48 protein-coding genes, 1 tRNA gene and 2 pseudogenes are annotated in these 57671 nt (G+C 63.3%); 20 read left to right on the forward strand and 31 right to left on the reverse strand.

Features of this window, described 5'->3' with window-relative positions:
* The first annotated feature begins 257 nt into the window (after positions 1–257).
* The 6 genes from NCR38_RS19265 to NCR38_RS19290 all read left to right on the forward strand — a co-directional run bounded on the left by NCR38_RS19265 (position 258) and on the right by NCR38_RS19290 (position 6652).
* Positions 258–548 (forward strand): 2Fe-2S iron-sulfur cluster-binding protein, encoded by a 291-nt coding sequence (locus tag NCR38_RS19265; protein WP_086960972.1) that lies wholly within the window; start codon positions 258–260, stop codon positions 546–548.
* A 37-nt stretch (positions 549–585) separates the two neighbouring features.
* On the forward strand, positions 586–1341 hold the full coding sequence (locus NCR38_RS19270; RefSeq protein WP_061117942.1) for an iron-containing redox enzyme family protein: 756 nt from the start codon (positions 586–588) through the stop codon (positions 1339–1341).
* A 78-nt stretch (positions 1342–1419) separates the two neighbouring features.
* Positions 1420–2697, forward strand: coding sequence for an acetyl-CoA carboxylase biotin carboxylase subunit family protein (locus NCR38_RS19275; RefSeq protein WP_250477481.1), 1278 nt, complete (start codon positions 1420–1422; stop codon positions 2695–2697).
* The gene (locus NCR38_RS19280; RefSeq protein ID WP_061117940.1) at positions 2694–4049 is read left to right on the forward strand and encodes an acetyl-CoA carboxylase biotin carboxylase subunit family protein; all 1356 of its coding nucleotides are present in this window, start codon (positions 2694–2696) and stop codon (positions 4047–4049) included. The genes NCR38_RS19275 and NCR38_RS19280 overlap by 4 nt, the downstream gene beginning before the upstream one ends.
* A 112-nt stretch (positions 4050–4161) precedes the next feature.
* On the forward strand, positions 4162–5406 hold the full coding sequence (locus NCR38_RS19285) for an acetyl-CoA carboxylase biotin carboxylase subunit family protein (protein WP_061117939.1): 1245 nt from the start codon (positions 4162–4164) through the stop codon (positions 5404–5406).
* A 10-nt stretch (positions 5407–5416) separates the two neighbouring features.
* Positions 5417–6652, forward strand: coding sequence for an MFS transporter (locus tag NCR38_RS19290; RefSeq protein WP_250477482.1), 1236 nt, complete (start codon positions 5417–5419; stop codon positions 6650–6652).
* A 39-nt stretch (positions 6653–6691) separates the two neighbouring features.
* Here NCR38_RS19290 and NCR38_RS34485 read toward each other — a convergent pair.
* Positions 6692–7067: pseudogene (locus NCR38_RS34485) on the reverse strand (tyrosine-type recombinase/integrase); the annotation flags it as partial.
* Positions 7068–7337: 270 nt separating this feature from the next.
* Positions 7338–7436, reverse strand: coding sequence for a DDE-type integrase/transposase/recombinase (locus NCR38_RS34490; protein WP_409219297.1), 99 nt, complete (start codon positions 7434–7436; stop codon positions 7338–7340).
* A 714-nt stretch (positions 7437–8150) separates the two neighbouring features.
* Here NCR38_RS34490 and NCR38_RS19295 point away from each other — a divergent pair.
* Entirely contained in the window at positions 8151–9005 is an 855-nt protein-coding gene (locus NCR38_RS19295; protein ID WP_250477483.1) for a DUF2092 domain-containing protein, read from the forward strand.
* Between the two features lie 485 nt (positions 9006–9490).
* A complete protein-coding gene (locus NCR38_RS19300; protein ID WP_143756323.1) occupies positions 9491–9823 on the forward strand; it encodes a hypothetical protein in 333 nt (110 codons plus the stop codon).
* Here NCR38_RS19300 and NCR38_RS19305 read toward each other — a convergent pair.
* Positions 9822–10285: pseudogene (locus NCR38_RS19305) on the reverse strand (transposase); the annotation flags it as partial. The gene NCR38_RS19300 and the pseudogene NCR38_RS19305 overlap by 2 nt on opposite strands.
* Before the next feature lie 467 nt (positions 10286–10752).
* Here NCR38_RS19305 and NCR38_RS19310 point away from each other — a divergent pair.
* On the forward strand, positions 10753–11931 hold the full coding sequence (locus tag NCR38_RS19310; RefSeq protein WP_061117936.1) for a porin: 1179 nt from the start codon (positions 10753–10755) through the stop codon (positions 11929–11931).
* An 816-nt stretch (positions 11932–12747) separates the two neighbouring features.
* Here NCR38_RS19310 and NCR38_RS19315 read toward each other — a convergent pair.
* The 9 genes from NCR38_RS19315 to fdnG form a co-directional block, all read right to left on the reverse strand.
* Positions 12748–12843: transfer RNA gene (locus NCR38_RS19315), tRNA-Sec, on the reverse strand.
* A gap of 69 nt (positions 12844–12912) precedes the next feature.
* A complete protein-coding gene (locus NCR38_RS19320; protein WP_250477484.1) occupies positions 12913–13536 on the reverse strand; it encodes a DedA family protein in 624 nt (207 codons plus the stop codon).
* A gap of 43 nt (positions 13537–13579) precedes the next feature.
* Entirely contained in the window at positions 13580–15583 is a 2004-nt protein-coding gene (locus NCR38_RS19325) for a bifunctional DedA family/phosphatase PAP2 family protein (protein WP_061117934.1), read from the reverse strand.
* A gap of 37 nt (positions 15584–15620) precedes the next feature.
* Positions 15621–17528 carry a selenocysteine-specific translation elongation factor gene (gene selB, locus NCR38_RS19330; RefSeq protein ID WP_061117933.1) on the reverse strand — a complete coding sequence of 636 codons (1908 nt, stop codon included), beginning with the start codon at positions 17526–17528 and terminating at the stop codon, positions 15621–15623.
* The gene (gene selA / locus NCR38_RS19335; protein ID WP_061117932.1) at positions 17525–18961 is read right to left on the reverse strand and encodes an L-seryl-tRNA(Sec) selenium transferase; all 1437 of its coding nucleotides are present in this window, start codon (positions 18959–18961) and stop codon (positions 17525–17527) included. Before selA ends, selB begins: the two co-directional genes overlap by 4 nt.
* On the reverse strand, positions 18958–19932 hold the full coding sequence (gene fdhE / locus NCR38_RS19340; protein ID WP_250477485.1) for a formate dehydrogenase accessory protein FdhE: 975 nt from the start codon (positions 19930–19932) through the stop codon (positions 18958–18960). Before fdhE ends, selA begins: the two co-directional genes overlap by 4 nt.
* 104 nt (positions 19933–20036) lie before the next feature.
* Positions 20037–20687 carry a formate dehydrogenase subunit gamma gene (locus NCR38_RS19345; RefSeq protein ID WP_061117930.1) on the reverse strand — a complete coding sequence of 217 codons (651 nt, stop codon included), beginning with the start codon at positions 20685–20687 and terminating at the stop codon, positions 20037–20039.
* On the reverse strand, positions 20674–21618 hold the full coding sequence (gene fdxH / locus NCR38_RS19350) for a formate dehydrogenase subunit beta (protein WP_061117929.1): 945 nt from the start codon (positions 21616–21618) through the stop codon (positions 20674–20676). The genes NCR38_RS19345 and fdxH overlap by 14 nt, the downstream gene beginning before the upstream one ends.
* Positions 21619–21628: 10 nt before the next feature.
* Positions 21629–24697: a formate dehydrogenase-N subunit alpha gene (gene fdnG / locus NCR38_RS19355; protein WP_143756321.1), complete on the reverse strand. Its 3069-nt coding sequence runs from the start codon at positions 24695–24697 to the stop codon at positions 21629–21631.
* A 224-nt stretch (positions 24698–24921) separates the two neighbouring features.
* On the opposite strand from fdnG, the gene NCR38_RS19360 reads away from it, so the two are divergent.
* Positions 24922–26265, forward strand: coding sequence for a YhjD/YihY/BrkB family envelope integrity protein (locus tag NCR38_RS19360; RefSeq protein WP_061117926.1), 1344 nt, complete (start codon positions 24922–24924; stop codon positions 26263–26265).
* 321 nt (positions 26266–26586) lie between these two features.
* Entirely contained in the window at positions 26587–27741 is a 1155-nt protein-coding gene (locus tag NCR38_RS19365) for a porin (protein ID WP_061117925.1), read from the forward strand.
* 109 nt (positions 27742–27850) lie between these two features.
* Here the strand turns inward: NCR38_RS19365 and NCR38_RS19370 are convergent, their stop codons facing one another.
* The 4 genes from NCR38_RS19370 to NCR38_RS19385 form a co-directional block, all read right to left on the reverse strand.
* Positions 27851–28714 carry a proteasome-type protease gene (locus NCR38_RS19370; RefSeq protein WP_086960970.1) on the reverse strand — a complete coding sequence of 288 codons (864 nt, stop codon included), beginning with the start codon at positions 28712–28714 and terminating at the stop codon, positions 27851–27853.
* A 69-nt stretch (positions 28715–28783) separates the two neighbouring features.
* Positions 28784–29581: a transglutaminase family protein gene (locus NCR38_RS19375; protein WP_061117923.1), complete on the reverse strand. Its 798-nt coding sequence runs from the start codon at positions 29579–29581 to the stop codon at positions 28784–28786.
* 3 nt (positions 29582–29584) lie between these two features.
* The gene (locus NCR38_RS19380) at positions 29585–30538 is read right to left on the reverse strand and encodes an alpha-E domain-containing protein (protein ID WP_061117922.1); all 954 of its coding nucleotides are present in this window, start codon (positions 30536–30538) and stop codon (positions 29585–29587) included.
* 22 nt (positions 30539–30560) lie between these two features.
* Entirely contained in the window at positions 30561–31967 is a 1407-nt protein-coding gene (locus NCR38_RS19385; RefSeq protein WP_061118126.1) for a circularly permuted type 2 ATP-grasp protein, read from the reverse strand.
* Positions 31968–32107: 140 nt separating this feature from the next.
* Here NCR38_RS19385 and NCR38_RS19390 point away from each other — a divergent pair, with 140 nt between their 5' ends.
* Complete coding sequence (locus tag NCR38_RS19390) at positions 32108–33682, forward strand: 3'-5' exonuclease family protein (RefSeq protein ID WP_061117921.1); 1575 nt, start codon at positions 32108–32110, stop codon at positions 33680–33682.
* A 5-nt stretch (positions 33683–33687) separates the two neighbouring features.
* On the opposite strand, the gene NCR38_RS19395 is transcribed toward NCR38_RS19390, so the two are convergent.
* The gene (locus NCR38_RS19395; protein WP_250477486.1) at positions 33688–34431 is read right to left on the reverse strand and encodes an SDR family oxidoreductase; all 744 of its coding nucleotides are present in this window, start codon (positions 34429–34431) and stop codon (positions 33688–33690) included.
* A 114-nt stretch (positions 34432–34545) separates the two neighbouring features.
* On the opposite strand from NCR38_RS19395, the gene NCR38_RS19400 reads away from it, so the two are divergent.
* A complete protein-coding gene (locus NCR38_RS19400; RefSeq protein ID WP_061117919.1) occupies positions 34546–35445 on the forward strand; it encodes a LysR family transcriptional regulator in 900 nt (299 codons plus the stop codon).
* Between the two features lie 114 nt (positions 35446–35559).
* On the opposite strand, the gene NCR38_RS19405 is transcribed toward NCR38_RS19400, so the two are convergent.
* The 3 genes from NCR38_RS19405 to NCR38_RS19415 all read right to left on the reverse strand — a co-directional run bounded on the left by NCR38_RS19405 (position 35560) and on the right by NCR38_RS19415 (position 39304).
* Entirely contained in the window at positions 35560–36018 is a 459-nt protein-coding gene (locus tag NCR38_RS19405; RefSeq protein ID WP_061117918.1) for an HU family DNA-binding protein, read from the reverse strand.
* Between the two features lie 221 nt (positions 36019–36239).
* On the reverse strand, positions 36240–37007 hold the full coding sequence (locus NCR38_RS19410) for an endonuclease/exonuclease/phosphatase family protein (RefSeq protein WP_061117917.1): 768 nt from the start codon (positions 37005–37007) through the stop codon (positions 36240–36242).
* Positions 37004–39304: a VTT domain-containing protein gene (locus NCR38_RS19415; protein ID WP_061117916.1), complete on the reverse strand. Its 2301-nt coding sequence runs from the start codon at positions 39302–39304 to the stop codon at positions 37004–37006. Before NCR38_RS19415 ends, NCR38_RS19410 begins: the two co-directional genes overlap by 4 nt.
* 113 nt (positions 39305–39417) lie before the next feature.
* Here NCR38_RS19415 and clcA point away from each other — a divergent pair, with 113 nt between their 5' ends.
* The 6 genes from clcA (at position 39418) to NCR38_RS19445 (ending at position 43468) form a co-directional block, all read left to right on the forward strand.
* A complete protein-coding gene (gene clcA, locus NCR38_RS19420; protein ID WP_061117915.1) occupies positions 39418–40743 on the forward strand; it encodes a H(+)/Cl(-) exchange transporter ClcA in 1326 nt (441 codons plus the stop codon).
* Positions 40744–40858: 115 nt separating this feature from the next.
* Positions 40859–41887: an aldo/keto reductase gene (locus tag NCR38_RS19425; RefSeq protein WP_061117914.1), complete on the forward strand. Its 1029-nt coding sequence runs from the start codon at positions 40859–40861 to the stop codon at positions 41885–41887.
* A gap of 140 nt (positions 41888–42027) precedes the next feature.
* Complete coding sequence (locus tag NCR38_RS19430; RefSeq protein ID WP_061117913.1) at positions 42028–42642, forward strand: LysE family translocator; 615 nt, start codon at positions 42028–42030, stop codon at positions 42640–42642.
* A gap of 287 nt (positions 42643–42929) precedes the next feature.
* Positions 42930–43097, forward strand: coding sequence for a hypothetical protein (locus NCR38_RS19435; RefSeq protein ID WP_250477487.1), 168 nt, complete (start codon positions 42930–42932; stop codon positions 43095–43097).
* Complete coding sequence (locus tag NCR38_RS19440) at positions 43048–43230, forward strand: hypothetical protein (RefSeq protein ID WP_143756320.1); 183 nt, start codon at positions 43048–43050, stop codon at positions 43228–43230. The genes NCR38_RS19435 and NCR38_RS19440 overlap by 50 nt, the downstream gene beginning before the upstream one ends.
* Positions 43231–43306: 76 nt before the next feature.
* Positions 43307–43468, forward strand: coding sequence for a DUF1328 family protein (locus NCR38_RS19445; RefSeq protein WP_008352793.1), 162 nt, complete (start codon positions 43307–43309; stop codon positions 43466–43468).
* A gap of 171 nt (positions 43469–43639) precedes the next feature.
* Here NCR38_RS19445 and NCR38_RS19450 read toward each other — a convergent pair whose 3' ends face one another.
* The 9 genes from NCR38_RS19450 to NCR38_RS19490 form a co-directional block, all read right to left on the reverse strand.
* On the reverse strand, positions 43640–44170 hold the full coding sequence (locus tag NCR38_RS19450) for a contractile injection system protein, VgrG/Pvc8 family (protein ID WP_250477488.1): 531 nt from the start codon (positions 44168–44170) through the stop codon (positions 43640–43642).
* 401 nt (positions 44171–44571) lie between these two features.
* Entirely contained in the window at positions 44572–45690 is a 1119-nt protein-coding gene (locus tag NCR38_RS19455; RefSeq protein WP_284502335.1) for a diguanylate cyclase, read from the reverse strand.
* 45 nt (positions 45691–45735) lie between these two features.
* Positions 45736–46734 carry a chemotaxis response regulator protein-glutamate methylesterase gene (locus NCR38_RS19460; RefSeq protein ID WP_061117910.1) on the reverse strand — a complete coding sequence of 333 codons (999 nt, stop codon included), beginning with the start codon at positions 46732–46734 and terminating at the stop codon, positions 45736–45738.
* Positions 46731–48995 carry a hybrid sensor histidine kinase/response regulator gene (locus NCR38_RS19465; protein WP_061117909.1) on the reverse strand — a complete coding sequence of 755 codons (2265 nt, stop codon included), beginning with the start codon at positions 48993–48995 and terminating at the stop codon, positions 46731–46733. Before NCR38_RS19465 ends, NCR38_RS19460 begins: the two co-directional genes overlap by 4 nt.
* Complete coding sequence (locus NCR38_RS19470) at positions 48992–49723, reverse strand: chemotaxis protein CheW (protein WP_061117908.1); 732 nt, start codon at positions 49721–49723, stop codon at positions 48992–48994. The genes NCR38_RS19465 and NCR38_RS19470 overlap by 4 nt, the downstream gene beginning before the upstream one ends.
* Entirely contained in the window at positions 49720–51048 is a 1329-nt protein-coding gene (locus tag NCR38_RS19475) for a protein-glutamate O-methyltransferase CheR (protein ID WP_061117907.1), read from the reverse strand. Before NCR38_RS19475 ends, NCR38_RS19470 begins: the two co-directional genes overlap by 4 nt.
* Positions 51045–51515 carry a chemotaxis protein CheW gene (locus tag NCR38_RS19480; RefSeq protein WP_061118124.1) on the reverse strand — a complete coding sequence of 157 codons (471 nt, stop codon included), beginning with the start codon at positions 51513–51515 and terminating at the stop codon, positions 51045–51047. The genes NCR38_RS19475 and NCR38_RS19480 overlap by 4 nt, the downstream gene beginning before the upstream one ends.
* A 22-nt stretch (positions 51516–51537) precedes the next feature.
* Positions 51538–53163 carry a methyl-accepting chemotaxis protein gene (locus tag NCR38_RS19485; protein WP_061117906.1) on the reverse strand — a complete coding sequence of 542 codons (1626 nt, stop codon included), beginning with the start codon at positions 53161–53163 and terminating at the stop codon, positions 51538–51540.
* Between the two features lie 75 nt (positions 53164–53238).
* Complete coding sequence (locus tag NCR38_RS19490) at positions 53239–54414, reverse strand: MBL fold metallo-hydrolase (protein ID WP_250477489.1); 1176 nt, start codon at positions 54412–54414, stop codon at positions 53239–53241.
* A 281-nt stretch (positions 54415–54695) separates the two neighbouring features.
* Here NCR38_RS19490 and NCR38_RS19495 point away from each other — a divergent pair, with 281 nt between their 5' ends.
* Positions 54696–55028 (forward strand): hypothetical protein, encoded by a 333-nt coding sequence (locus NCR38_RS19495; protein ID WP_061117905.1) that lies wholly within the window; start codon positions 54696–54698, stop codon positions 55026–55028.
* An 18-nt stretch (positions 55029–55046) separates the two neighbouring features.
* On the opposite strand, the gene NCR38_RS19500 is transcribed toward NCR38_RS19495, so the two are convergent.
* Positions 55047–55814: an SDR family NAD(P)-dependent oxidoreductase gene (locus NCR38_RS19500; protein ID WP_061117904.1), complete on the reverse strand. Its 768-nt coding sequence runs from the start codon at positions 55812–55814 to the stop codon at positions 55047–55049.
* Between the two features lie 10 nt (positions 55815–55824).
* Positions 55825–57609, reverse strand: coding sequence for an IlvD/Edd family dehydratase (locus NCR38_RS19505; RefSeq protein ID WP_250477490.1), 1785 nt, complete (start codon positions 57607–57609; stop codon positions 55825–55827).
* Between the last annotated feature and the right edge of the window lie 62 nt (positions 57610–57671).

Below are 57671 nucleotides of genomic sequence, written 5' to 3' on the forward strand. Positions count from 1 at the left end.
TGTTCCACTGGGACGCGTTTCATAATAGGAGTAGTCGTGCCACGCTCGCCTCTATTTTCACTCGACCTGCTAACTGATCCTGACGACAGGTGCGCGAAACCACGCGAATGGGATCGTCAAAGTTATCAAGAAGCCATCATCCCGTTTATTGATCCGGCTGGATCAAGTAGCGATGCAAATCCACTTTTGGATTCGGGCTTATTTTAATTAAACACGACAGGGAGACTTTTGGAATCCATCTAATCCAACTAACTCGTATGGCACTTTTACATATTTTTCCGCTTAACGTGACGGTTCATCTAGCCGAGTCGGCTCGTCTGAGTGATCTGGAGTTTGAACTGAGGGATAGTGACGTCATACCTGCTGGTTGCCGAGCAGGAGCTTGCGGTGCTTGCGTCATCGAAGTGCTCAATGGATTTGGCTGTCTCAGCGAGCCAACCGAACGGGAACTCAAGCTTCTAACCTTCCTCGGTTACGACGACGGAAGATTCAGACTGGCCTGCCAATGCAAAATTAATGGCACCGCCACCATCAACACCGAAATCTAGAATCCTATTTTTAAATTAGACGAACAGAGAAAATATCATGTCAAATCGAGTCCACAATGTCGGCTTTCCTAATTCCGTGCCTTTTATCAACACAAGCGAATCGTCGATGTTGAGAAAGGAAATAGACAAGATTATCGACCAGCAAGTCGAACTCTGGTATCAAACGGTTCCCTATGCCGCTCACCTTGAAGGTGAAGTAGTCGATCCGGATTACTATCGCCGCCATTTGATCGAGACCGCTTGGAGAATTCGTCTTTTGCGCGTCGTTGAGTCGAAGGCCCTTGCCGAAATCGCCAAGCGTAGTCCGAGGGCCGCGCAGATATGGGCCAATTACGAGCGGGAAGAAATGCTTCACGACCAGCTTTTTATCCAGGACCTGGCCAAAGCTGGGGTCAGCCGTGAGCAATTTCTGGCGACCGAGCCATATTTGTCCACCAAATTGCTTTCTGGATTTTTCTCCTATTTGCTCGATCATGAAGATCCTCTCGGGGTGGTGGCGTATTCGTACCTGGTGGAATACGTCAATGTAAAGCTCGAGCCCAGAAAGATCGATGCTCTCAAGCAATCCGTGGGCGAAGACAACATATCGGGCCAGGTCGCGCATTCTCACACGGATATCAATGACGACCATCCAGGTGAAGTCTGGGACGTGATTCGTCATCTGCTCAGAAACGACGAAGACATCGAGCACTTGAAGCGATACCTTGGCGAGCATCAGAAAGTGCTGGGACTCTATTTCACCGAGTTGTACGAAGACGTGATGGAACCCAAGCTTCGGAAGGCAGCGGCATAAGAGGAGAAGGTGATGACCAAAGAAAGGAATGGCGTTCTACTGCTAAGCCATTGCGGATTTTCCTTTATGGAGGATCTCTTGGAATCGGTCAAGGCCCGAGGCTTCCGCGGCATCGTTCTGTCGTCACGGCCACTGCCCGAAGTCGAGGCGACGCGCCTTGTGGAACTTGAACAGAAAGCGGACCGGCTGATTACAACGCAATCCCATGCCTTGACTGCCGAGGATGTCGAAGCCACGCTCAAAACTTTGCAAGCTGATGGCGAGACCCTGCTCTGCTGCATTTGCGTGTGGGAAGGCTACCGGGATCTCATGGCGCTGGCGAACCAGAACCTGGGTGTACCGGATCTTACGCCCGCCCAGGTCGGCATGCTGCGCAATAAGCGCGAATTGCGCAACACGCTGGAGACTTTGGGCCTCACGCGTGCTCGCGCTCACCGGTTGACCCCGGAAACGCTTGATGAACTTAAAGCGAGCGGTCGAAAACTGTTCGTCAAGCCAGTGTGTGGAATCGCCTCTTACGGCGCGTTTTCGTTGCGCCCCGAGACTACCTGGGAGGATCTCATCAAGGTCGCCGACGAAGCGTCCGACGATGTCATTTATCAATCGGCGTTTGGTAACCGACTCGAATTTCTAGCGGAGGACTACGTCCCTGGCCGGGAGTTCAGTTTTGAAGTCATCTTGAGCAACGGCGACGTGAGCGTACTCGCCGTACACGAAAAGTGCGAGCTGACCGAAAACGCCACGACCGTGCTCGAGAACAGTTGTGTATGCCCTCCCTGCAGCATCGATGCAGACGCGATAGCGCAAGGCCAGCGTTGGATCAACGAGATTTTTAAACAACTGGATTGCAAATGGGGTTGCTTTCATATCGAGGCACGCTTCGATACGGGTCGATGGGATTTGATTGAGATCAATCCGCGGGTTGGGGGGAGTCTGATCTCGGCGAGTGTGAAGTCGCTGAATGGTCAGCACAGCATGTTGGATCTCTGGTTGGATCTGCTGGTCGACGCGTCGCTGGGTCAGTCCGCACTGAACGCTCGGCGCAACAAGCTAAAAGCTTTGGCATTTGACATGGACGGCACGCAGCGTCATGCGAAGAGTACATTCTTTCGCGTTTATTTCGCCGAGCCGGGCAGGATAGAACATGTGGCCGTCGAAAATCACTTGCCCAAGCCCGTTGTTTCGCAGATTTTTCTGAAGGCGGGAGACGACGTGCAGGCGAGTTCTCGCGAGGTTTTCCTGGGCCAATTGTTGTGGCACTTTGACCTGGCCGAGCGTGAGACTCTATTGCCAGTAATAGTAAAGAATTCCAACAGCGCAGTCACTGTACGCTATGCGAAGGAGCGAGCACGATGATACATGCTCAACCAATCCTGCTACTCGTTGATTACAATCTTTCGCGGGTCGCAGATGTAAGGCAGATGGCTTGCTATGCGAAAGTCCGTTATGGTGCGCAGTCGCTACTCATCCGTTCTACGCCCACTGATGTCGACCGAGCGATCTGCGATGGCGTTATCGACCTCAATCCGCGCGACGACGACTTTGTTGAAAGGGCCCTCGTGGCACTCGCACCATACCGCGCACGACTTGCAGGTGGGCTGGTGTTTTCCGACAACGCTGTGCAAAGCGGGGCCTTGCTTCTCGAGGCACTTGGGCTAGCGGTGGATTCCGGCACCCTCGCTGAAGGGGCGTTCAGCAAGCACGCGTATCGGTCGCTTGAGCAGAGACATCGGGATATCTTCGGGCCTCAAGGGATGATGGTCCCGGATTGTGCACCGATCCGGAATCTGGCCGATCTAACTGAATTTGCCGTTCGGCATCCCGGGGGATTTGTCGTCAAGCCGAGCTGTGAAGGTAATAATCGGGGCGTGGTCACCATGCGCCAAGGAGACGACCTCGCCGCCGTTCTGAAGGAGGTTTCAACGTATCTCTCTGACGGTGTGATTTGCGAAGAACTCATTCCCTATCGCCGTGAATTTTCATTCGATGGAATCGGTAGCCTGTCCTTTATTACAGAAAAGATCAGCGCGACCGGCCGATACCCTGTCGAGCTCGGACAAGTCTTGCCAGCGCGAATCACACCTCGCGAACGGAATACGATATCGGTGGCCGGACGTTTGGCCAACTTGCTGGTCGGACAGCGCAATGGGCCGTTTCACAATGAAATCAAGCTTAGCGACGACGGCCATCGCGCAGCCGTTGTCGAACCGAATCGCCGGCCGGCAGGCATGAAGATCTGGACGATTGCGTCGCTGGTCTATCAAGTCAATCTTTACCACCTGTGGGTCGATCAGGCATTCGGCGAAGAAATTCCGCGCGAATTACCACAAGCCAGCCGCCAGGCGGCGACCGTGATGCTTGGGGTGGCGGAGGACACCGACGTCATCTCGGCGATGGGCGCTGACGCGAGCGTCTTGCTCGATCACGTAGTTTTGCCGTCGCTGCAAAGTCGCTTTCCATCTCTGCGAAGCGGTGACCTGGAATTGCATGAGTTCTGTTGGTTGCCGGCGGAAGCTCGGCGCATTCACGCCGTTCCCCGGGACAACGCTGATTTCATCGCACAGGTATGTCTGACGACGACCCGCGATGACATTGATATCCGGGATCTCGCGTCCAACCTGCAAACGGTTTGGAAAGCGTCGTTTCATCAATATGTACGCGGCTCATGCCTCCGCCAGGCGGTCGACGTCGCCCAGTGCGACGGATAGCGAAGCGGCGGCCAAAAGCTGTCGTGGCGCGTGATAAGAGCCGTTTCGGAAGGCAGCGCATGACGTATCGATCCAAAAGAGATTAACGCATTTATCAGCGAGGTCTGCTGTCGTGAGAATTCTTATTCTGCATCGTATCCCCTATCACAAGATCGATTATCACCTCGGCATCGATCATGATCGCCATGACGTTTACTACATCGGCACGGAGAAGAATCTTGCAACGATTCCCGCTTCGCTTCCGTGCAAACAACTGCTTCGCCCTGGTACCGATCGCGCGAGCGACGAAGTCATTGCCATTATCAAATCGCTCGACATCACGTTCGACCGGGTACTCTCACTGTCCGAATATGAATTGCTGGATGCCGCACGAGTGCGCGACGCACTGGGCATAAGCGGACCGGGAGTTGCGAAAGTCGAGAAGGTGCGCGACAAGTTGCTGATGAAACGTCTGGTCGCGCAGGCTGGCCTACGCGTTCCACGCGCCATCGCGCTGGCTGAGTTTATGGACAACCCCGGCATCGCCGACTGGTTCGGCAGAACCGTCCTCAAGCCGCTCGACGGTGCGTCAAGCGAAGACGTCGTGGTCTTCGACTCACCCTCTGCGATGCTCACGGCGCTGCACGACCACCGAACCGGCGTATATAGCCTCGACGACGCGACTCGCGCGTTGGCCACCGCGCGCTTTGAGATCGAAGAATTTGTTACCGGACCCATTCTGCATTTCGACGGACTCGTGACAGACAGTCGGGTCGCGGTTGTTGTCGGCAGCCGCTACGTGGGCACTTGCCTCGACTACGCGTCGGGCATGCCTCTGGGATCGGTGCAGATCGACGACGATCCGGTTGCACGCGAGTGGGTCCAGAAGGTCGTGTCAGCCGTTGAAATCCGTGACGGCAGCTTCCATCTCGAGGCAATCGATAATGGCGGTTCTCTGGTCTTTCTGGAAATAGCCAACCGCGTTGGGGGCGCCGACGTGGTAGACACTTTCAGAATGCGCACCGGCATACACCTGCCATCGTGCGAGCTGAAATTGCTGATCGGTGAAGCGGTTGAGCTGCGCACCACGCCTGATTCTGGCGTCCGCTACGGTTGGTTTGTGTTGCCAGGCCATCACATGCCTCGCGGAGGGTGCCATCTTCACGGATCGCAAGGGTTCGTCTCGCATCCCTGGATGGCTCGTTGGAATCAGCTCGCGCACGGCCAACCGCTGCCCCGGCACATTACCTATCAAGCCACCGAAGCTCCGGCTGCCGGCGTCATTGCTGGCCCGTCCACCCAAGATCTTGAACACCTGCTCAAGGATCTCTTTGCGTCGGTGCGGATCGAATCCCTGCCACTGGACGCGGCAGCCTAAGGAGAATGTTATGCAGCGCGGTGTAATCCTCCGGTTCTTGCTATCGCGGGCAGCCTCTTCGCTCGGAGACCAGTTCCTCATGTTCGCGGTGCCATTGATCGTGTACCGCAGCACGGGAAGCGTCGCCATGTCAGGCCTCGCGTTTTTTATCGAATGGTTGCCGCGAATCTGTTCATTGCCAATCGCCGGTAACCTGTGCGACCGGCTGGACAGTTGGCGCGTGTACGGCTTCGCGGACACGGCGCGCGCGATAGCCTGCGCATGTGTTGCCTGGCTGGCGTTGGCGACACCGTCGAATTCGTTTCCAATCATTGCGAGCTTGAGCGCGGTATGCGCGTTTTTCTATGCACAGGCGTTCATTGCGCTCGAATCGACCGTTCCGAGGCTCGTGATGCCGGAACAAATGCACAAGGCGCAGGCACTTTTGCAAGCCATCGATCAGACAGCCAGTATTGCGGGGCCAGCCTTGGCCGCGCTGCTTGCCGCGCGATTTCCGCCCAGCGGCTTGTTGTGGGTCGCTGCTTCGGTGTTCGGTCTCAGTGCGTTGTTGGTATGGTCATTGCGAAACGACCTTCATCGCACCGAACCGCGAAGTGCGGGACACCGACAGGGTTTCAATGCTGGCGTAGCTGCGGCCGTCGGAGTGTTACGTGACAAGCCTGTTCTCTGGGCACTGATCGCATTGAGCATGGGGGTGAACCTGATTGTCGGCGTCGCGCTAGCCACCGGTGCGGCGATTACCACTGGTCGGTTCGGGCTTCCGAACAGTCTGTTCGGATTTCTCCAGACCATCGTTGGAGCTGTTGCGCTCGCCAGCTTCTTGGCCGTTCCTTATCTGACGCGCCGTTTATCCGTCTACTGGATTGGTGTCACCGCGTTCGGAATGATCGTCGTAGGGGGGCTGCTTATGGGCATGGCATCGTCATTTCCGGTGTTTGTGCTGGGCTATGCGCTTAGTTTTGCGTCTTGCGGTCTATTCAATGTATATATCCGCACGGAGCGCGCGCACTGGATTCCCCGCGATCAACTGGGCAGGGTCCTGAGCCTGATCGTATTGCTGAATCAATTGAGCCTGCCCGTGGCCGGCTTGATTGTGGCCACATTCGGCGGCCGTCTCGGTGTTCAACCGATTTTCATCGCGGTCAGCATGCTCGGACTTCTGACTTACGCAGCGTTGTGGCGCTATCTGCAACGCAATTCACGTACGGCCGATTCGCTTCGCATGATGGTCGTCAAAGTCGAATGACGCACGGCTCGGCGTCACAGCGCATTGCCGTGGCGCGGCGACCCATTGATGTACCTTACGAGCGTATTTTGTCGCGTTGAGATATGCGGCGACCGAGAAAAGCGGCTTCCGAAAAGGTACTCCTCGGACCTCAACTCAGCTTTTTCGATCCATGCAGCGACCGCAACGCGAGCGTGCCCTGTAACCTCGAACTGCACGGGCCGTTTAGTCTTGCGCCGCATTATCATCGCGCGGGGAATATCTGATTGCCGTGCGTCACGTCGCGAACATGCAGGTTGAACGAGCTCGCACCCGCGCAGCTTGCTGTCGATCGCAAGATTGAATAGCGCTAGATCATTAACCCGTGCGCGTTCTGAAGGTAAATCCGGATTGCCCAGATCTCTTTCGGCTTCAGCGGCGGCTTTTGACCAACCAACTTGCCTTTGTTCCAGAGCTCACGGCTTAGATTAGAATCACCGCCCCGATTCGCGGAAAAGAGGCGACGCGATGAACCGGAATTGCAGGCGTCGCTCGCCGTCCCCATCGACGGTTGCACACCGGCTCCGCGGCAGCGCCGCCCGAAGGCAATGGATGTGTATTGACAGCCCTGGTCCGAATGCAGAATAACTCCCTCATGGCGCCGCTGCTGAAACGCGATGTCCAGCGCGTGCCACATTAGTGCGGTATCCAAAGGGTTCGACATCGCTCAACCAACGATGCGCCGGCTGAATACGTCAAGCACCACGGCCAGATAGAGAAACCCCTCGCCGGTCGGAATATAAGTGACATCGGCCACCCAAAGTATGTCCGGACCCTCAGCACTGAAGTGCCGGCGTACCCGGTCCGGCGCACGTCGTGGCCCCGCACGTTGCCGCGTAGTACGCGGCCAGCGCCGTCGGCTTGCCCCGAATAGAGCAGGCGTGCCATTGTGACATGGGCCAACCGGCTCGGTCCGCTTTCAAGAATCCGCATCCTTCGAGGATGCGGCTCCTGTCCCGCCGGGAGAATCAGGCCGCCGCGTGAGCGAGAATGTCGCGCTCGATTTTTAATTGCCGATTTTCGCGGCGCAGACGTGTGAACTCCTAACGCTCGGCCGTCGTCGGGCCATCGTGACGCACGCCGGCGTCCATGTCAGCCTGTGCTACCCCGTCGACTATTGTCTGCACGCTAGGTTCGAACGCCTGCGCCGACTCCTCAGCCGTTCGCTCCGCCTTCACCAGCTCGACCAGGTGAGCCCGGAACTCCGCCGGCTACGGTGTTCGATGCTTGCCCATTTGGCACCCCTCATCCAAAGGATAGGAGTCCGTTTTGGCGGGTCAATTTCACGTTCCGATAGTTCGGCATTATTAGGTAATGCTTCACGAGCAACGGCGCGGTGATGGTCACCCCTGCGTCCTGACGCCGCTTTTCACCCGCCCAGTAAGCCACTTTAAACCGAATGGAAAAAATTCTGCGAACCACTATTCTTTATGCGGGAGGCCGGCGGTTGAGAGGTATTCGAGCAGAAGGAGTTAACAAATTGATCACTAACATATTGCGCCGCGCGTCCAGGGCTACGTGGGTATCGGTTTTGCTGCTGACCACCGCTCCTCACGCCTACTCTGGCTCCGGGCAGAAAGAACCACCGGTCCGTGCCGCGCCAGCTGAGCACGACACCGCCTCCCAAGCCCAGGCTCGGGCGATTCTGATGAAAATGGCGGAGTTCCTTGGGGGGACGCCGAGCTTTCGTGTCGGTGTGCGCAGCGGGTACGACGCCGTGCAGCCGTCCGGGCAGAAAATCGAATTCGGCGAATACCGCACCGTTACGTTGAGCCGGCCGGATCGTATGCGCGTGGAAAGCGAGCGCAGCGATGGCGCAAAAACGCTCGTTGTGCTCACCGGGAAAGAGATCGTTCTGGTCGATCTCGCCAGCAAAGTCTATGCGACGGCGCCGCAACCTGGCAGTCTGGACGAGAGCATCGTGTATTTCGTCAAGGATCTCGGCATGCGCCTGCCGCTCGCGGCGCTCCTGTTGAACTCGCTGCCTGAAGAATTGCAAGCCCGGGTACGGTCGGTGGACTATGTGGAGAAGACGAGTATCTCCGGCACTGCGTCCTATCATTTAGCCGCGCGTACCGACACGGTGGATTTTCAGGTGTGGATAGCCGATGGCGACAAACCTCTGCTGCAGCGGATCGTACTAACTTACAGAAAGGCGGTGGGCCAGCCTCAGTTCTGGGCGGACTTTGTCGACTGGGATCTTGCGCCCCAGCTTAACGATGCGACATTCTCGGCACAGATTCCCGATGGCCTGCAAAAAGTCGCGTTCGCAGCGCAGCTTCCCCGTGCGTCGCCCACGGCTCGCCAGTCGTCTGCGAAGAAGGGGGCGAAATGATGAAAACCGGATCATGGGATCGTGTCGTCACGGCACTCGTCGCCGGAGTATTCGCGCTGGGCTTGATGAATCAAGCGGAGGCACGAGGCGAGAGAGGCGGTGGTGCTCGCGGTGGTGGTGGCGGCGACGGCGGCTTTTCCCGTGGCGGGGCGGCGTCGTCTGGAGGGTTGTCATCCGGCGGCACAACCGCGGCGCAAGGAGGCGCGAAGCGTGGTGGCGGCCAATCAGCGGCGGCCCAACAAACTCTGGCCTCGCGCCAAGCCACCGCAACTTCAACTTCAAGTGCGAATCAGAGTGCGCGCCAGAGTTCGGCGAGTTCGAGGCAGGCAACCTCCAGCCAAAATCAGGCTAACCGGCAGCAGAGCACGAGCGAGAACCAGGCGCAGCGCCAAGCTACGTCGAGTCAGAACCAGAACGCACGACAGACCGCGGCGGCTCAAACGACCAGCCAAAACCAGAGTGCGCGTCAATCCACCGCTAAGGAGATGCAAAACACGCGTGCTACGAACGTGACCAACGTGCAGAACAACTACTCGGGCGGTTGTTACGACTGCAACTCGGATTGGGACGGCGGTTCTGCGGCGGCCGGATTTGTGGCCGGGGCAATGGTGGTCGGTGCGGCCGCTGCCGCAACCACACCGCCGCCCGCAACCACCACCGTCGTCGCTGCGCCTGCGCCTGTCGCGCCGCCGTGCAACGTCGCCCCCATCGCCGTTAAGGACGTGCCGTACTATAAGTGTGGCGCGACGTGGTACGCGACGGGATATGGGAGCGGCGGCGTGGTGTACACGCAAGTTCCGCCACCGCCCGGATACTAGGCAGAACGTGCAGCAAGAACCGCCGCGCGAACTCATCGAGTTCGAGTGTCATAGTCTTGTTGCACGTGCGTCCGTTGACGCGATAGTCCTTCCAGGGCGAGGTGACGCCATGTTCGTCGAGCGCCACCAGACGTTGGTTGGAGATCCGCGACTCGGTGCGTGTAACGCGACAGATAGGCCAACACCGCTTTGGGCCCGGCAAAGGGGCGCTTGGCATACACCACCCGCTTCCATGCGCGCATTGACGCGAGCCACTTGGTAAAAGCAGCCACATCGTCGAGGTGCACGTATTCGCCGAAGAAGCGCAACTGGCCGCGGCGATAGGTGGGCCTCGAGTTCTGCGAGGAAGCGTCGCCGGAACAAACGCGAGTGCACGCGCACTGGAAGGAAGAAACCCGGCCTGCATGCGACCCACCGGTTTCCATCCGGAAGATGGTCAAATCTCGAACCGCACGTAAATAGTTGGCCTGGGTCTTCGGCGCGAGTCGGCGCATGCGCATGTTGTCCATGAGGACGTTCAACTTGCTCGGCCGCATGAACGCCACTGTCGCGAACACGCGGACGAAAAAAACCCGCCGAAACGGGTGAACCACCGTGGAGATCTGCTTCAGCTCAATTCCAATGGCGAAGAGGAAGGTTATCTCGTAAACGAAAAACGCAAACCGAAGATATATCGCTGGCATTTGAACGCTATTTTTAATCGCAGGATGCCGAACGAACACACATGTTGCTTTCGTCGCGGACAGTAACTCCAGGCGACGTGACCGCGCGTGTTGCTGTCGAGCGACAAACTTTACGACACGATAGATTCGGACACCCAATTGCGATTATCGTCGTATCGCGACAGCAACTTCTCCGCAGAGAGGACGGCGCGGTACGGGGTGACGTGAAGCGTTTAACGAAGACAGCCCACAACCCTGGAGTAGCAAATGAAGAAAACTCTCATTGCCGGTGCGGCGCTGGCTACCTTGGCCGGCTCGGCGCAGGCGCAAAGCAATGTCACGCTTTACGGTCTGATCGACGCAGGTCTGACTTACACGAACAGCCAGATCACCGGCACCGGAGCAGGAGGTCACAGCAACTGGCAGATGACGAGTGGCGGCGTACAGTACAGTCGTTGGGGGCTGCGCGGAGCGGAAGATCTCGGCGGCGGGTTGCAGGCGATCTTCACTCTGGAGAACGGCTTCAATCTGAACAACGGGCAGTTGTCGTCGGCCAATCGCATCTTCAACCGCTTGGCCTACGTCGGAGTGTCCAGCCGGGATTTTGGCTCACTGACCTTGGGACGTCAGACTGACGGCATGGTTGACTTCGTAGGGCCGCTCTCGTTGACCGGCACACAGTATGGCGGCACCCACTTCGCACATCCGTTCGACGTCGACAATTTGAACGACTCGTTCCAGATCAACAATTCGGTCAAATATCAAAGCCCGAATTTTGCCGGCTTCAGGATCGGGGCCTTGTATGGCTTCTCGAACCAGGCAGGTGGTTTCGCGAACAACCGTGCGTACAGTGTCGGCATGTCGTACATGTGGGGACCGTTGAACTTTGGCGCCGGGTATTTGCATCTGAACAACTCGGCCGGCACCCCGGCACAACTCAACACGAACGGCGCTGTCACCGATACGCTCGGGACCTCGTTATCAGGTCTTCTGACGCCGACCGCCGTGCCATTAGGTGCACTCGCTCGCCGGCAACAGACGTGGGGCGGAGGCGTCAACTACGCGTTCGGTCCGTTGGTCGCGGGCATCGTCTATACACAAACGAACCTGACCGAGCTGTTCCTCACTGGCTTCAATACCCACTTCCAGAACTATGAAGGAAACATCCGGTTCGCTTTGACACCAGCCGTTATGCTGGCGGCCGCCTACACATACTCACGGGCCGGAGGCAACGCCGGGAGTGGTGCTCCGCACTGGAATCAGGTGAGCGCGCTCGGGAACTACGCCTTCTCGAAACGCACGGACGTCTATATTCAAAGCACCTATCAAAGCGTAAGCGCGAGGGCTGGCAACCCGCTGGGAGTCGCCTGGATCAACGGTGTGAGTTCACCCGCATCGACATCGAATCAGATCGAGGCCACCGTCGGCGTGCGTCACCGTTTCTGATTGGAAGCTTCGGACCGGGGAAGTCGCGCTAAGGGTCAATTCGGGAACCGCCGATTCGAATCCGCAGCCGTAACTACGGCAAGCGCGACCTGAACCAGCATTGCCGGCAAAGGAGAAGGCCATGTCTCGCATGAAATTAGGAGTGCTTTTAGTGATCGGCCCGCAGCACCTTGTTGTGATGTGCGTCGACGATGCGGACGTCGGTTGCATCGGACTTTCTCACTAGTGTCACTCTAACGACATAAGAGACGCTGGTGATGACGATGTTGTCGGGCAACATAGGTGACAGCGCATGCACGTGCCAATTCACCCGCGGAGAAACAGGCCCGCCGGGATGATCTTTCCAGCAATTCGACGTTCCAGTAGAAGGCCGCCTGCGTGCTGCGTTTGCTGGCGATGCTGACGGTCTTCGTCTGAGCGCGGTCCTTGCAGGTCGCGTGCACCGTATGGAGCTTGGCCAGCATGAACGGGCCGAGCGAATGGGGCCTTGCCCCGTGGCCTTTTGTTTTGGGCGCCTGCATGGCGTTTTGTCACTTGCCGTCCAGCTGCTCGCAGGGGGGGTGGCCGTCAATCCACGGTTGCGAACCGTTGCTTCGCGGCCTCGAGAATGCGTCGGGTCACCCTCTTATCTGGAAGGAAATGCCGGGCTCGAAAGAGCCCTGAGCAGATGACGCACGATCGGCACCCGACGATTATGCGAAAGCCAAGTCGCTCACGATCCCCTGCTCAACTTGACGTCGGCTTTCTCCGCGGCCGTCTAAATTGCCTTTCCCTGTAGCCAAACCAAATGCCGACGAACCGCTTCAATCAGCCAGGTGGCGGAAGGCAGCCGGAGTCGAACCGACCAGAGAGTGTCTGACACCCCCTACCGGGTTTGAAGCCCGGCCGCACCACCGGATACGGATGCCTTCCTTCATGGACCCACGACAAAGCCAAGTCCGGCGAGAATCCGGGCGGGCGTCCGATTATAGCGGCGCATGTTCACCCGCTGCCATCGCCCGGATGCGAACGCGGCTGTCTTCGCCGCATCAGGCGATACACGCAATACAGTAACGCCGCCGCTGCGAGCACATCCACGACCGTCGCGCCATGCGATTCGAGCGCGAGCACCGCGACATGCAGTTGGCGCTCGAAGAGCGCGCCGCCCAGAAGCCAGAACGACGCCCACGCAACGATCCCCGCCGTATCCCAGAAGAAGAATGCGAGCACGGCGATCTGCGTCGTGCCCATCAACGGCGGGGTGACGAGTCCGAGTCCCGGCACGAACTTCGATGCCGCGACGATAGGCGCGCCGTGGCGCTCGAACAACTCCCCCGTCGTGCGCATGCCGCTATCGACCGCATACGATCTGCGCGAGAGCGCCGCGACGAGCCGACGCCCGTAGATGCGTCCCGCCGAAAACCACACGCTGTCGCCGAGCAGCGCGCCGCACAACGCCGCGAACAGCACGTGCGCGAAGGACAGTCGCCCGCTCGCCACGGCGGAGCCCGCGAACACGAGCAACGGCGCGGACGGCAGCGGCACGCCAAGACGCGTCAGGAGGACGTTCGCGAACACGGCCGCGCTGCCCCACTGCACGATCGCCGACGGCGGAATCTGGATCAATCGGCACCTCTCGATCGCCGGCTGCGATGCACCAACCGAAACTTCATTCGGACCCGGACTCGACGAGCATCACCGGAACGTCTCCACATCCGGCGCTGCTCGCAATTTCGATGCCGCGCCAGGGCGAACCCTCGCCGTGATCGAACGCCATCGGATCGACGCGCCGGTCCGGCCTCAGCACGTTGAACGGCCACGACGGACGCCGCAAGCGTTCGTGCACGACCGATCCGAGCCAGATTGGCGCAGGCGGCGTGCCCTCGCCCTCGCGCACCGCATAATGCGTCGGCCAGAAGCGCAGTACGTCGCGCTCGTCGGCGCCGCGAGGCGAGCGCGCGAACACGAGCTTCGACGGCTCGCCGTTGTTCAGGCGCGGCAGCGCGGGCAGATCGATCGCGGGCGCATTCGGCAACATGACCGACATCACGCTCTTCAAGCTTACATGCGACACCTCCGTCCAGCCGCGCGATATCAGCTGTGCGCGAATCTGCTCGGGCGTCGCGGCCCATTGGACGGTGATCGGCTCGCGACGATCGCCCTCCATGCTCGCTCGATAGCACGAAAACGTGCGCCACACGGTATCGGTCCATTGGATCGGCGTGACGACGATGGTCGCAGGCGCCGCGCTGTGCGCTTCCGTGTCATCGCTCAGTTGCAGGGCGACGCTCGCGCAGATCACGGCCAGCACGGCAATCGGCATCAAGGGCCGCGGTTTCGGTTTGGCGGGATTGCGCCATACGGCCGTGAGCGCGATCAGAAAGACCCACACGGCCGCGAGCGCCGTGCTGCCCAGCGCATCGGAGATGGTGAAGCGGCCGAAATACAGCCCCGCTACGCCGACCGCCGTGACGATCGCGGAGGTCGCCGTCGCGATGAACACGCCCGTCAGCAAGCCCACGCGCCGCAGCAGGAGAAACGCGAGAAAGCCATAGATGACGACGGTTGCCGCCACATGGCTGCTCGGAAAGCGGTGCTCCGCCGGCGTGAAGGAAACGAGGATCGGCTCGTGCGCGGTGAAGCGGATCGCCGCGACCAGCAACTGCGAAAACGCCACGGCCACGACCCAGTACGTGACCGTGCGCCAGCGCCGCTCGAAGCTCATCCACACGATGACCATCGCGCCGAGCGCGAGCAGCGTGGGTGTGCTGCCGAGCGTCGCCGCGCCATCGAGAATCGAATCGGTCCAGGTGGAGCGGAACGATTGCAGCAGCCGATAGATCGACACATCCACCTGCACGATCGATGCGCCGCGCGCGACATTCGCCAGCACGGAGAAAAAGACAAAGGCGGAGGCGAGCAGCAGCACCGAGATCGTCACGATGAGGCCGGTCGCCGGATTGCCCGGATCGAGCGCGCGCGACACGAGCCGTGCCGGCAGGCCGCGGCCCGTTTGCGCCCATGCGAGCAGTTTCTCGCGGGACGCGATGGTCCAGCGCATCGCGTGCGACACGATGAGGCGCGAGAGATTGAACACGATCCATCCAAGCGCGGTGACGATGATCAGGATCACGACGAGCCTGATCGACACCGCGCCCGCCAGCTCGATCGACGCGCCGAATACGACGCCCGGCAGGATATGCGTCGGCGCCCAGACGAGCGCACTCAGGATGTTGACGGCGAGAAAACGCGCAGGCGTCATCCCCGCCACGCCCGCGACGACGGGCACGACGGCGCGCATCGGCGCGACGAAGCGCGCGAGCACGACGCTCTTCGCGCCGTGGGCATCGAAATACTTCCTGCCCGCGGCGAGCGCGCCCGGATGCGCGCGAAACGGCCACATCTGCGCGATCTTGTCCGCATAGCGCTGGCCGAACCAGAAGCTCGCGGCGTCCCCTGCGATGGCGCCCGCGATCGCGCAGACGAATACCCAGCCGAGATTCAGCGCGCCTGCGCCGACGAGCGCACCGGCGATGAACATCGCGGTGCTGCCCGGCACGAAGGTGCCGATGAACGCGACCGATTCGAGAAACGACGCGAGCAGCACCACGGCGAGCGCCCACTCGGGGTGGCCCGACAAGAGGTGCAACAGCTTGAAGTAGGAATGCTCCATCGTGATCGACAGGCGAAAGCGCAGCGGTGCGCAATCGTCAGACGGACTCGTGCCAGCGGCTATCGCTGCGCAACAGGTGAAGATCGCGGTGGAATCGAGTGTACCCAACGCGGTCGAAGAACTCCAAAATCTGTATCGCGCGTTTTCGGCCGAGCGCACTCGCGTCGCGGAAGGCGGCCGCGCCGAGCGCGCCGCCCTGCGCCTCGGCCTGCTGCGCGACGAGTTGCGCCAGTGCGCCGATCGACGCGCGGCAGTAGAACAGATCGCGCACGACCTGATACACGTCGCCGCGGCGTGCGAGTTTTTTGAGGAGCCTGCGCATCTCGTCCTCGCCGATGCCGTGCGCGCGGGCGAGATCGCGCACCCAGGGCGGTTCGAAACGCCCCTCTTCGAGCGATGCCAGCACCGCGCGCGCCAGTGCTTCTTCCCTTTCGTCGAGCGTCACCGCATGCGCCGGCAGATGCAGCCACGGCCCGCTCCTCGCAATCGTTGCGCTCGCCACGGCATCGTCGACGAGCGCGCGCCACAGCGCATCAGGCGCAAGCGGCGCGGCCATGCGGCGCAGGCGCGCGGCGTCGGGGCCCTGTTCGTCGGAGAAGCGTTCGTGGAATGCGGCGAGCGCGTCGAGAAGGCGCGTCTTCATGGCGTCCCAATGACGCGATGCAATATAAAGCGTGTCGTCATGCGTGGAAACGGCGCGCAGGCCTTCCGGCGTCATCGATCGTCCGCGGAGGTGCTCGATCAGCGAACGCGGCAAGCCATACGGCGCCTGCTCGAAGAGCGCATCGACGCGGCCCGTGTCGAGCATCGCGACGAGCGCATCGAGCCACGCGCGGCGTTGCGGCGTGCGGCGCTTGCGCGCGGGCGCGAACGGATCGAGCACGCGTCCGCCGCCCACCGTCCGGTTCGCCTGCGCATTGCGCACGATGAAGCGGTCGCCGGGCAGCGCGCAAACGGGCTGATCGAAGACGAGCTGCACGCGCGCGGTGTGCCCCGATGCAAGCGTGTCGGCTTCGAGCAGCGCGACATGCGCGACGCGATGCGTCGTGCCCAGATGCACATGCAAGGGCGCCCAATGCGTGAGCGTGAGCTGCGCGTCATCGAGCAAGGTCAGCTCGACATCGAGCCGCTCGGACGCACGCGCGAGCCGCGTATCGACGATCCAGTCGCCGCGCGCGAGCGCATCCTTGTCGATGCCCGCGAGATTGAGCGCGCAGCGCTCGCCCGCCCGCCCCGTCTGCGCCGCGCGATTCTGCGCGTGAATGCTGCGCACGCGCACAGGTGCACCGGACGCTTCCCGCGGCGCGAGCGCCATCGTGTCGCCGATGTTCACGCGGCCCGCGAAGACCGTGCCCGTCGCGATCGTGCCCTGCCCTGTCAACGTGAACACGCGATCGACCGCGAGCCGGAAAAAGCCGTCGTCGCGGCGCGTGCGCCAGTGCGCGGCGGCATCGCGAAGATAAGCGCTCAGTGCGGCGACGCCTTCGTCGTCGGCCTTCGTCGCATCGGTGTCGAACAAGGGCGCAGCGCGCAACGGGCCGTCCGCGAGCAGCGCTTCGATTTGCGCGTGCACGTCGCGCACGCGCGATGCCTCCGCGCGATCGCACTTGGTCACCGCGACCGCGCCCCGCGTCACGCCGAGCAGCTCGAGTATCGCGAGATGCTCGCGCGTTTGCGGCATCACGCCATCGTCGGCGGCGATCACGAGCAAGGCGAAGTCGATGCCGCACGCGCCCGCCGCCATCGTATGCACGAGCTTCTCGTGTCCGGGCACGTCGATGAAGCCGAGCACGCCGCCGTCGTTCAACGGCACATATGCGTAACCCAGTTCGATCGAGATGCCGCGCGCTTTCTCTTCCTTCAGGCGATCGGTGTCCACGCCCGACAGCGCCCGCACGAGCGTCGTCTTGCCGTGATCGATATGCCCCGCCGTGCCGACGATCATTCGCGTGCTTCCAGTTGGGCGACGAACGCGGCTTCGTCGGCCTCTTCGAGACAGCGCAGATCGAGCCGCAATGCGCCGTCCGCGATGCGCCCGAGCACCGGCCGCGGCAAGTCGCGCAGCCGCTTCTCGACGCGGTTGAGCGCACCGCCCGGCCGCTTGCCGCTCGCGAGCCGCACGCCGAGCCCGTAGCTCGGCAGGACATCGACAGGCAACGCGCCGCTGCCGATCTGGCTGAACATCGGTTCGGCGCCAACCGTGAATTCGTCGCCGACGAAGCCTTGCAGCGCAGGCTCGATGCGCTCGGCCGCGAGGCGCATGACATCGGCGGGACGTGTGAGAAGGCGCAATGTCGTGAGACGTTCGGCGAGCGTTTCGGGCGCGCGATACAGGCGCAACACCGCTTCGAGCGCGGCGAGCGTCAGCTTGCCGACGCGCAATGCGCGCTTCAGCGGATGTTTCTTGATCTTCGCGATCAGGTCGCGCCGCCCGACGATCAGCCCCGCCTGCGGCCCGCCCAGCAGCTTGTCGCCGCTGAAGGTGACGAGATCCGCGCCTGCCGCGACGGTCTCGCGCACCGTCGCTTCGCGCGGCAAGCCCCACTGCGCGAGATCGACGAGCGTGCCGCTGCCGAGATCCATCGCGACGGGCAGCCCGCGCGCCTTCGCGAGCGGCGCGAGTTCCGCGAGGGTCACTTCCTTCGTGAAGCCGCTCACCGCGTAGTTGCTGCAATGCACCTTCATCAGGAGCGCGGTCTTCGCGTTGATCGCTTCGTCGTAGTCTTTCAGATGCGTGCGATTCGTCGTGCCGACTTCGCGCAGCTTCGCGCCCGCGCGGCTCATGATGTCGGGAATGCGAAACGCGCCGCCGATCTCGACGAGCTCGCCGCGCGACACGATCACTTCCTTTCGCGATGCGAGCGCGGACAGCGTGAGCAATACGGCCGCCGCGTTGTTGTTCACGACAGTCGCGGCTTGCGCGCCCGTCAGTTCGCAGATCAGGCCGTTGATGAGATCGTCGCGATCGCCGCGCGCGCCCGTGTCCAGATCGAATTCGAGGTTGGCGGGCCGCGTGAGCATCTCGGCCACCGCGCGCACCGCTTCGTCGGGCAGGAGCGCGCGGCCGAGGTTGGTATGCAGCACCGTGCCCGTGAGATTGAAGACGCTGCGCACGCTGCTGCGCGCGCGCTTTGCGAGCCTCGCATCGACGGTGCGCGCGAGTTGCGCATCGCTCAAGGCGTCGACGGATGCGCGGCCTGCCTGCGCATCGGCGCGCCATGCGTCGAGCGTCTCGCGCAACACGGCGAGCGTCTGCGTGCGCCCGTATCCGGCGATCACCGCCTCGAATTCTGCCGATGCCAGCACGCGCTCCACCGATGGCACGCGGGCCATCAACGCGCGCAGTTCGCCGCCCTCGCCGCCTTTGACGTCGCTCATCGATCGTCTTCCGAATGTTCGGGCCACAGCCACGGATGGGGCGCCGCGCGCCGATAGCCGGCCTCGCCCATCAACAGGTCTAGGGTGAGGCTCGCGAGATCGTCGGCGTAGGGCTCGAAATCATAGGCCTTGTCCTGATAGCCGATCTTGCGGTACGTGCCGCATTCATCGCACGACTCCGCCTTGAGCGGCGCGCTCTTCGCCCGCGCGGACTTCTCGCTTTCGGGTTCGTCGCCGGTGCCCATCACGTGATAGGCGATGCCTTTGGTCGAATCGCAGTTCGTGCACTTGGCGCGGACCACGTGAAGCTCCGTCGCGCAGAGGCCGCATTGCGCGTAGCGATAGCCGTCATACGCGCCGCCCACACGCACGATGCTCGCCACCGGCACCGAACCGCAGACCGGGCATACCCCGGGCGTGTCGAGATAGGGCACGTCCTTCGTGTCGATGCGGCTCGCGAGATCGGTCCACACGACTTGCAGCGCGGCCGCGATGAACGGCGCCGCGGCCGGATCGATCTCGGCGAAGCGCAGCGCGAGGACGGCATCGGCCTGGCTGTCGAGCGCGGCGGCGTCCGTCGCGCGCAGGCGGCCGACGAGTTGCGTGAGCGCGGGCGTCAGCGCGCCCGCGGCCTCGATGCCGTCGAGCAGCATGAAGAGCACGTCTCGCCACGCGGGATCGCGTGCGTCCGTGAGCGCGGGGACGATGGGCATCGAATGACGCTGGTTCAGTTCGATCGATGCGCGCGAGGGCATCGGCGCGTTGAATGCGGCGAGCACGCGCTGCTGGGCATCGGCGAGCGCGGCCATCAGGCGCAGATAACCGGCGATGGGATTGCTCGCGTCGGCGAGTTGCACAAGGCGCGCGGCGCGCGCGGCGAATATCGTGGCGCGCTCCGGCATGCGCAAGCGCGGAATCGCCGAGGGATCGAGCGATTCGATTCTCGCGGCTTCGACTATGCGTTGAACCACGGAAGGTTTCCTCGCGGGGATGAGCGGTCGATCAAGGATATCAGCTAATTGGACAAGAAATGGACCGCGCCCCGCGCACACTGGCCCGCCGTCGCGACAGCCCTTTACTTCCCGATAATCTCCCTGAACCAGCGCGGATGATGCTTGCGCGCCCATCCATACGTGACCGTGCCGCGCGTCATCGCGCCGATCGATCCCTTCACCCACAGCGCGGCGTAGATATGAACGATGATCGACACGATCAGCACGAACGCCGTCGCCGCATGCACCACCGACGCGATGCGAATGACCGTGATCGGGAAATAAAACGCAAAGTACGCGCGCCATATCACGATCCCGCTCAAGAGCAGCAGCACGAGACTCGCGACCATCACGAAGAACAGCAGCTTCTGCCCCGCGTTGTACTTGCCGATCTCCGGCAAGCGATCCTCGCGATTGGTGAGCACGTCGTTCATCTGCTTCATCCACTGGACATCGTTGCGGTCCAGATAATTGTGATGCCAGAAGCGCAGCGCGAGGATCAGAAACGAGATGAACATCACGCAGCCGACGAACGGATGCAGAATGCGCGTCCACTGCCCGCCGCCGAAAATCGCGTAGAGCCATGACATCGACGGATGGAACATTGCGAGCCCGGAAAGCGCGAGCAGCACGAAGGTGATCGCGGTGATCCAGTGATTGGTGCGTTCGTTCGGCGTGTAGCGCACGATCAGACGATGGCCCTTCACGTCACGCAGTTCGCTATCGTGTTTCATCTTCACGCTCCTGTCCGCCTTCCCGGCGACGCCGCACCTCTTCCGCCTCGCGGTGCGCTTCCACTTCGTCTTCCTCGCTGACTTCGTTCGGGCCGATGCGCGTGTAATGGAAGAACCCCGCGAGCGCCGCGAGCGCGATGCCCGCCATCGCGAGCGGCTTGGTCACGCCCTTCCAGATCGACACGAGCGGGCTGATGTGCGGATCCTTCGCAAGGCCGTGATACAACTCCGGCTGATCCGCGTGGTGCAGCACGTACATGACGTGCGTGCCGCCCACGCCCGGCGGATCGTACAAACCGGCATTCGCAAAGCCCCGCTCTTTCAGGTCCTCCACGCGATCGGCCGCCTGCACCTGCATGTCCGCCTTGGTGCCGAACATGATCGCGCCGGTCGGGCACGTCTTTACGCACGCGGGCTCCTGCCCGACCGCGACGCGGTCCGAGCAGAGCGTGCATTTGTACACGCGATGATCTTCCTTGGAGAGCCGCGGAATGTTGAAGGGACATCCGGTGATGCAATAGCCGCAACCGATGCAGTTCTCCTCGTGAAAATCCACGATGCCGTTCGTGTACTGCACGATCGCGCCCGGCGACGGACACGCCTTCAGACACCCTGGATCCTCGCAATGCATGCAGCCGTCCTTGCGGATCAGCCACTCGAGGTCGCCCTTCGGATTCTCGTATTCGGTGAAGCGCATCACGGTCCACGAATGCTCCGTGAGGTCGCGCGGGTTGTCGTAGATGCCGGTCGTGTGACCGATGTCGTCGCGCAGATCGTTCCACTCCATGCACGCCGTCTGACACGCCTTGCAGCCGATGCACTTCGACACGTCGATGAGCTTCGCCACCGTCCCCGTGACCGGCTCGCGCACCTGCGTCTGCGGCGTGGTCGTCGCCGAGAGACGTTTGATATCGAGCGATTGCAGAGCCATCTCGTCCCCCTTATGCCTTCTCGACCTTCACGAGAAACGACTTGAACTCGGGCGTCTGCGAGTTCCCGTCGCCTACCGAAGGCGTGAGTGTGTTGACGAGATAGCCCGGCTGCGTGAGGCCCTTGAAGCCCCAGTGCAGCGGCAGGCCCACGGTGTGCACTTTCTTGCCCTCCACGGTCAGTGGCTTGATGCGTTTCGTAACGAGCGCCACCGCGACGATATGCCCGCGATTGCTCGACACCTTCACGCGATCCCCCGCGACGACGCCCACTTCCTTTGCATGCTCCTCGCCGATCTCCACGAACTGCTGCGGCTGCACGATCGCGTTCAGGCGCGCGTGCTTGGTCCAGTAGTGGAAGTGCTCGGTGAGCCGGTACGTGGTCGCCGTGTTCGGGAACTTGTCTGCCGTGCCGAACGCGGCGCGATCGTCCGCGAATACGCGCGCGGCCGGATTGCTCGTCACCGCCTTGTTGTCCGGGAAGAACGGGTTGTAGCCGAGCGGCGTCTCGAACGGCTCGTAATGCGCGGGGAACGGCCCTTCGTTCATGCCGTCGCGCGCGAAGAAACGCGCGACGCCTTCCGGATTCATGATGAAGGGGCTCATGCCCTTGTCCGGCGGCTCGTCGACCTTGAAGTCGGGGATGTCCGAGCCCGTCCATGCGCGCCCGTTCCACGCGACGAGCTTTCTCGACGGATCGAACGGCTTGCCGTTCACATCGCACGATGCGCGGTTGTACAGCACGCGCCGGTTCGCCGGCCACGCCCACGCCCAGCCGAGCGTCTGGCCGATGCCGGTCGGGTCGGAGTTGTCGCGCCGGCCCATCTGGTTGCCCGCCTGCGTCCATGAGCCGCAGAAGATCCAGCAGCCGCTCGCGGTCGAGCCGTCGTCGCGCAGTTGCGCAAAGCTCGCGAGCTGCTCGCCGCGTTTTGCGAGCACTTTCGTCTGATCGGCGGGATCGGTGACGTCGGCAAGCGCGCGGCCGTTGAACTCCATCGCGATCTCTTCGGGCGTCGGGCTCTCCGGGTCCGCATACGGCCAGGTCATCTTCAGGATCGGGTCGGGATACTTGCCGCCCTTTTCCTGATAGGCCTTTCGCATGCGCAGCCACAGACCCGACATGATTTCGAGATCGCTCCTCGCCTCGCCCGGCGGCGTCGTGCCCTGCCAGTGCCATTGCAGCACGCGCGACGAGCTCACGAGCGAGCCGCGCTCTTCCGCGAAGCAGCTTGTCGGCAGACGGAAAACTTCTGTCTGGATCTTCGATGCATCGACATCGTTGAATTCACCGTGGTTCTTCCAGAACTCCGACGTTTCCGTCGCGAGCGGATCCATGATGACGAGCCACTTCAGCTTCGACAGGCCAAGGCCGATCTTCGCCTTGTTCGGCGCGGCCGCGAGCGGATTGAAGCCCTGGCAGATATAGCCGTTCATCTTGCCCGCGGCCATCAGTTCGAAGACCTGCAGCATGTCGTAGGACTTGTCGAGCTTCGGCAGGTAGTCGAACCCGAAGTTGTTGTCGGCCGTCGCGTTGTCGCCCCACCACGACTTCATGAAGCTCACGTGGAACGCGCGGTAGTTCTTCCAGTAGCTCAACTGGTTCGGCCGCAGTGGCTGCGCCGCGCGTTTCTTGATGTACTCCTCGTACTCCTGTTCGCCTTCCATCGGCAAGGTCATGTAGCCGGGCAGCAGGTTCGACATCAGGCCGAGGTCCGTCAGGCCCTGAATGTTCGAATGCCCGCGCAGCGCATTCATGCCGCCGCCCGCAATGCCGATATTGCCGAGCAGAAGCTGCACCATCGCGCCCGTTCGGATCATCTGCGCGCCGACCGAGTGATGCGTCCAGCCGAGCGCATAGAGGATCGTGCCCGCGCGATTGGGCGCGGCGGTCGTCGCGAGCATCTCGCAGACCTTGAGGAACTTGTCGGTCGGAGTGCCGCAGACTTTCGTCACCATCTCCGGCGTGTAGGCGGCGTAGTGCTGCTTGAGCAGGTTGTAGACGCAGCGCGGATGCTGCAACGTCGGATCGGTCTTGACGTAACCGTCCTCGCCGCGCTCGTAGTCCCAGCTCGACTTGTCGTACTTGCGATGTTCGGCGTCGTAGCCCGAGAACACGCCGTCCTTGAACGCGAAGTCCTCGCGCACGATGAACGACATGTCCGTGTAGTTCTTCACGTACTCGTGCTGGATCTTGTCGTTCGTGAGCAGATAGTTGATGACGCCGCCCAGGAACGCGATGTCCGTGCCGGTGCGAATCGGCGCGTAGAAATCCGCGACCGATGCCGTGCGCGTGAAGCGCGGATCCACCACGATGAGCCGCGCACGACGATGCGCCTTTGCCTCGGTCACCCACTTGAAGCCGCACGGGTGCGCCTCGGCCGCATTGCCGCCCATCACGAGAATCAGGTCCGTGTTCTTGATGTCGACCCAATGGTTCGTCATCGCTCCACGGCCAAACGTCGGGGCAAGACCTGCCACCGTCGGGCCATGTCAGACACGCGCCTGATTATCGAATGCGAGCATCCCCCAACTGCGCACGGTCTTGTGCGTCAGATAGCCGACCTCGTTGCTCGCCGCCGACGCCGCGAGAAAGCCCGAAGTCAGCCACCGGTTGACCTTCTTGCCGTCGGGCGTCGTCTCGACGAAATTCGCGTCGCGATCTTCCTTGAGAAGCACGGCGATGCGGTCGAGCGCCTCGTCCCACGAGATGCGCTTCCACTCGTTCGACCCGGGCGCGCGATGCTCGGGATACAGCAGCCGGCTCGGGCTATGAATGAAGTCGATGAGCGAGGCGCCTTTCGGGCAGAGCGTGCCGCGATTGACGGGATGATCCGGATCGCCTTCGATATGGATGATGCTCGGCTTGGCGTTCTTGGCGTTGTCGCCCAGGCCGTACATAAGAATGCCGCACCCGACTGAACAGTACGGGCAGGTATTGCGCGTTTCCGTGGTGCGCGACAGTTTGTATTGCCGGACTTCGGCGAGCGCGGGTGCCGGAGAAAAGCCCATTGCCACCAGGCTCGAACCGGCCAGCGTGCTCGCGGAGACCTTCAGGAACTGTCGCCGTGACATCTGGAGCATGATTGCCCTCGGCGCGTCGTAAAGTGGTTTCACAAGTATATGGTGCACGATTACATCGCGCAGACAGGTTGACACGGTGTTTGCACCAATGCGCCCATTTGCCGCGCAAACCGCGCTCCTTCAGCAAGTCACGCGCCTGCGTCGGCATGCGCTGGAATGGAACGTGCTCGACGGGATGGACATCGCCGGGCATCCGCGCTCCATCACCGATTCGAGAGGTCGTCATGAGTTCCGTCTCCACGCAGAAGATCGAAGCGGCCGTGAAAAAAGACGCTTCCTGGGTCCTCGGCGCGCTCAAGCAGTTCTCGGAAAACCGCTGCGCCGCGATGGCCGCGAGCATCGCTTTCTACTCGGCGTTCTCGCTCGCGCCGACGCTCGTCATGGTCATCGCCGTCGCCGGCTGGGTGTTCGGGCCCGAAGCCGCGCGCGGGCAGCTCTTTCATCAGGTGAACGGACTCCTCGGCGATCAGGCGGCCGCCGGCGTGCAGAGCATCGTCGAGAATGCGCATCGCAGCGGCGGAACGGGCATCGCCGCGATCATTTCGTTCGTGCTGCTGGCGGTCGGCGCGTCGGCGACGTTTTCATCGCTTAATACGGCGCTCAACATCGTCTGGCCGATGAGCGGCGAGCAGCGCTCCAGCGTCATTGCGATGGTGCGCGTGCGGCTCGTATCGTTCGGGCTCGTGCTCGGCGTCGCGTTCCTGCTGATCGTCTCGCTCGTGCTCGACACCGCGATTCAGGCCGTCGGCATGTGGCTGTGGGCGAATTCGCCGTTCGTGATCATCGGCGATGTCGTGCAGCTCGCCGTCGGCCTCGCGATTCTCACGGTCGCGTTCGGCGCGTTGCTGAAGTTTTTGCCCGACGCGCCGGTGGAGTGGCGTGATGCGCTCGTGGGCGGGCTCGTCGCCGCGCTGCTGTTTTCGGCGGGCAAGAAACTCTTCGCGCTGTATCTCACGCACGCGGGTACGGCGAGCGCGTTCGGCGCGGCCGGATCGCTCGCGGTGCTCCTGATGTGGCTGTACTTCTCCGCCGCCGTGCTCTTGCTCGGCGCGGAGTTTTCGGCGGCGCGCGCGCGTCTGCACGATCCGCGCGGCGCGTGGGGACAACAGAACAACGGCCGCGTGCCGCCCGGAAGCCGCGCGAAGATCGGCTCGATGCTCGCCGCCTCGACGCGCACCGCGGGGCCGGTGACCGCCAGCGCGTCGACGGTTGCGCCGGTTACGCCAGCGAGCGCTCGCGCGGACGCGCCGGTCACAGCAGGCGCGCGTCGCGCGATCGGTGCGCGCGCCCAGCACGCGCAGCAACTGACGGGACAGGCGCGCAAGAAGGTATCCGCCGTGACGCGGGCGCTGGAGTTGTCGCGCAAGCTCGCGCGGGCGGAATCGACCGCCACGCGCGTCACCGCACACGCGATGGTCGGGGCGGGCCGCAAGGCGTCGCATGCCAACGCGGCGGTGCGGCGGCATCCGTGGCGCGCGGTGCTCGTTGCAGCCGGCGCGGGCATGGCGCTCGCGCTGTTGTCGCGGCGCGACGCTGCGCCGGCGGACGACGCAGACGTTCGAAACTGATCCTCTGACGGCGCAGCACCGCTGTCCATCGAATCCGAAAAATCGCGTGTCGAAAAAGCGCTTTGTTATTTGAAACGCGCGTAATCGAATATCGACGCTAAAAATCACAGATTCGAACGTGCGATTCGGCGCGGAACTTTTCCGAGGCCCGCCTGTCTCCCGAAATTCGCTTTGAGATCCCCGCAGACCCTTTACAGGCGGGCATCCGACCAGACTGTGTGTTTTTCGAGACAGTCAATATTTTTTCGTTTCTTAAGTTACGAAACGTTGCGTTATTCTCTGCGCCGGCAACAACGATTAATCATTCGCGTGGAGAATTCGATGAAACGAATCGCACTGACGTCCCTCTCGCTGGCGCTTCTCGGCGCAGCAGGCGCGGCACAAGCACAAAGCAGCGTCACCCTCTATGGCGTGATCGATACCGGTCTCGCGTATGTGAGCCATGCCAACACTGATGGCGACCATCTCTTCGGCATGGTCAACGGCACGCTGTCCGGCCCGCGTTGGGGCTTGAAGGGTCAGGAAGACCTCGGCGGCGGCCTGAAGGCGATCTTCCAGTTGGAAAGCGGCTTCGATCCGGGCACGGGCCAGTCGAACCAGGGCGGTCGCCTGTTCGGCCGTCAAGCGTTCGTCGGTTTGAGCGGCAACCAGTGGGGTACGGTCACGTTGGGTCGTCAGTATGATCCGTCCGTCGACATGGTTCAGGGCCTCACGGGCGACAACTACTGGGGCGCAGCGTTCGCTACGCCGGGCGACGTCGACAACTACGACAACAGCCTGCGCGTGAGCAACGCCGTCAAGTACGTGTCGCCGGTGTTCGGTGGCTTCCAGTTCGAAGGCATCTACGGCTTCAGCAATCTGGCTGGCACGACCGGCCAGGGCCAGACCTGGGGCGGCGCAGCGACGTACGGCAACGGTCCGTTCTCGATCGCGGCCAGCTACCTGTACGTGAACAACCCGAGCGCAAACCGCGCGACCGGCTGGAACAGCCCGTCGTCGGATTCGCTGTTCAACACGGTGATCAACGCCGGCTACGATACGGCCCACGCGGTCGGAATCGCGCGCGGTGCTGGCCAGTACGTGTTCGGTGCGTTCACGGTCGGTGCTTCGTACAGCTTCGCGCAGTACAAGAACGACGGCAACTCGGCGTTCACGGAACAAGAGAAGTTCAACGTGGCCAACGGCTACGTGAACTTCCAGCTGACGCCGGCTACGCTGCTCGGCCTGGGCTACACGTACACGCACGCCAGCGGCGACACCTCGGCGAACTACCACCAGGTCAGCCTGGGTGCCGACTACTCGCTGTCGAAGCGCACCGACGTGTACGCTGTCGGCGCCTATCAGCACGCGAGCGGCACGCAGCGCAACGCTGACGGCACGACGCAAGACGCGCAAGCTTCGATCAGCGACTTCGGTTTTGCCAGCGGCCGCAACCACCAGGAACTGGTGCTCATCGGTCTGCGCCACAAGTTCTAAGAACAACCGACTGGCGCGGCACGCAAGTGCCGCGTCGGAGGATCGCAGTACCCTCGAACAGCCATCGGTTTTCCGATGGCTGTTTTTTTATGTGCTCGCGAATGTGACGTCAGAGTTGCGGCGCGTTGCCCTTTTCGACGTCTTCCGCGAGCGTCTGCGCGGGCGCGCCCGGGCAAGGCAGGTCCCCGATGACGAGCCGCGGCACCGTGCTGCGCGTTTCGCGCGGGCGCAGCGGCACGTTGTCGAGTTCGGTCCAGGAAGGGTTCGGAATCTCGCCGAAGAGCTGCCTCAGACGCTCGCCCCACGTCTTGTTGATCATCTGGTAGTAGGCGCTGTTGTTGTCGAGCGTGGCGAAGCGCGTGACGCGCAGCGAGTCCTTTTCATAGACCAGCAGGTCGAGCGGCAGACCGACCGAAAGATTCGAGCGCAATGTCGAATCCATCGAAATGAGCGCGCATTTCGCGGCTTCGTCGAGCGGCGATGTGGGCGTGATGACGCGGTCGATGATCGGCTTGCCGTACTTCGATTCGCCGATCTGAAAATACGGCGACACGCGCGTCGATTCGATGAAATTGCCCGCCGCATAAATCATGAAAAGACGCGGCGGCTGGCCGCAAATCTGTCCGCCGAGAATGAAGCTGCAATTGAAGTCGACGCTGAATTCCGCGAGCGACAGCGCATCGCGCCGATGCACCTCCCGCACCGCATCGCCGACGATGCGCGCCGCTTCCGCCATCGTCGGGACGCTGTAGAGCGTAGGCGCGGCGGGATCGGACGGCTCCGCGAGCAGATGCGTCACCGCCTGTGTCAGCGCAAGATTGCCGGCCGCGAGCAGGACGATCACGCGCTCTCCCGGCTGTTCGAAAACAACCATCTTGCGCGCGGCGCTTACGTGGTCCACGCCGGCGTTGGTGCGCGTGTCGGACAGGAACACGAGTCCCTCGTCCACGCACATGCCCACGCAATAAGTCATGTCGATCGATCCTGAAAAACGAGCAAACCCTCATTGTACTGAGCGCGACCGCGCGTCGCATCCGCCCGTTCACTGATCCCGGTGCGCATCGATCCCGATGTGCACCGAGAGCGTCTCCTCCTTGCCGCCCACGCGCGAGCCGCGCACCGGCGCCGCGGCCTCGTAGTCCCGGGCCACCGCGAGACGGCAATGACGCTCGCCCGCGAATGCGGCCTGCGTCGCGTCCACCGAGACCCAGCCGTGCTCCGCCCAGACATCGGTCCATGCGTGCGCGGCCACGGCCTCGGTCGCGCCCGCGTCGAAATAGCCGCTCACGCAGCGGGCGGGCACGCCTCGCGCCCGGCAGCACGCGAGCAGCAGATGCGCGAAATCGCGGGCATCGCCGAAGCCGCTCGCGAGCGCCTGCGCGGCCGTGCCCGCGGCATACGCCGGCTCGTTGCGATACTGCACGCTCTCGCCGATGCGCTCCGCCAGCGCGATGAGCGACGCCGGCGTATCGAGCGACGGCACGCGATGCGCGAGCGCGCGGATCGCGGCATCGGGCATCGTCAGCGGCGTCGCGCAGGTGAAATGCTCGAGCGGAATCGGTCCGGCTTCGTCGAACAGGCGGCCATCGGGCAACGCTTGCGTCACGACTTCGCCCGCCACGCTCACATGGATCTCACCGTGCGGCTTCGTCAGCACGAGCGTGTGCAACGCGTTGCCATACGCATCGCGCGCCGCATCGAGCTTGCCCGGCGCTGCGACACGCCAGTGCCGCACGAGCTGCGACGCGCCGCTTGCCGGCGTCACACGAAACTGCTGGATCGAATACGTGACCGGCGTGGCGTAGCGGTAGCGGATGTCGTGGCGTATGGTCAGCAGCATGATTCACGCAATGGGCAACATGAGGAAGGTGTGCATCACGCGCAGGCCGAGTTCATCGACGCGCTTCAGAAACTGCGTGAGCCACGCGTGCACGCCCGTCTCCAGAATCAGCCGGATGTCGGAGTACAGCACGTCCGCGCGCAGCTTGCCCGCGAAGCGCTCGCATTCCTTCGACGCATCCGTGCGCAGCTTCGCGAGCGTCTCGCAGACGCCGTCGAGCGATGCGAGCAGCGAGCGCGGCATCTGCTCGTTGAGAATCAGAAGTTCGACGACGCGCGTCGGCGTCACGACATCGCGATACACCTTGCGATAGATCTCGAGCGCCGACACGGAACTGAGAATCGACGTCCAGTAATAGAAGTCTTCGAGCTGGCGCGCCGCCTCGCGCGAGTTGGGCGTCGCATCGGCGAAGCGCACGTCGAGAATCCGCGCGGTGTTGTCCGCGCGCTCGAGATAGGTGCCGAGCTGCATGAAGAAGAACGCGTCGTCGCGCAGCGCGGTGCCCTGCATCACGCCGCGGCACAGATTGGAGCGGTACTTGACCCATTCGAACAGGGCATCCGGGCCCGTTTCGAGCTCCATGTTCGCGAGCCGCTGATTGAATTCGAGCCAGGTGAAGTTGATCGTTTCCCAGCCTTCCGTCGTGAGCGTGCCACGCACCGCGCGCGCGTTCTCGCGCGTCGCCTGCAGGCAGGACAGGATGCTCGACGGATTGCGCGCATCGGCGACCATGAAATGCAGCATGTCCTCGCGCGAGCGCGATCCCGGATGACGCTCGTCGAACATCTCCTCCAGCTCGGAAATCTTCAGCACCGAGCGTTGCCCGCGCGCCGCCTGCTCGGGCGTTTGCGGCAGGAGCGCGCCTTCCATGTCGATGTCGAGCATGCGCGCGGTGTTCTCCGCGCGTTCCATGTAGCGCGCCATCCAGAACAGGTGATCGGCAGTGCGGCTCAGCATGTGGTGATGTGCAGTGAGTTAGTCAATCGACCATCCACGTGTCCTTCGTCCCGCCGCCTTGCGACGAATTGACGACGAGCGAGCCTTCCCGCAGCGCGACGCGCGTGAGGCCGCCTGCGCACATCGACACCTCGCGGCCGGAAAGCACGAACGGCCGCAAGTCGATATGACGCGGCGCAATGCCCGCGTCCACGAACGTCGGACATGCGGAGAGCGCGAGCGTCGGCTGGGCGATATAGCCTTCGGGGCGCGCGAGAAGCAGCGCGCGGAACGCTTCGATCTCATCGTTCGTCGATGCCGGCCCGACGAGCATGCCGTAGCCGCCCGCGCCGTGCACTTCCTTGACGACGAGCTCCGGCAGATGCGCGAGCGTATAGGCGAGATCGTCCGCCTTGCGGCATTGATACGTCGGCACGTTGTTGAGAATCGGTTTCTCGCCGAGATAGAACTCGATCATGTCGGGCACGAACGGATAGATCGATTTGTCGTCGGCGATGCCGGTGCCCATCGCGTTCGCGAGCGTCACGCGGCCCGCGCGATACGACGTCAGCAAGCCCGGAATCCCGAGCGCCGAATCCGCGCGGAAGGCGAGCGGATCGAGAAAGTCGTCGTCCACGCGGCGATAGATCACGTCGACGCGGCGCGGCCCGTGCGTCGTGCGCATGAAGACGTAGTTGTCGTCAACGAAGAGATCCTTGCCTTCGACCAGTTCCACGCCCATTTGCTGCGCGAGGAACGTGTGCTCGAAATAGGCCGAGTTGTACATGCCGGGCGTCAGCACGACGACGGTTGGATCGTCGACGCCTTCGGGCGCGATAGAACGCAGCGTCTCGAGCAGCAAGTCGGGGTAATGCGCGACCGGCGCGACGCGATTCTGCACGAAGAGCTCGGGAAAGAGCCGCATCATCATCTTGCGGTTTTCGAGCATGTACGACACACCCGAGGGCACGCGCAGATTGTCTTCGAGCACGTAGAACTCGCCCGCCGCGCCGGCGCGCACGACATCGACGCCCGCGATATGCGCGTAGACGTCGAGCGGCACGTCCACGCCCTGCATCTCCGGCCGGTATTGCGCGTTCGTATAGACCTGCTCTGCGGGAATGCGCCCGGCGAGCACGATATCGCCGTTGTGATAGATGTCGTGCAGAAAGAAATTGAGCGCCTGCACGCGCTGCCGCAAGCCGGCTTCGAGCACGCGCCATTCGTCGCCGGGAATAATGCGCGGAATCATGTCGAAGGGAATGAGCCGCTCGGTGCCGGACAGATCGCCGTTCACCGCGAACGTGATGCCGACGCGCCGGAACAGCACGTCCGCCTCCGCGCGCTTGCGCGCGATCGTCTCAGGGCTCTGCATCGCGAGCCAGCGCGAAAACCGTGCGTAGTGACGGCGCACGGAGTCGTCCTGACGCATTTCATCGTAGATCTGCATCATTGCGTCCTTCGCGGTTTTTTCAGCGGCTTTTTCGAAGTATCGAACGAAAGCACCGGGCGCGTGCAGCTTTTTTCGCGCGCCGCGATGCTGCGGACTCGTTTGCGCTAGACTCCCGACTCATGCTCAACGTTTCATCCATGTCCGACGCGCTCGAAGACGAACCCGATTCCCTCGCCGACGCCCTGCTCGCGCGACTCGCGCGCCCGATCGTGTTCGTCGATCTGGAAACCACGGGCTCGAACGCAAACGAGGATCGCATCACCGAAATCGGCGTTGTCGAAGCGAGCACGGCCGGCATCGAGCGCTGGAGCGTGCTGGTCGATCCGGGCGTGCCGGTGCCGCCGTTCATCTCGCGCCTGACCGGCATCGAGGATTCAATGCTGCGCGGCCAGCCGAGCTTCGAATCGCTCGCGCCCGCGCTCGCCGAGCGCCTTCACGGCAAGCTCTTCGTCGCGCACAACGCGCGCTTCGACTACGGCTTTCTCAAGAACGAATTCCGGCGCGCGGGCATCGCGTTTCGCGCGGATACGCTGTGCACGGTGAGACTGTCGCGCGCGCTGTTTCCATCGGTCGAGCGGCATGGTCTCGATGCGCTCATCGCGCGGTTGAATCTCGCGCCGGAAGGACGCCATCGCGCGCTCGCCGATGCCGATCTCCTGTGGCAGTTCTGGCAGAAGATTCACGCGCTCTATCCGCAGGATCTCGTCGATGCCGCCATCAAGACGCTGGTCCGTCGCGCGAGCTTGCCCGCCGCGCTGCCCGAAGGCGCGCTCGACGCGCTGCCATCGACGCCCGGCGTCTACCTCTTTCACGGCGACGACGACGTCCCGCTCTATGTCGGCAAGAGCATCAACCTGAAACAGCGCGTCGCAGCCCATTTTTCGGGCGATCACAGGCTTCAGAAAGACTTGTCGATTTCACAGGCCATCAGGCGCATCGAATGCCGGGAGACGGTCGGAGAGCTCGGCGCGCTGCTGCTCGAAGCGAAGCTCGTGAAGGCATTGAAGCCGACGCACAACCGCTTGCTCAAGGGCGCCTCGGGCACGTGCGCGTGGCAATGGCTGCCGGGCGCGAGCGCGCCGACGCTCCTGAAGGCGAACCGGCGCGATCTGTCGCGCGAGGACCATCTCTTCGGCGTGTTCGCATCGCGGGCGAAGGCACTTGCATTCATGCGCCATATCGCCGACGAGCACACGCTCTGTCACGCGACGCTCGGACTCGAAAAAGCGCCGCTGTCGCGCGGTCGCGGCTGCTTCGGCTATCAGGTGAAACGCTGCCTCGGATCGTGTGCGGGAATCGAAGCACTTGCGGATCACGCGGCGCGCGCGCTCGCCGCAATCGAGCACGCACGCCTCGTGAAATGGCCGCATGAAGGGCCGATCGCCGTCGCCGAGCGCGACGAACAAACGGGCCGCGAGGCGTGGCACGTGATCGATCGATGGTGTTATGTCGGCACATGCGCGACGCGCGCCGACATCGCCCCGCTGCTCGCCGATGCAGTGGAAATGCGCCCTTTCGATGCCGACGTGTACAGCCTGATCGCGAAGCGTCTTGCAACCGGACAACTCACGTGGATCGCCTGCGATGCGCGGCCGGCGTTTCATCTCGTCGTTCAAGATGCGCCGGCGCGTGCAGTCGTCGCCACACAGCAGACGAAACGCGCGATGAAGCCGCGCGCCATCGCCGCCGATCAGTTCGCCCTGACGTTCTAGACGTTTCAGGCGATGCCGCCGTTCGCGCGCAGCACTTGCCCGTTGACCCAACCGGCATCCGGCCCGACGAGAAACGCGACGACCGACGCGATATCGTCCGGCTGACCGAGTCTTTCCAGCGGCGCCATCTTCGAGAACGTGGCGATCTGTTCGTCGGTCTTGCCGTCGAGGAAGAGCGACGTCGCCACCGGCCCCGGCGCGACCGCGTTCACCGTGATGCCGCGCCCGCGCAATTCCTTCGCGAACACATGCGTGAACGATTCGACCGCGGCCTTCGTCGCGTTGTAGATCGCATAGCCCGGCATGTTGAGCGCGAGCGTCGTGCTCGAAAAATTGACGATACGCCCGCCGCCGTTCATGCGCGCCGCCGCTTCGCGAAGCGTGTTGAACGTGCCGCGCACGTTGATGCCGAAGGTCTTGTCGTAGAGCGCGTCGCTCGTGTCGGCGAGTGGCGTGGTCGTCAGCACGCCGGCGTTGTTGATCAGCGCGTCGACCGGGCCGAGTTCCGCTTCGACGGTCTCGAACATACGGCGCACGTCGTCGGGTCTGGCAACATCCGCCTTCACCGCGATCGATGCGCTGCCTGCTTCGCGCAATTCGGCAACGAGCGCATCCGCTTCCTTCGCGCTCGCCGCATAGTTCACCGCAACCGCGAAGCCGTCGCGTGCGAGACGCCGTGCGATCTGCGCGCCGATGCCGCGCGACGCACCCGTGACGATGGCAACGCGCTTCGAATCGATCTGATTCATGATGTGCTCCCAAAGTAAGCTGTTCGATGGCAAGCATGATGAATCATTCCGTTTCCGCGATCATCGCGTGTGGCTTAGTATCATCGTTCCAGTTGCTTCAACAATCTCGAGCCCATGGATCGATTCCAGGAAATGCAGGTATTCGTGCGTATCGCGGAGCGGCACAGCTTCACGCAGGCCGCCGACGATTTGCAGATACCGCGTGCCACCGTCACCAATCTGATGAAGCGCATGGAAGAGCGGCTCGGCGCGCGCCTGCTCGAACGCACGACGCGCACGGTGCGCCTCACGCATGATGGCGAAGAGCACTATCGGCGTTGCGTGCGTCTGATCGCGGATCTCGAAGAAGCGGAAGGCTCGTTCAGACATGCGGAGCCGAAGGGCATGTTGCGTGTGAATCTGCAAGGCACGCTCGCGCGGCACTTCGTCATGCCGGGACTGCCTGCGTTTCTCGAACGGCATAAGCAGATCGAACTGCACATCGGAGAGGACGACAGACTCGTCGATCTCGTGCGCGAAGGCGTCGACTGCGTTTTGCGCGCGGGCACGTTGCAGGATTCGTCGATGATCGGCCGGCGCGTCGCGCTGCTCGAACAGGTGACCGTCGCGAGTCCCGCGTATCTCGCGCGTGAAGGCGTGCCGGACGATCTCGCAGCGCTCGCGTCGCATCGCGCGGTGAATTTCGTGTCGAGTGCGACGGGCCGCGCGCTGCCGCTGGAATTCACCGTCGATGAGCGTATCGAGACCATCGAATTGAGAGCGGCGATGTCGGTGTCGGGCGTCGAACTTTATACGCAAGCGGCTATCGCGGGGCTCGGCATCGTTCAGGTGCCGCGCTATCACATCGACGATGCGCTCGCCCATGGCCGCCTGCAAGTCGTGCTCCCAGACCTTGCCCCTCCACCGATGCCGGTCTCCGTGCTCTATCCGCATAACCGTCAGCTCTCCGCGCGCGTACGGGTTTTCGCGGATTGGTTGGGCGAGATCTTCGCTCCATTCAACGTGCGCGGCTGATCAAAACCGCGAAAGCAAAAGAGGCCAGCATCCCGATGAAGGGAAGCTGGCCTCTTTTTCATCGCGCTTCGATTTCGCCAACGAAACCGAAGCCACAACGCCGGCTGACGAAACTTAAGCCGCGGCGTCCTTCAGCTTCTTCAGCGCGCGCGCCTTGATGCGAACGCTTGCCGGCTTGGCCGGGAACCAGCGCTCCTCACCCGTGAACGGGTCCTTGCCGAAGCGCTTCTTCTTAGCCGGCACGGCTTGCGCGGAGATCTTCAGCAGACCCGACAGCGTGAATTCGCCAGCGCCCTTCTTGTGGATCGAACCGAGGATGGTGTCTTCCAGCGCGACCAGCACGGCCTTCACCGCCTTCAGGTCGACGGCGGCGCGGTCTGCAAGGTGCGTCGCGAGCGATGCCTTCGTGAACGTATCCTTGATCGGCGAGGGAGCGCCCGTGGTCTTCTTCGCGGCTACTTTCTTCGCGGCAACCTTCGGTGCTGCAGCTTTCTTCGCCGGTGCGGCGGCGGTCTTCGCCGTGGCCTTCTTGGCCGGGACCTTCTTTGCAGCGGTTTTAGCGGAAGTCGGCATGTTTCTCCTACCTGTTTTTTGGTCAGTGATATTCGAATACGTTCGCACCGATGCGTTCGTATCACGCCGGATTCTACATAGGCCAAGCGAGTTCGTGCGAGTCTTTTGCGCTTTTGTATCGTTTTTATAGGGGTTTTTCGTGGCGCGGCGCTGACACGTGCGTCATGAAGGCATCGTTTGCGATGTGCTTCGCTGCGTTTGCGTTGCACACGTCATGCGTTTTAGCGCTGCATGGACGATGCAAACGCACGATGCGCGATATGCGCGATGAGCGGATAGTGATCGGAAGCGATGCGCGACAGCCGTGTGCGATGCACGTCGACACGCATGAGGCGCTCGCCCGGATGCACCCAGATGCGATCGAGCGCGAAGAGCGGATAGCGCGTCGGAAAGGTGCGCAACGCACTCGCGCGATGAAAGTGCGTGACGAGACGCCGCAATGTCCGGCCATACACGAACCATTCGTTCAGATCGCCGAGCAGGATCACGGGCAGCGCGGGGGTATCGAAGTTCTGCAACACCAGCTCCACTTGCGCACGCCTTTCGCTGGATGCAAGTCCGAGATGCGTCGCGACTACACGCCATAGTTCGCCGCCGCAGTCGATGTCGGCGTCGAGCGCGCCGCGCGGCTCGCGGCTTCTGAACGACAGATCGAGTGTACGCACCGCGCGCACCGGATAGCGGGTGAGCACCGCGTTGCCGTAACGGCGCTCGGGCGTGTCGAGCGTCGGGCCGGCGACAGCATGCAGGTTCGTCATGCGTTGCAGCACATCGAGCACATCGGGTGAGCCGTTGCCGCCGAGCGGCACTTCCTGCAACGCGAAGATGTCCGCATCGATCTCGGCGAGCACCTCGCCGATGCGCTCCGGCGCGAACTTGCCGTCGATGCCTATCGCGCCATGCAAGTTATACGTCGCGATACGCAACTCGCGAGCGCGGGTGTCGGCCAGGTCTTCGTTTTCTATTCCGGCTTCGTGCATCAGCGTCATTGGTTGACCTCATCGGGACGCTCGTTTCTCGACGATGCGCGCGCCGCCGCATCGCGCGGCATGGTGCCGTTCTCGCGCAGTTCGCTCGCGCGTCTGGCCTCGTCGCTTGCGCGCGGCTTGTCGGCATCGCCCGGCGCGCCTTCGTGCGTTTCCTGACGATCCGCGCGGCCGAGAAAGCGCTGCAACAGCAGCGACACGCCGATCAAGGTCGCGCCGATGCCGATCAGCACCGCGAACGAGCCGATCGTCGGCCGATGCAACGAAGCGACGAGCTGATGCGCGAACGCAACCGTCAGAAAGATGCCCGGCCCCATGCCGAGCATCGTGCCGATCATGAAATCGCGCATGCGGATATGCGATGCGCCCGCGACGAGATTGACGATCGAAAACGGCGCGACCGGCAAGAGCCGCAACACGACGACCGCGACGATGCCGCGCTTCGCGACGCGTTCGGACAGCCGGTTCACGCGCGCGCCCGCCAGCTTGCGCACCGCATCGCGCCCGAGCCAGTTGCCGAGCGAATACGAAATGGCGGCCGCGGCCATCGTGCCCAAGAACGCGTACATGCCGCCCCATGACGCGCCGAAGACGATGCCCGTAGCCGCGATGAGCAGCGTGATCGGCACCGAGACGACCGCGGCGACGACATAGCAGAGGACGATCCACAGCGGCGCGAACGGCAACGCGTCGATATGGCGCGTCGCGTTCGTGAGCGACTTCAGGTTCGCGTAATCGCCGAGCGGCGTCCAGTGCCACAGCGCCGCGAAGAGCACGATCATCAGCGCGAACCCGCCGAGCAGCGCAAAGCGTCCGATGAGCGGGCGCGTCCGCTCCGCGGGCACGAACTGATCGACGAGTTCGTCGGCGGCGATCGGCGTTTCGGGATCGATCAGCGCTTCGGGCGGAATCAGTTGATCGAGTTCGGGCGATACTTGCGGGTCGAGCGGCACCAGCGTGCGATGCGCGTCGCGCTCGCGCAGCAGCGCCTGAATCGCGGCGTTCATGCCGCCGCGTGCGTCGCGCTCGCGCACGATATCCGCGATCTCGCAGCCGAGATGCTCCGCGAGCAGCGTGTCGCGCATCGTCGCGATCGCGCGGCGGATGCGCGCGTCGGCGCCCGCGTCGATCGACACGTTGCACTCGCTGTCGAGCACCATCGAGCGATTGTTCAGGTTGGCCGAGCCGACGATCAGCAATTCATCGTCGACGATCATCAGCTTGCTGTGCACGTTGACGATCTGGTCGCCCAGATTCGGCACGCTCGGGCACAGCAGGCGATAGCGGCCGTGCGTATCGGCACGCTTGAGCAGCGTATGCAGGCGCGCACGCAGCACGCCCATCGTCACTTCCTGCAGCCAGCCACTCTGATTGCGCGGCACGACGATGGCAAGATCGGGGCCATCGTCGCGCGCGAGCGAATCGGCGAGCGCCGCGCCGACGGTGCCCGATGTGAAGTACTGGTTCTCGATATAGATGCTGCGCCGCGCCCGCGCGATGGCGTCGAGATACTGCGTGCGAATCTGCTGCACCGGTGGGCGGCCGAGATAGTCGGGCTCGGTGAGGGAGATGGCGATATCGACGTCCTCGAGATCGACACGTCGCGAAGGCGGCCACGGGTCCTGGGCAAGCGCGGCGCGATGCGCGCGGATCGCGAGTCGCTTGTCGCATGCGCGCGTCCATCGTTCGCGTGCGAGCAGGCCGATCTCGCGCGCGGCGTCGCCGTCGAACATCGTGTGGACGTCGTGGAACGGCTGATACGCCGCGCCGTTCGCATCGCGGCGCAGCGGCTCGTCCGGGGCGTGCGCGGTGGTATCCCAGCGCGAGCGCGTGAGATCGAGACCGCCGACGAACGCAAGGCGATCGTCGATCACGACGATCTTCTGATGCTGCGAGCCGCCGAGCGGATGCTTGCCGTCCATCTGGAACGCGATGCGCCGGTTCGTGCGCCAGCCCATCTTGTAGACCGGCAGCCACTCGCGCTCGAATGCATAGAGCATCGCGAAATCCCACGCGAGTATGTAGATGCGCAGCCGCCGCTTGTCGCCAGCAAGCGCGTGGAGAAAATCGCCGAGCGCTTCGGGATAGCCGTCGTCGGCGCCTTCGGGCGTGAGCTTCATGCGGCTGTCGATGTCCCAGCCGAGGATGAACACCGTGCGTTCGGCGCGCGTGAGCGCCTCGCGCAGCACGCGAAAATAATCCGCGCCGTCGATGAGCAGGCTGAAGCGATCTGCGTGACGCACGCTCGCGCAATTGCGTCCCGGCTGGAAAAACGGCTCGTCGTGGTTTGCGTGGGTCATCTGCTGTTTACAGCACTCCCGGCGAAATGACTTTCGTTTTGCAAGCACCATGCCCGCCGCGCGACGCGGTGATACGCTTCGTTGCATTTGCCGATTCCGGAGCGACCTGCGCGATGAACGATAACGAAGTCACCCATCAGGACGACGAGCGCGCAGGACTCGTTGCGCTCGCGGCGGCATCGGTCGTCGTGGGCGCGGCGACGGGCGCGATCGGCGTGCTCTTTCGCTTCGCCCTCGAACGCGCCGATACATGGCGCAACGCGTTCGTTGCGTGGGCGCACGCGGGACACGATGCGGCGATCGTGCTCGTCGTGCTCGCTGCATCGGCCGCCGCCGCGCTCGCCGCGTGGCTCGTCGCGCGCTACGCGCCGATGGCGAGCGGCAGCGGCATTCCCCATGTCGAAGCGGTGCTGCACGGCAAAGTGCCGCCCGCGCCGCTCGTGCTCGTTCCGATCAAGTTCGTGGGCGGCGTGCTCGCCATTGGCGCGGGGCTCGCGCTCGGCCGCGAAGGCCCGACGGTGCAGATGGGCGCATCGATCGCGCATGCCGTCGGCAGGTTCTTCAGGCGCAACGTGGGCGATTGCCGGGTGCTGCTCGCGGCCGGCGCGGGCGCCGGGCTTGCGACCGCATTCAATGCGCCGATCGCGGGCGCCGTATTCGTGCTCGAAGAACTGACGCGCCGTTTCGATACCCGCACGGCGGTCGCGGCGCTCGGCGCATCGGCGAGCGCGATCGCAATGGCGCGTCTGCTGCATGGCGACTTCCCCGACTTTCACGTCCCGCCGCAACCATTCCCCGGCTTCGAAATGAGCGGCGCGCATCTCGTGCTCGGCGCGCTGCTGGGACTGCTGGGCGCGGCGTATAGCCGTCTCATCGTCTGGACGCTCGACGCCGCCGAATCGGTCGCGCCGTCCGGCTCGGTGAAGCACGCGACCATGCGCGCGGCGACGATCGGCGCGGCGGTCGGTCTGCTCGCCTGGTTCGCGCCGGACCTCGCCGGCGGCGGCGACGCGCTGACCGAGCGCGCGCTTCTCGGCACCGGCACCCTGGCGGGCGTGACGGCGATGTTCGCGTTGCGCTTCATACTCGGCCCGGTGTCGTACGCGGCGGGCGCACCCGGCGGCATCTTCGCGCCGATGCTCGTGCTCGGTGCGCAGACGGGCCTTCTGTTCGGCCGCGTCTGTCTCGACTGGTTCCCCGGCATGGCACCCGCCGCCGGCGACACGAGCACGTTCGCGGTGGTCGGCATGGCGGCTTTCTTCGTCGCGGTGGTGCGCGCGCCGGTCACGGGCATCGTGCTCGTCACCGAGATGACGGCGAGCTTCACCCTGCTCCTGCCGATGCTCACCGCCTGCTTCACCGCGATGGTCGTGCCGATGCTCCTGCGCGTGCCGCCGATCTACGATTCGCTCGGCGAGCGTGCCGCGACCAGACGCTAGCGCCCGCGTCCTGCATGCGCGGGACGGTTGCGGTAGTCTCGTCGATGAACGTTCGTTGCGCCGCGTTTCACGCACGAAGCGCGGCGCCTTCCGACTTCATTAACGAGGACAGGCAATGGAATATCGACATCTCGGTGCTTCGGGCTTCAAGGTTCCAGTATTGAGCTTCGGGACCGGCACCTTTGGCGGCAAGGGCGAATTCTTTCAGGCATGGGGCGAAACCGACGTGAGCGAGGCGCGCAAGCTCGTCGACATCTGTCTCGATGCGGGCGTCACGATGTTCGACACCGCGGACATCTACTCGCGCGGCGCATCGGAATCGATACTCGGCGAAGCGCTCAAGGGCCGGCGCGACAAGGTCATCGTCTCGACCAAGGCCACGTTCCGTTTCGACCAGGACGATCCGAACGCGGTCGGATCGTCGCGCTTTCATCTCATCCAGGCAGTGAACGCGGCGCTCCAGCGCCTGCAGACGGATTACATCGACGTGTTCCAGTTGCACGGCTTCGATGCGAAGACGCCTGTCGAGGAAACGCTTTCCACACTCGACGATCTCGTGCGCGCGGGCAAGATCCGCTATACGGGCGTGTCGAATTTCTCGGGCTGGCATCTACAGAAATCGCTCGACGTGGCGGACCGCTACGGCTATCCGCGCTATGTCGCGAATCAGACGTATTACTCGCTCATCGGCCGCGATTACGAATGGGAGCTGATGCCACTCGGGCTCGATCAGGGCGTCGGTGCGATCGTGTGGAGCCCGCTCGGATGGGGACGGCTCACCGGCAAGATCCGTCGCGGCCAGCCGCTGCCCGCGACGAGCCGCCTGCACAAGACCGCCGACATGGGCCCGCCGGTGCCGGACGAGTACCTGTATCGCGTCGTCGATGCGCTCGACGCCATCGCCGAGGAAACCGGCAAGACCGTCCCGCAGATCGCGCTCAACTGGCTGCTGCAACGTCCGACGGTGGCGACGGTGCTCATCGGCGCGCGCAATGAAGAGCAACTGCGTCAGAACCTCGGCGCGGTCGGGTGGAATCTGACTGCCGAGCAGGTGAAGAAACTGGATGAGGCGAGCACGGTGCGGCCGGCGTACCCGTATTGGCATCAGCAAGGATTCGCGGAACGCAATCCGTTCCCGGTGTAAGGCTTAAGTCTGCGCGTGGCGGGTGCCGCCCGCCACATTCAGAATCCGTACCGGGAGGCTTCCGTAAATCTGTATCGGTACTGTACCGGACACGTCCCGTACACTTGGCGCCATCGAGCCTGAAACCACCGGAGCGCGCCATGCCGACCGAACTCATGAATGCCCTGCCCGCCGCCGCGCTGTTCGCGCTGGTGACGACAATCACGCCCGGCCCCAACAACACGATGCTCCTCGCCTCGGGCGTCAATTTCGGCCTGAAGCGAACGGTGCCGCATGTGCTCGGCATCAGCGCCGGCATGGCGATTCTCATGATCGCGGTCGGTCTCGGGCTCGCGCAGGCGTTCGAGCATGTGCCGTGGCTCTATACCGTGCTGGAAGCGGCGAGCGTCGCGTATCTGCTGTATCTGGCATGGAAGATCGGCACGTCGTCGTCGGTGCAGATGCGCGATGGGCAGGGCCGCCCGATGCGCTTTCACGAAGCGATCGCGTTCCAGTGGATCAATCCCAAGGCGTGGATGATGGTGCTCACGGCCGCGACGACCATCCATCTGCACGCGAGCCTCTCGCTGAATGCGGCGCTGATGGCGCTGGTGCTGGTTGTGATCGGGCTGCCGTGCATCACGATGTGGGCCGCGTTCGGCATGTCGCTGCGGCGTTTTCTTGCGAATCCGCGCTCGCTGCGCGTCTTCAACATCACGATGGCCGTGCTGCTGGTGCTGTCGCTGTATCCGATCGTCGCCCATTTGTTCGATTGATGCGTGAGGAGAAACGCGCGCCGCATGAAAAGCGCGCGCGCTCTTTGCCTCGACGCCTGTCGGGTGCATACTGGACTCACGCGCCGGCACGCAAAATCTGCCGTCCCGCTTGCAAGTTTGGGACTGCGTTTCTTCTCGCCAGCATCGTCTGTCCACCTTGCCGCCCGACCGGTCCTTAAGCGATCCTTTAAGGCGGCGTTTTCAGCCCGGCGCGTACATGCCTTGCTAGTCCGTTGGTTCGCGCCGAATCGTCGGCGCGGCTTTGAAATCTGTCCAAGGAGTACGCCATGTCTGGAGCCAATCGCCCATCCGGTCCCGCCACGCGCAAATCCCTCGACCTGGCCGATCAGATCGAACGCGATGAACTGGAGAACAACCTGCCGGATGCGCTAAACGGCGTCGACGATGAAGATGACGCCGAAGATTCCGACTCCGATCGCACAGCAGGCCGTTAGCCTCGACAGCCGGGCCCATCGCGCCAATGAGGACGCGATCCGCAACGCCGCAATGTTTCCCGTTGCGGCGTTTTTGCATCTGAGCGCCTTCGATACGCTGGGCACGCCTGTTGCTTTGAACGATGCGCGGTAAGAACCTGATGAGCGAAAGCAGCGGCATCGACCCGCCTGCGAATCGACCGATCAACCGAACCCCACGGGAGGGCTCCATGCTCCGTTACGCTGTCATCTTCTTCATCATCGCGATCATCGCGGCCGTCTTCGGCTTCGGCGGGATCGCAACGGGCGCGGCGGAAATCGCCAAGATCCTGTTCTTCATCTTCATCGTGATCTTTCTGGCGACGTTGCTGCTTGGCGTGTTCAGGCGATGACGCTGGGTGTGTAGTGGGCGTTGCAAAAAGCGAAACGCGCGGGCTCTTTTGAGGCCGCGCGTTTCGCGTCTATGCGGGTTCCGAGACAGCGCTTTATGTTAGTCAGAAACCAGCAAATGCCCCTACGTTTCGCGTAACGTGTGATGAAGTCCCAGACGGACTCCCCGTACATCACGCCCTGCTCCATCTTCTCCTGCGCGCCTTCCAGATGGAACTCGATATCGAAAGCATCGAAGTTCTTCGATCCACCAGCAACTGCGTCACCATCTCCTGAAAGGTGACGTCCTTGTACACGTCTGAACGATGCACGCGCTTGCAAAGCGCGGCAAATCTGGGCTCGATGCGGAGTTTATAGGTCGCCTCCTCGCGGCTCGCGCTGATGCGTTTAAAGCATGTGACGATGCCATTGAAGGTGGCGGCCTCGTGATCGACAGGCTCGATGTAGTTCACCGACGGCACGGCCACGCGCTCGTCGATCTGCAAACCTGCGCGCCGTCCTACGCACAGCTTGCCGTCGATATCGAGTTGCGGCGAGGTCACGGTCACCTCCACCGTGTAGTCATCGCATAGCCCCGCTTTGACCTTGAACTTGAGCACGTCAAGGCCGAGATCGAGCGTGCCGATCCATATGCTCAGATGCTGGGTGAGCCGCGCGCTCGGACGGCTCAGTGCATCAGTTAGATTTTTTGTGACAGCATTCATATGCATACCTATCTTGTTGAATGAAACGATGTCTTATCGTTCGTTCAAGCTTCGCATTGGAATTTAGGATTGCAACGAAAGGCTGTCAATTAACACGTCATATCAACGACGGCAAATAAGATTACTCTTACGAGTGGGGGAAAGCGGTCACCTGCGCGTTGCGTTTAGCTTTAGCACGCTCAACGATCCGCTGCGACCACCGCTATCGGCGATGCTGTTGGAATTGCCTTCGATCTCGATGAACTGTGCCTCATCGACTGCCGTAATCGGCAACGCCTACATGAGCACGAGCGAATTGAGCGTGCCGCCCTGCCGCCTAGGGTGTCATGTGCGTTGAATCGGTCGCTCACCACGACGCAATATGCCGCCGCGCGTTTTTGCATGCCTCTACGCGCCGCAAATCACGTAATCACCACCCGATTTTTCCCATCCCTTTTCGCCCGATAAAGCGCGAGATCCGCCGCTTCCACGAGCTGCTTGGACGCATCGTCCTGCATGGCGATCTGAGTCGCACCGCCGATGCTGATCGTCACGCGCCCGCTCGCGGAACCCGCGTGCGGCACGTCGAGCGCCTCCACCGCGATGCGTATCTTCTCGCCAAGCAACCGCAATCCCGGCGCCGATGTCGACAACAACACCACCGCGAACTCCTCGCCGCCGAAACGCGCGGCCAGGTCCGTTGGGCTGTTGAGGCTCGTCTCGATCGTATGCGCGACGAGCTTCAATACATCGTCGCCAGCGACGTGTCCATACGTATCGTTGTACGACTTGAAGTTATCGACATCGATCATCAGGAAGCCGATGGCCGCATGCTCGCGTGCCGCACGCCGCCATTCGGCGTTCAGATAATCATCGAGACGGCGACGATTCGACAGCCCCGTCAGCCCGTCCGAATGCGTCAGCCGCTGCAATTCCAGATTCGTTTCGAGCAGCTTCTGCTGCGACTGACGCAGCGCGCGATACGCCTCGTCGCGCTGCAACAGGTTCTGATACGAACGCGAGTGATAGCGCACCCGCGCGACGAGCTCGATCGTATCGGGCAGCTTCACGAGGTAATCGTTCGCGCCCGCCGCGAACGCCGCGCTCTTGATCCGCGGCTCTTCCTTCGTCGAGAGCACGATGATCGGAATGTCGCGCGTCGCGGGATGCTCGCGGTACTGACGCACGAGCGTCAAGCCATCGACGCCGGGCATCACGAGGTCTTGCAGAATCACCGTCGGCCGCGTTTCCTGCGCGGTGCGCAGCGCCTCTTCCGGATTGGCGCAGTAATGCAGATCGACGTTCGTCTCTTCCGCGAGCGCACGGCGCAGCGCCTCCGCGATGATCGCCTGATCGTCCACGAGCAAAACCATCACCGGCAACTCGGCCGCGGGCGGCGCGTTCAATGCGGCTGCGAGCAAATCGGACACGGCGCGCTCGTCCACCATCGCACGCGAACCCGCGCGCCCGATGCTCGGCGTTCCTGCCGCCGCGGCCCGTTTCGCACGCTCGGCCAGCGGATCGGGATGAGGAAGTTTCATGAACGTGTCCTTGATTGATTGCTTATCGGTTGGTTCGTGGCGCTATCAGTAAAATGCCCTGGCGATTGCGTCGGCGATGCGCGGCAGCGGCAATATCGACGCCGCCGCGTTGAGCGCGGCCGCGGCCTTCGGCATGCCGTACACCGCGCTCGTCGCCTCGTCCTGCGCGATCGTGTGATAGCCCTTCGCGCGCATCGCCTTCAGGCCGATCGCGCCGTCGCGGCCCATGCCCGTCAGCAGCACGCCGATCGCGCGGCCGGTCCAGCGCTCGGTCACGCTCTGAAAAAACACATCGACGGAAGGCCGGTAAGGCAGCTGCTCGGGATGCGCGGTGTAACCGAGGCGTAAAGCATCGGCGAAATGGAGATGATCGTTGGTCGCAGCGAGCAGCACTTCGCCCGGCACCGGTTTGTCGCCCTCGCGCGCGACGCGCACGGGCAGCACCGATTGCGCATGGAGCCACTGCGCCATGCCTTCCGCGAACGCGCGATCCACATGCTGCACGATGACGATCGCCGCAGCGAAGTCCTTCGGCAACGCGCCGAGCACCGTTGCGAGCGCGGACGGGCCGCCCGCCGACGCGCCGATCGCAACGAGTCGCGCATGGCTTTTCGGCATGCTCATCGCGCTGACGGACGAGGCACCCGACGACGCGAGCCGGGCGCCGATCTGATCGATCTTCGCAATCAATGCCGCCGCGCCGCGACGCGCATCGGCGCCGGAGAGCGCGGGCGTATCGACGGCATCGAGCGCGCCCGCGCCCATCGCTTCGTACACGCGCCACGCGTTCGCGCCGACATCCACGGTGACGACGAGAATCGCGCACGGCGAACGCGCCATGATGGTCCGCGACGCCTGCACGCCATCGACGTTCGGCATCACGAGATCCATCAGCACGACATCGGGCGTGTGGGCCGCGCAATAGTCGACCGCCTGCCGACCGTCGTGCGCGACCCACGCGATCTCGAAGTCGGGCCGCGCCGCGAGCGCGCGCCGCAGCGCTTCCACCGCGAGCGGAACGTCGTTGACGATGCCGATCTTCATGATTTCGCCTCGCCTATGAGATCGCGCACCGCCTCGATGAGCGCCTGATCGTGGAAACTGCCTTTCGCGAGGTAATAATCCGCGCCCGCATCGAGGCCGCGCTGACGGTCTTCCGCGCGATCCTTGTACGACACGATCATCACCGGCAGGCCGGAAAGCTGCGCATCGCGCTTGATGAGCGTGACGAGCTCGATGCCATCGAGACGCGGCATGTCGATATCGGTGATGACGAGGTCGAAGCGTTCGCCACGCACCGCATTCCAGCCGTCCATGCCATCTACCGCGACGGACACGTCGTAGCCGCGCGAGGCGAGCAGCTTGCGCTCCAGCTCGCGCACGGTGAGCGAATCGTCGACGACGAGCACGCGCTTTGCGCTCGTCACGCTCGAGCGTGCCGCGTTCGGGCCCACGCGCCCGAGTTCGCCGCTGCCAACGAGCTTTTCGACCGAGCGCAGCCAGTCGTCCAGATCGGCGATGAGCAGCGGGTCGCCGTTCTCCATCAGCGCGCCCGCCGCGATGTTGCGCACCTTGCCGAGCCGCTTGTCGAGCGGCTGCACGACCAGCATGCGCTCGCCCAGAAATCGATCGATGACGATGCCGTAGCTCGCCGCGCCCTGCCCGATCACGACGACGTTGAGCGCATCGCTCGCCGCTTCGAATGCGGCGGTCTGCAAGATCTGATGCGCGGTGACGAGGCCGACGCGCTTTCCGTCGAACGAGAAGTGCTGCTGGCCTTCGAGCGTGTCGATAGCGCTCGCGGGCAGCACGAGCGTGCGCGCGACATGCGCGAGCGGCAGGCCGTAAGGCTCGCCCGCCACCTCGACGATCAGGCTGCGGATCACCGACAGCGTGAGGGGCAATTGCAACGTGAAGCGCGTGCCCGCGTGCACGTCCTGCGTCACGCGCACACTGCCGCGCACCTGCCGCACGACGTCCTGCACCGCATCGAGGCCGACGCCGCGCCCGGATACATCCGTGACCGCATCGCGCATCGAGAAGCCGGGCAGGAAAAGAAATTCGAGCAGCTCGGCTTCGGTGAGACGCGCGGCAGTGTCCTCGTTCGCGAGATTCTTGCGCACGACCGCGCGACGCAGCGCATCGAGATCGACGCCCGCGCCATCGTCGGATACGCTGATGAAGAGCGAACCCGCGCTATGGCGCGCTTCGAGCGTGATCGTGCCGGTGTCGGGCTTGCCGAGCGCGCGCCTGAGCGCGGGTTGCTCGATGCCGTGATCGACCGCGTTGCGCAACAGATGGCCGAGCGGCGCGTCGAGCAGATCGAGAATGTCGCGATCGACCTGCGTCGTTTCGCCGGCGATCTCGAGCCGCACGTCCTTGCCGAGCCCGCGCGCGACATCGCGCACCATGCGCGCGAAGCCGCCGGTCGCATCGACGAAAGGACGCATGCGGCACGCGAGCGCTTCGTCGTAGATCTGCTGCGCGAGATGCGTCGAGCGGCGATCGAAGTTTTCGAGTTCCGCCAGGCGCTCGCTCAATTGACGATGTGCTTCGGCCGTCAGGCGCCGCACTTCGTCGAGCGCGGCATGCGCGCGTGCGTCGAGTTGCGTCGCGTTCGTCTCGGTGAGCGTTTCGTGCAGACGTTCGAGCGCGCGGCTCGCGTCGTGCTGAATGCGCTTCACGCGCAGCATCGATTGCGAAAACGGCTTCAGCCAGCGCGATTCGACGAGCGATTCGCCCGAGTGGCTCAACAGGCGGTCGAGCGTGTCGGCACGCATGCGCAGCATGCGCGCTTCATTCGTGCGCGAAGGCGTCTGGACCAGCTCGGGCGCATTGTCGAGCGTAAGTTCTTGCGAAAGATCCAGCGCAACGTGGCTCGAAAGCGGCGCTTCGGCCACTTGCGTGCCTTCGAGACGCGCGTTGAGCGCATCGACGAACGCATCCACGTCGCGTTCGAGCGCCGTTTGCGCATCGATGTCGCGCGCCTCGCCGATCTGCACGATGAGATCGACGCCGCGCAGCAGCATGTCGATATAGCCTGCGTCGAGCACGACGCGCCCGTCCTGCGCGGCGACGAAGCAATCCTCCATCACATGCGCGAGCGTCACGCCGACCGGCACGCCGACCACGCGCGCAGCGCCTTTCAGCGAATGCGCGGCGCGCATGCTCGCTTCGAGCGTGACGGGATCGCGCGGTGCGCGTTCGAGCGCGATGAGGCCATCGGAGAGAATCTGCGCCTGCGCGCGCGCTTCTTCCTGAAAGAGTTCGAGCAACGACGAGCGGCCGGGATCGATGCTCGTCATGTGAGACTCCGGTTCATGCTGTCGATGAGACGATCGGCGTCGAGCAGGCCGACGGTCGCGTCCTTGAACGCGGCCACCGCATGCGCATGCGACGCCACGCGCTGCGCGAGCGTCGCGGGCACGGGCTGAAGCTGGGCGCTCGTGAAACGATGCACGCCGTCGACGGCATCGACGGGAAAAGCGATCGGACCTTCATGATCGCCGTTCGCATGATCGCGGCCTTGCGCGCGCTGGATGACGAGCAGACGGCCGAGCTCGCGCGCATCGAGCGTCCGGTTATGCGATACGTCGTTCACAGCGCGTTCTTCGATGCCGAAGAGCCGCGCAAGCGAGGCGCACACGATCAGTCGGCCACGCACGTTGACGATGCCGAGCACCGCGCGATGCCGCCGATGCGGCAGCGAATGCACCGGACGCAGTTGAGCGACTTGCGCGCAAACGGTCGTCGGCAAGCCGAGCCATTCGCCGCCGATGCGAAACACGAGACACGAATGCGCGCCGGTCTGGCCGACGCTCTGCGTCTCGTTCGACGAAACCGCGCTCGTCTGTTCGATCGACGTGCGTGCTTCCACGCGATCGAGCACGCGCGCGGCCGCTTCGTCGTGAATCGGGCAATTGCGGCAATGCACGTAGCGTTCGAGCTTCGGACACGACGCATCGCCGCGCACGCCGATGCGGTTCCAGCAATCGTCGATATCGATCGCGATATGGGTGTCGCGTGCGTTCATCGCGCGCTCCCGGTGACGCGCCCGGCGCGTGCGAGCAAGAGGCGCGCGCCGCTTTCATCGCCGTCGAGCGAGAGGCAAGCGGCCAGATGCGCGAGCGCTTCGGGATGCGCGGGTTCGAGATACAGCGCGCGACGATAATGACCGCGCGCTGCCTGATGCTCGCCACGCGCATCCGCGATCACGCCGAGCAGATAGTACGCATCCGCGTTCGATGGATTCACGCGCAGATACGCATGCGCCGCGTTCGCCGCGGCTTCGAGCTGTCCGGCATCGGCGAGTTCGCGCGCATGCGTGAGGCTGATCGCGGGCTCGGGCCGAACGCGCGCGTCTTCGCGCGCCCCGGGAACCGGCACCGGCACCGCACGAACCGGGGGCGGCGCGCTGGCCCATGCGGGCAGGACGAACGCGGACTTCATGGGCGGCGGCGTCTTCACGGCGGGCAGGCTCGGCCACGCCGCATCGAAGACGCTGACATGCTCGCGCTCGGCCCGGTTGAACGCGAACGCGAGCGGAATGTTCGAGGAGCTCATGCCCTCGCGCATCAGAAGACCCGTCTCCGCCGGACCCACGAATAAGGTGCCGCCATGCGCGAGCAGTGCATCGAGCACACGGAAAACCGCGGACTGTGTGTCGCGGTCGAAATAGATGAGCACGTTGCGGCACAGAATGAAATCGAACTGCTCGAACGCGTGCGTGTCGAGTTGCAGAAGATTCGCTTGCGAGAAGCGCACGGTCTGCGCGACGGCGGGATCGAGTTGCCAGCCGCCATCGGCTGCGCGGAAGTGACGGTCGCGAAAATCGAGCGCGCGCTGGCGAAACGCGTTGCGCCCGTAGTGCGCGCGGCGCGCGACGGCAAGCGCGCGTTCGCTCACGTCGATCGCGTCGATCGAGAAGCGCTCGGCGGGGATGCCCGCTTCGATCAGCGCGATCGCAACGGTATAGGCTTCCTCGCCGGTCGAGCACGGCGCGCTCAGCACGCGCACCGGCTTCGCGGGCCGCTCGTGCAGACGCACGCGCGCAAGACGCGCGAGCGCGGCGAAGGCTTCGGGATCGCGAAAGTACCATGTCTCCGGCACGACGACCGCTTCGATCAGTTCCTGCATGTGCGCGGCATCTTGCGTCACCGCGCGATAGTAGTCGTCCAGTGTGCCGCCGTGCTCGTCTCGCCACAGGGTGTAACGCTCGCGCACCGCACGCGACACCGCGTTCGCGCCGATCGATTCGGCATCGAGCCCGATCGTGCGATGCAGCAGGTCGATGAATCGGCCCATGCCGAACGGCTCGTCATGACGGGCATCGGCGAATGATGTCGGCAGCGCGCTCATGCGTCGCTCCCGGCGAAAAGCAGCGCCTGCACGTCGTCGGGCAACAGATGCTCGATGCGCACCCATTGCAGCAGCCCCGCTTCGTCGCGCGTGAGCGGGCCGAGATAGCGCGCGTGCGGCGTGTCGATGCCCGCATCGCTGAACGAAGCGGCATCGAATGTGACGGTGCGCGTCGCCTGTTCGAGCAGAAGACCGAGCCGATGAAGCGTCGTCACGCCGTCGTCGCCGCAACGCGGATACGCGACGAGCGCGAGCCGCGTCGAAAGCCTTTCCTGCGATGCGCGCCCGAGCGCAAGCGCCGCGATATCGATGACGGGCACGCTCGCGCCTTCGTAATCGAGCACGCCCGCGACCCAGGCGGGCGCGCCCGGCAACGCCTTCAGCGGCGCGAGCGGCAGCATGCGTTCGACGTGCGCGCTGTCGAGCAGATAGCGGTCGGACCCGAGCGTGAACTGGACGAAGAGCATCGCGGCGCGCCTCAATGGAACGTCAAGCCGCCACCTTGAAGCGCGACACGCCCGTGCGCAGGCCGTTCGCGACATGCGTGAGATCGTCGATCGCCTGCGTCGACTGGCGCAGCGATTCGGCCGTCTGCTGCGCGGCTTCGGACAGTTGCGACAGCGCCTGCGAGATCTGGTCCGCGCCGGTGGCCTGCGTCTGCATGCCTTCGTTGATCATCGAGAAGCGCGGCGCGAGCGTCTGTACCTGATGGATGATCTGCGAAAGCTGACCGCCGACTTGCTGCACATCGAGCATGCCGCGGCGCACTTCCTCGGAGAACTTGTCCATGCCCATCACGCCTGCCGCGACGGCGGACTGGATCTCCTTCACCATCTGTTCGATGTCGAACGTGGCGACGGCCGTCTGATCCGCGAGACGGCGAATCTCGGTCGCGACGACCGCGAAGCCGCGCCCATACTCGCCCGCCTTCTCCGCCTCGATCGCCGCGTTCAGCGAGAGCAAGTTGGTCTGATCCGCGACTTTCGTGATGGTCGCGACGACCTGATTGATATTGCCCGCCTTTTCGTTGAGGATCGCGAGCTTGCCGTTCACCGAGCCCGCCGCTTCCATCACGAGGCGCATGGTTTCCTCCATGCGCGTGAGTCCCGCCTGACCCGTGCCCGCGAGCGCCGCCGATTGCTCCGCCACGCCCGACACTTCGTTCATCGTGCGCACGAGGTCGCGCGCCGTGGCGAAAATCTCGCGCGAGGTCGCGCCGATTTCCGTCGTCGTCGCGGCCGTCTCGCTCGCGGTGGCCTGCTGCTCGCGCGCGGTCGCCGCGATCTCAGATACCGATGTCGTCACCTGCACAGCCGATTTCTGCGCCTGGCCGACAAGACCCGTGAGCTCGTCGGTCATGCGATTGAAGCCCGCTTCCAGCGTGCCGAATTCGTCGCGGCGCGCGAGCGCGAGCCGCTGCGTGAGGTCGCCGGTGCGCATCTTGTCCACCACATCGACCATGCGCAGCATCGGCACCGTCAGCGCCTTCATCAGCATGAAGCCGAGCACCGCTGCCGCCGCAATCGCAATGAGCATGATGACGATGAGCGTCGCTTCCGACTTCTGCACCGAGCCGCGAATGCTTTCCACGGATTTCGCGTTGAAGCTCTCGTTATGGTCGACGAGCGCGCGCGTCGCGGTCTGTCCTGCTTCCCATACCGGCGCGAGACGCGTGTTGAAGGTCGCGGCGGCCGCGTCCTTCGAGCTCGCGAGTTCGCGCAGCGTCTCGTCCTGAACCGGAAGGTAAAGGTCGCGCTGGCGCTTGAAATCGTTGAAGAGGCGCCGGTCATCTTCTTCGAAGATGGTAGGCACGTAGGTGTCCATCAGCTTGTCGATCGTGGCGCGCGTTTCGGCGAGACGCTGCGTATCGCGGCGCACCTGTTCGGCGTCCTTGTCGATGAAGACGAGCCGCTGCGTGATCGCGTAGTTCTCGAACCATGTCGCGCGCAGATCGCTGGAAAGCGAGACGCCGAGCATCGAATCGTCTTCGAGACTCTTGGCTTCGCGATCGATTCCGCCAAGCAGCGTGTACGACAGTGCCGCCATGACGAGCATCAGTGAAAGAATGATGCCGAAGCTGGCCAGAATGCGATGCCGAATGGACAGTTGCTTCACGCGATGAGCCCCATCAGTGATAAAGACGATTGCCGCGCCGCGCACAACCGCGAGTCGCCTCGACGATGAGGCGCCTCAATTTGCAGGAAGAATTCGTGCGCGTGAAAGCCGCGCTCCCAGACCGTGTTTACGGCCGCTTGTGGCTGCGCTTGAGTTCGGCGTGTCGAGGCGAATCATTTCACCGTGTTTCAGTACGGTGAAGGCGTCTGCGGGCAGGCCGGCGCGGCGCACGGCGTCGGCGAGCCGGCGTGGCGGTTCGTCGAGCGGCTCGTCGGTCAGTTCGAATGAACCCCAGTGAATGCCGATCGCCTTCTTCGCGTGGACGTCCTGGAAAACACGCACCGCTTCCTCGGGATCGACGTGCTGCGCGTGCATGAACCAGCGCGGATCGTAGGCGCCGATCGGAATCAGCGCGAGATCGAAACCGCCGAACTGCGCGCCGATATCGCGAAAGTCCGGCGAATAGCCCGTGTCGCCCGCGAAGTAAAACGAGTACGGATGCGCCGCGCCTGCCGGCGTCTTCACGACCCAGCCGCCCCACAGGGTTTCCGCGCGGTCGAACGGCGTGCGCGCCGACCAGTGCTGGCTCGGCACGAACCAGATATTCAGCCCGGCAGCGTGCGTCTCGTCGCTCCAGTCGAGTTCTTCGACGTTCGTCACGCCGATGTCCTTCATCCACTGCCTGATCCCGAGCGGCACGAGAAAGCGCGGAGGGCCGCCCGGTTGCCGGTTGAGCGCTTCGATACTCGGCTTGTCGAGATGATCGTAGTGATTGTGCGAAATCAGCACGATGTCGATGTGCGGCAGCTCGTTCAGCGTGAGGCCGGGCGGCGTCTTGCGCTTCGGGCCCGCGAACGAGAACGGCGATGCGCGCTCGGAGAACACCGGATCGGTGAGGATGTTCACGCCGTCGATCTGTACCAGCGCGCTCGCATGGCCGATCCACGTGAGCGTATCGGCGGTGCGGTTGGCCTTGAGCCACGCGATGTCGGGATGCGCCATCGGAAAGTGATAGCCGTTCGCGGGCGGTTTCGGCAAGCCATGCGTGAAGCGCTCCCAGCGCCACTTCAGAAACGATTCGCGCGGCAGATGACCATAATCGTTTTCGAAGCCGGACGCGGTGCGCTTCGCGTGGTGCAGCGCTTGCGGCTGTTGCGATTCCGGTGCATGCGCGGATTCATCACTGCGCGCGGTTGCGCCCGACGAGCAGCCCGCGATCAAAGCGAATACAGCCGACCAAAAGTAGGACATAAGACGCATGTTTTGATGGATTGCTTGCCGCACACGGCGCTGAATTGTATGAAATGCATGCGCGATCGTCTTTACACGCTTTTTTCTCCGTTCCCAGCAGGATGCGTGCTGCGCCGTTATATAAGGCGCGAAACGAAGTTCGCCGGTCGAAGTGGACCGTCGGCCCGCTTCTTGCGTAAGTCGACCCCATCGCCTAAGAAAAGGCGCATTCGAAGAATCACTCGCGGCGCGCACGCAATTCCAATGCCGTCGCCGCATGCCGAGCCAGAGACGGGGGTTTCATGGGCAGCAGTCAAAGAAAAAACGCCGCAAGCACGTTCAATCCGCAACTGCATACGATGCACGCGATGCTGGTATCGCGCACGGCATCGCATGTCGCGAGCGCGATGCAGCCCGAGGGCCGCAACGACGCGCTCGCGGAAGGCATCGCCGAGGTAATCGCCCATTGCGGGCATGCGGGACTCGGCCTCTTTCTCGCGGCAGTCTGGCACTGGCTCGATGAACGCGACTATGACGAAGCCGCAGATGCCGTGCAGCATTGCATCGAAAGCGGCACGATGCCGACCGTCAGGGCGACGCCGAAGGTGACGCGGCGTCGCGATGCGCGCATCTGAAACGCATTACGTCATGCGTCACGTGCCGAACCAGCCCGCATCGACGTAATAGTCGCGCGCGGTGCAGCGTGCCGCGTCGTCCGATGCGAGAAACAGCACCATGCGGGCGATGTGTTCCGGGTCGATCCGCTCGTGCAGGCATTGCTGCGCGAGCAGTTTCGCCCCGCTTTCGGGCGATTGCCACAGCTTCGTCTGACGCGGCGTGCGCACGGCGCCGGGAATCACCGTGTTCACGCGGATGCCATGCTCGCCGAGTTCGCGCGCGAGCCCGCGCGTGAGTCCTTCGATCGCGGCCTTCGCGGTCATGTAGAGCGTGAGATCGGGCAACGCGAGATGCCACGAAATCGAGCCCATATTGACGATCGCGCCGTGCTTCTGCGTGCGCATGCGCTCTGCCGCGGCCTGCGCGCAGAAAAACTGATGCCGCAGATTGACGGCCATGCGCTCGTCCCAGTACGCGCTGCTCACGTTGTCCCACTGATGGCGGTCGTCGTTCGCGGCGTTGTTGACCAGCACGTCGATTGAACCGGCTTCGCTGGCGATGTCGTCGAAGGCCTTTTCGATGGCGGCCGTGTCGCGCAGATCGCAATGCAGAAACGTCGGCGCATGCTTCTCGCTCGCGAGGGCCTGTTCGAGTTGCCGCGAATCGGCCTCGGCGACATCGATGAAGAACACGCGCGCGCCCTGCTTCGCGAACGCCTCGACGATCGCCGCGCCGATGCCGCTGCCGCCGCCCGTCACGACGACGCGCTTGTCCGCAAGACTCGGGTAGATGGCGTAGGACATGGCGGCTCGCTCAGTGTGAATGGCGCGGATTGCCGCGCGTTTCGATCACCTTCAGATACAGGGTCGCGGGTTCGAGACAGCCGCCCGTCGACAACTGTCCTACCGTTTGTCGATACAACTCCTGCCACGGCGTCTGCGCGACCGGCGCGGCGAATGCGGATTGCGCGCGGCGGCTTTCGAGCTCGGCTTCGTCCAGCAGCACGTTCACGCTGCGCGCGTTCAGATCGACGCGAATCCTGTCGTTCGTGCGCAGGAGCGCGAGACCGCCGCCCACCGCCGCTTCGGGTGACATGTTGAGAATCGACGGGCTCGCGGACGTCCCGCTCTGGCGTCCGTCTCCCATGCAGGGCAGCGAATCGATGCCGCGCTTGATCAGTTCGGCGGGCGGCGCCATGTTCACGACTTCCGCGCTGCCCGGATAACCCACCGTGCCGCAGCCGCGAATCACGAGGATGCAATGTTCGTCGATGTCGAGCGACGGATCGTTGATGCGCGCGTGGTAATCCTCGGGGCCATCGAAGACGATTGCGCGCGCCTCGAAAGCGTTTTCCGCACCGGGCTCGCTCAAGTACGTCTTTCTGAACGCATCGCCGACGACCGAAATCTTCATGATCGCGCTATCGAAGAAATTGCCCGACAGGACCATGAAGCCCGCGCCGTGTTTCAGCGGATCGTCCGTGGTGCGGATGACTTCATTGTCGGCGGCCGGCGCATCGTTCGCGATCTCGCCGATCGTGCGGCCCGACACGGTCAGGCAATCGCGTCTGATGAGTCCCGCCTTGTCGAGTTGCCGCATGACCGCGGGCACCCCGCCCGAGCGATGAAAGCTCTCGCCGAGATATTCGCCGGCGGGCATGCAGTTCACGATGAGCGGCACCTGTTCGCCATGGCGTTGCCAATCATCGAGACTCAACTCGATGCCTATGTGCCGCGCGATCGCGATCAGATGCGGGGGGCAATTCGTCGATGCGCCGAGCGCTGAGGCGACCACGATTGCGTTGATGAACGCGTCGTGCGTCATGATTTTCGACGGCTTCAGATCCTCGCGCACCATATCGACGATGCGCTTGCCAGTCGCGTACGCCATCTGCCCGCGCTCGCGATATGCGGCGGGAATGCTCGCGCACGTCGGCAGGGACATGCCGAGCGCTTCGGCGAGACTGTTCATCGAAAGCGCGGTGCCCATCGTATTGCAATGGCCGATGGACGGCGACGACGCCGTCGTCAGGCGCATGAAGCCTTCGTAATCGATCTCGCCCGCCGCGAGCAGGTTGCGCGCATGCCAGATCACGGTGCCTGAACCGACGCGCTTGCCTTCGTGCCAGCCGTCGAGCATCGGGCCGCCCGAGAGCACGATCGCGGGCATGTCGACGGTGGCCGCGGCCATCAGGCACGCCGGCGTCGTCTTGTCGCAACCGGTGGTGAGCACGACGCCGTCGAGCGGAAAGCCGTGCAGGATTTCAACCAGACCGAGATAGGCGAGATTGCGATCGAGCGCGGCGGTCGGGCGGCGGCTCTGCTCCGCGAGCGGATGCACGGGGAACTCCATTGGAATGCCACCGGCATCGCGAATGCCTGCCTTCGTTCGCGCGGCGAGTTCGATGTGATGGCGATTGCACGGCGCCAGATCGCTGCCGGTCTGCGCAATGCCGATGATCGGTCGGCCCGATTGCAATTCCTCGCGCGTCAGGCCGTAGTTCATGAAACGCTCGACGTATAGAGCCGTCATGTCGGCGTGCGAGGGATCGTCGAACCATTCCTGGCTGCGCAGTCGCCTGGGATTCTGTTGGGGCATGGGATGTCTCTCTGTTTATATTTACGTTACCGGTAACATTCGACTCAATGTTAGCACGCACT

It is taken from the genome of Caballeronia sp. INML1 (genome assembly GCF_023631085.1).
Taxonomy (GTDB): Bacteria; Pseudomonadota; Gammaproteobacteria; order Burkholderiales; family Burkholderiaceae; genus Caballeronia; species Caballeronia turbans.

What these genes read in the sequence shown, in the direction of transcription:
- NCR38_RS19265 (WP_086960972.1), top strand. Translation starts at nt 258, where the DNA reads ATGGCACTTTTACATATTTTTCCGCTTAACGTGACGGTTCATCTAGCC.
- NCR38_RS19270 (WP_061117942.1), top strand. Translation starts at nt 586, where the DNA reads ATGTCAAATCGAGTCCACAATGTCGGCTTTCCTAATTCCGTGCCTTTT.
- NCR38_RS19280 (WP_061117940.1), top strand. Translation starts at nt 2,694, where the DNA reads ATGATACATGCTCAACCAATCCTGCTACTCGTTGATTACAATCTTTCG.
- NCR38_RS19290 (WP_250477482.1), top strand. Translation starts at nt 5,417, where the DNA reads ATGCAGCGCGGTGTAATCCTCCGGTTCTTGCTATCGCGGGCAGCCTCT.
- NCR38_RS19300 (WP_143756323.1), top strand. Translation starts at nt 9,491, where the DNA reads ATGCAAAACACGCGTGCTACGAACGTGACCAACGTGCAGAACAACTAC.
- NCR38_RS19310 (WP_061117936.1), top strand. Translation starts at nt 10,753, where the DNA reads ATGAAGAAAACTCTCATTGCCGGTGCGGCGCTGGCTACCTTGGCCGGC.
- NCR38_RS19325 (WP_061117934.1), bottom strand. Translation starts at nt 15,583, where the DNA reads ATGGAGCATTCCTACTTCAAGCTGTTGCACCTCTTGTCGGGCCACCCC.
- selB (WP_061117933.1), bottom strand. Translation starts at nt 17,528, where the DNA reads ATGATCGTCGGCACGGCGGGGCATATCGATCACGGCAAGACGACGCTC.
- selA (WP_061117932.1), bottom strand. Translation starts at nt 18,961, where the DNA reads ATGAGCGACGTCAAAGGCGGCGAGGGCGGCGAACTGCGCGCGTTGATG.
- NCR38_RS19345 (WP_061117930.1), bottom strand. Translation starts at nt 20,687, where the DNA reads ATGAAACACGATAGCGAACTGCGTGACGTGAAGGGCCATCGTCTGATC.
- fdxH (WP_061117929.1), bottom strand. Translation starts at nt 21,618, where the DNA reads ATGGCTCTGCAATCGCTCGATATCAAACGTCTCTCGGCGACGACCACG.
- NCR38_RS19360 (WP_061117926.1), top strand. Translation starts at nt 24,922, where the DNA reads ATGAGTTCCGTCTCCACGCAGAAGATCGAAGCGGCCGTGAAAAAAGAC.
- NCR38_RS19365 (WP_061117925.1), top strand. Translation starts at nt 26,587, where the DNA reads ATGAAACGAATCGCACTGACGTCCCTCTCGCTGGCGCTTCTCGGCGCA.
- NCR38_RS19370 (WP_086960970.1), bottom strand. Translation starts at nt 28,714, where the DNA reads ATGACTTATTGCGTGGGCATGTGCGTGGACGAGGGACTCGTGTTCCTG.
- NCR38_RS19375 (WP_061117923.1), bottom strand. Translation starts at nt 29,581, where the DNA reads ATGCTGCTGACCATACGCCACGACATCCGCTACCGCTACGCCACGCCG.
- NCR38_RS19380 (WP_061117922.1), bottom strand. Translation starts at nt 30,538, where the DNA reads ATGCTGAGCCGCACTGCCGATCACCTGTTCTGGATGGCGCGCTACATG.
- NCR38_RS19385 (WP_061118126.1), bottom strand. Translation starts at nt 31,967, where the DNA reads ATGCAGATCTACGATGAAATGCGTCAGGACGACTCCGTGCGCCGTCAC.
- NCR38_RS19390 (WP_061117921.1), top strand. Translation starts at nt 32,108, where the DNA reads ATGTCCGACGCGCTCGAAGACGAACCCGATTCCCTCGCCGACGCCCTG.
- NCR38_RS19395 (WP_250477486.1), bottom strand. Translation starts at nt 34,431, where the DNA reads ATGAATCAGATCGATTCGAAGCGCGTTGCCATCGTCACGGGTGCGTCG.
- NCR38_RS19400 (WP_061117919.1), top strand. Translation starts at nt 34,546, where the DNA reads ATGGATCGATTCCAGGAAATGCAGGTATTCGTGCGTATCGCGGAGCGG.
- NCR38_RS19405 (WP_061117918.1), bottom strand. Translation starts at nt 36,018, where the DNA reads ATGCCGACTTCCGCTAAAACCGCTGCAAAGAAGGTCCCGGCCAAGAAG.
- NCR38_RS19410 (WP_061117917.1), bottom strand. Translation starts at nt 37,007, where the DNA reads ATGACGCTGATGCACGAAGCCGGAATAGAAAACGAAGACCTGGCCGAC.
- NCR38_RS19415 (WP_061117916.1), bottom strand. Translation starts at nt 39,304, where the DNA reads ATGACCCACGCAAACCACGACGAGCCGTTTTTCCAGCCGGGACGCAAT.
- clcA (WP_061117915.1), top strand. Translation starts at nt 39,418, where the DNA reads ATGAACGATAACGAAGTCACCCATCAGGACGACGAGCGCGCAGGACTC.
- NCR38_RS19425 (WP_061117914.1), top strand. Translation starts at nt 40,859, where the DNA reads ATGGAATATCGACATCTCGGTGCTTCGGGCTTCAAGGTTCCAGTATTG.
- NCR38_RS19430 (WP_061117913.1), top strand. Translation starts at nt 42,028, where the DNA reads ATGCCGACCGAACTCATGAATGCCCTGCCCGCCGCCGCGCTGTTCGCG.
- NCR38_RS19435 (WP_250477487.1), top strand. Translation starts at nt 42,930, where the DNA reads ATGTCTGGAGCCAATCGCCCATCCGGTCCCGCCACGCGCAAATCCCTC.
- NCR38_RS19440 (WP_143756320.1), top strand. Translation starts at nt 43,048, where the DNA reads ATGAAGATGACGCCGAAGATTCCGACTCCGATCGCACAGCAGGCCGTT.
- NCR38_RS19445 (WP_008352793.1), top strand. Translation starts at nt 43,307, where the DNA reads ATGCTCCGTTACGCTGTCATCTTCTTCATCATCGCGATCATCGCGGCC.
- NCR38_RS19450 (WP_250477488.1), bottom strand. Translation starts at nt 44,170, where the DNA reads ATGAATGCTGTCACAAAAAATCTAACTGATGCACTGAGCCGTCCGAGC.
- NCR38_RS19455 (WP_284502335.1), bottom strand. Translation starts at nt 45,690, where the DNA reads ATGAAACTTCCTCATCCCGATCCGCTGGCCGAGCGTGCGAAACGGGCC.
- NCR38_RS19460 (WP_061117910.1), bottom strand. Translation starts at nt 46,734, where the DNA reads ATGAAGATCGGCATCGTCAACGACGTTCCGCTCGCGGTGGAAGCGCTG.
- NCR38_RS19465 (WP_061117909.1), bottom strand. Translation starts at nt 48,995, where the DNA reads ATGACGAGCATCGATCCCGGCCGCTCGTCGTTGCTCGAACTCTTTCAG.
- NCR38_RS19470 (WP_061117908.1), bottom strand. Translation starts at nt 49,723, where the DNA reads ATGAACGCACGCGACACCCATATCGCGATCGATATCGACGATTGCTGG.
- NCR38_RS19475 (WP_061117907.1), bottom strand. Translation starts at nt 51,048, where the DNA reads ATGAGCGCGCTGCCGACATCATTCGCCGATGCCCGTCATGACGAGCCG.
- NCR38_RS19480 (WP_061118124.1), bottom strand. Translation starts at nt 51,515, where the DNA reads ATGCTCTTCGTCCAGTTCACGCTCGGGTCCGACCGCTATCTGCTCGAC.
- NCR38_RS19490 (WP_250477489.1), bottom strand. Translation starts at nt 54,414, where the DNA reads ATGTCCTACTTTTGGTCGGCTGTATTCGCTTTGATCGCGGGCTGCTCG.
- NCR38_RS19495 (WP_061117905.1), top strand. Translation starts at nt 54,696, where the DNA reads ATGGGCAGCAGTCAAAGAAAAAACGCCGCAAGCACGTTCAATCCGCAA.
- NCR38_RS19500 (WP_061117904.1), bottom strand. Translation starts at nt 55,814, where the DNA reads ATGTCCTACGCCATCTACCCGAGTCTTGCGGACAAGCGCGTCGTCGTG.
- NCR38_RS19505 (WP_250477490.1), bottom strand. Translation starts at nt 57,609, where the DNA reads ATGCCCCAACAGAATCCCAGGCGACTGCGCAGCCAGGAATGGTTCGAC.